Genomic DNA, 56,807 nt, shown 5'->3' on the forward strand with positions numbered 1-56,807 from the left:
TCGGGCGTTAGGGCCGGAGGATTGGCAGTGAGATTGCTGGAGACAGCGGCGACGGCGTCAAACAATTCGCGGTCGTCTCGCGAGAGCTTGCTGCGGTCGATCTTTTCAAGCTTGGCGCCGATCTCATCGGACGTACCCGAAGAGACGGACGCGAGGCTGGAGTAGAGCAGCGCGCGCGGATCCTCGTTCTGTCCGCTTCCTTCGGCCTTGGCGGAGGCGAAGGCGGAAAGCTCGTTGAGGCCATCGATACCGGCACGCCGCGCGATCCGGAGATAGATCACGCGCGCCTGCTCCGCGTCCATCATGCCGGTGATGCCGCCGATCGAGTCGGTGCTGAGAGAATCATGAAGGGTGACGACGCCCGCCACAAAGGCATCTGCGAACTGGCTGGCATAGGGCGACCGCAGATAGCTCGCCGCATACTGGGTCGATGCAAGCACGAAACGGTCGGCGTCTCCGAGTGTGGCGGCAAGCGCGATGGAACGGCGCAGAGAACCTTCCTCGACGAGCGCTCCGGGTGCGAGCGCGCGTGCCTGATCGAACAGCTTGAGCGCGCCCTGCGGATCATCGGTGGCCGACACAGAGCCCTTCACCAGGGCGACAAACGAGCCAAGGTCCGCCGGAAGCGACATCGGATCGATTGGGGCAAGGGCCGTGCGTGCTTCGTCGGTCTGGCCGTTGAGATAGTTCAGGATGCCCGCGCCGATTTCCCCATTGCCGCCGTCCAGATCGAGCCGCGACAGCACATGGCTGACAGTGGCGGGGTTGCCGCCGGTCATGGCGTAGACGAGCAGGGCCCGCAGATTGCGGGGATCCTCGAAGTCGTCTGCCCGGCTGGTTCGCAGCCTGGCGTCGATGATCTCCAAGAGCTTGCGCTGCATCGGCATGATTGCATGGTCGCCTGTGGCGATGCGGTCCTGCACGACCTCCAGTGAGCGGACGATCTGGTAGGGCTGCAATTGGCTCACGGTTTCGGCGCGTGCGACAGCGGTGCTGTACGTTGCCAGCAGCGCCATGCCGAGCACTCCGCCGAGCCGTGCAGCCGAGATCATTGATCGTTCTCCAAGAGGATCTCGATGCGACGGTTGACATCCGAAAGCGGCGCGGACGGGTCTTTGGGCTTGCGATCGGCAAAGCCCGCGACTTCCTTGACGCGCGCCTCATCGAGCCCGCTGCGCACCAGCATGTAGTACGCGGAGTGAGCGCGTGCGGTGGAGAGGCGCCAGTTGTCGTAGGTCGCGCTCTTGAAGGGGCGCGCGTCGGTGTGACCGCCGATGGAGATCTTGCCGGGCTGAGCGCTCAGTACCTTGCCGATCTTCTCCATCGCCAGCACAAGCTCACGGCGAGGCACGGCAGAACCGATCTCGAACATGCCGAAGTCGAGCTGGTCGGTCACGGAGATGGTGATCCCGTTGGCGGTTGCCGTCACCGAGATGCCGTCGCGGAGCTTGTCGCCGGGCGGGAATGCAGCGCTGAGCTCCTTTTCCAGTTTCTGTGCCTCTTGCTTGGTGGCCGCCGTAGGCTGATCGCTCTTGGGGGCAGAAAGGGCATTGCCGGCCTGCTGCTCGGCCTCGCCGGCCTCGATCCTGGCGGCGTCCTGGGCCTTGGCCAGTTCCTGAAGCGGTGCGACGTCCGTCGGCGCCTTCAGTTCGCTGCCGTCCGATGTCGTTTCCGTCTTTGTCCGTTCGGCACTCGCCTCGGCGAGTGGTGTCGCGACCTGCTGCGACCAGAAATCCGGCGCGAAAGGATCACGATAGGATTCGCCGCCGGACGCTCCAGTTGCTGGGCCGGCCTCCTGTACGCCGCCGTCGCCTTTGTCGCTCACGTTCTGACGCACGCCGGAGTTGGCGGCGATTTCGGCGAGAACCGCATATGGATCCGCGAAAAGATTTTCGTCGGAATGCTGCACAGCGTCGAGAGAGGCTGCTGAGTTCTGCTCCAACGAAGGACCCGACTTGTCGGGTCCTTTGACACCGCCATCGCCATCGGCCGGCTGCGGGGACTCCACCGTAAGGCCGGACGCGTTTTTCCCGTCGCCGAGCTCCTCGACACCCTTGTTGCCGGAAGTCCTGTCGATAAGCTTGACCGGGTTGAAATAGTTCGCGACCGCAGCCTTGGTGTGCTCGTCGGCGACGCTGATCAGCCACATGACCAGAAAGAAGCACATCATCGCCGTCATGAAATCGGCGAAGGCGATCTTCCACACGCCGCCGTGGTGCGCGTCCTCGCTGTCACCATAGCTGCGGCGGACGATGATGATCTGGTGCTTGACGTCGTTGATATCGACCGTGTTCACGCGAGGATCTCCGATATGGCGGCGGACCATTCCGAAATGCGGGTTTCGAAGATGTCCTCGTCTATTGCGACGGTGAGGTCGAAGCCGGTAGCCTCGACATGGTCGAGATTTGCGGCATGTTCGGGCGCCGCGGCGCAGAGCGCCTCAAACAGTGCCGGGGGTCCGCTCACGCGTATCCGGACGGCCTCTGCGTCAGCCACCGCGGCGCGGATCGCACGAGCCAAGCTCTCCAGAGACTGCTTCTGCACTTCCGCGCTCAGGAAACCGCTGACGATGCGGGCGGTTGCCGTCGTTGCCAACTCGCTGATCCGGGCCTCCATCTCGGCCAGGCGTGCGGAAATAGTCGCGCCAGCCTCTTCGCCCAAGCGTTTGGTCAACGCATCGACTTCGGCGGCATGGCGCTCGCGCTCGGCCTCGAGCGCGGCGGCATGTTCGTTCGCCAATCGCTCTGCCAGGGCCGCTTCAGCGCGCTCGACCTCGGCCGCGATGAGCTCCGACGGATCCGGTGGGGGCGTAGACTCGGCAAATTCCGTGACCATCTCGCCAAGGGCTCCGGCGGGCGCGGCTTTGCCCGAACGCGGCGGCCGTCTGCCGAAGTCCTCCAGGAGTTCGAAGAGGGCTGCTGCAGACATCAGCCTGCGACTTCCTGATGCGCCCACTTACGCAGGATGAGTGCTGTCCGCTCCTCGTTAAGGTCGACCATGCGGGCAAGGCGTTCCTGCGGCGCGGGCTTGAGCTTGCGGCGCAGCTCATCGAGCGGGCTGTTGCGCGGGGGCAGCGGCAGCGCGCCGGTGTCGTCGTCGGCTCCCGCCAGTCCGGGGATCGGCAGCGAGCGCTGCATCTCGTCGAAATTCGGGAGGGGCAATTCTTCCGTGGGGCTCATGCGGGCCACCATTGGCCGCAAGCCGAAGAAGGAGACCAGGAAGACCACCACGATGAAGGCCGCGGCCTTGATGATGGTGCCGAGGTGCTGGCTAAGCGCATCGAGCAGGCCTGGTTCCGGGATCTGGACGCCGTCGAGGCCATCGATGAACTCCACGGATGAGACATTGATGATGTCGCCGCGCGCCTCGTCGAACCCGGTGGCCGAGGTCACGACCTTCTGGATCTCGGCGACGCGCTGGCTGATCAAGTCAGGCGTGGCGTCCTTGCCGAGGATTTCGGCGAGCCGCTGCTGGTTGACGACCACGGCGATGGACATCTTGGTCACAGAATAGCCGTTGCTGACGGTGGCGATGCGCTTGGAGTTGATCTCGTAGTTGGTCGTCTCTTCCTTGCGTTCGCTCTGCTCGGAGGACTGCGGTCCCTCGGTCGGCGCAAGATTGGCTTCGGGCAGGTTCTGCTCGACCGTGGCCGGGGCGGCGGCGTCGCGCCGGTTGGCGTTCTCGTTGGAGCGCACCACCTGCACCGAGCGTTCGACGCGCGACTCGGGGTCGAAAATCGTCTCCTCGGTCTGGCGCGAATCGGTGTTGACGTCGGCCTTGACGCTGGCGCGGAAATTGTCCGGACCCAGATAGGGCGTCAGCGCGCGACGGATGTTTTCCTCGATCTGCATCTCGACGGTGCGCTCCACGCCAAGCGAGCGGCTGGCGCTGGAATTGATCGGGTCGTCACCGGCGGCCAGCAGGGTGCCGGCCGAGTCGAGCACGGTGACCTTCTCGGCGCTGAGGCCGGGGACGGCGGCGGCGACGAGGTGGCGGATCGACACGGCGCTCCTGACCGCGTCTATGGTGGCGGATGCGCGGATGACCACGGAAGCTGACGGCGGTTGCTCCTCGCGGCGGAAATTGGCGCGCTCGGGCAGCACGATGTGCACGCGCGCGGCGCGGATGCCGTTGATCGACTGAATGGTGCGGGCGATCTCGCCTTCCAGCGCCCGCACGCGGGTGATCTGCTGCATGAAGGAGGTCAGGCCCAGCGAGCCGACATTGTCGAACAGTTCGTAGCCGGCATTGGAGGAGGTGGGCAGTCCCTTCTCGGCCAGCAGCATGCGCGCATCCGCGGTCTGGCCCAGGGGCACCAGCACAGAAGTTCCGTCCGAGCCGACATCGAAGGAGATGCCGGCTTCGCCGAGCACCATGCCGATCTGGTTCACGTCGGAGCGGTCGAGGCCGACATAGAGCGTCTCGTACGTCGGACGGTTGAGATAGAAGGCACCGACGCCGATGACGGCCAGAACCAGCGCGGCGACCGCGGCCATGATGCCCAGCCTGCGCGGGCCGAAATCCTGCAGATTCGAGATGAGTGTCTGAAGTTGCTGCGGCACGGTTCGACGGCTCCTGCATGGCTGTTCGCCGGGACAGTAGAGGTCGAAGCTTGTGCGAAAATGAAAGCGGGCCGCGCTTCAGGTGAAGCGCGGCCCGTTCTGGTCCGTCAGGTCGTGACGGAAACCGGTCTTAGCGGAACAGCGACAGGATCGACTGCGGGCTCTGGTTGGCGATCGACAGGGCCTGGATGCCGAGCTGCTGCTGGACCTGGAGGGCCTGCAGGCGGGTCGACTCTTCGTTCATGTCGGCGTCGACCAGAACGCCGATGCCGCGATCAACTGCGTTCATCAGGTCCTTGACGAAGGTCTGCTGCGTGTCAATGCGCGACTTGAGGGCGCCGAGATCGGAAGCAGCGGTCGTCACTGCGCTGAGCATCTTGTCGACGCCCTGCAGGAACTCCTTCATGTCGAGAGATTCGGCTTTGGTGATGTCGAAGCCGGTAGCTTCGAAGAAATTGCCATTCGAGCTGGTGCGGATATTGCTGACGGCGAGGTTGTAGGTGTTCTCATCGTCCGTGGCTTCGTCGAACGTGACAGCGTCGCCCTTCTTGTCGATGAGGGCCAGCTTAATGCCGGTGGTGCCGGTTTCGGCCTGCAACTTGCCGTCGATGCCGGCGTTCTTGAAGGCCTGGTTGACGGCCTCAACCAGGTCGGCCTCATCGGTGATCTTACCGTCTTCGAGGCCGGCGGCATCGAGCACCGCGCGATCGATCGTCACGCGTACGGTCTCTTTGTTGATCGTGACGTCGAACTTGATAGCGGCGTTGTCCTTAAGGGTGATCGTACCCGTCGCTGCGTCGGTGAAGTCGTGACCGCCAAATACGTCGTCCAGTTCGATGGCATCACCGTCATTGAGGGCGGAGCCGTCAAAATCTGTCCCCGCGTCCAAATCATCGGTGTTCTTCACCACGCCGCCCTGCTGCAGCAGGCCGTATTCGTCGGTGGCCGCATTGAAAAGCGCGGACTTGGCGGTATCGACGTCAATGGTGCCGAGAGAGATCGAGCCATCAGCGGCGCGGATGAAGGAGGCGACGATCTTCTGCTCGCTGGCCTTGTCGACCGACAGCCAGTTGCCACCGGAGAAGGTGGCCGACTTGGCGAAGGTCTGCAGGTCGTTCTGCAGCTGCTTGAGGTCTTCCTGGATCTTGTTCTTGTCGACATTGGGCTGCGAGGCGGCGACCAGCTTGGCCTTCATCGTGTCGAGGGTGTTCTTGACCGAGTCCATGGCCGTATAGGCGACGTCGACCTGCGCGGCGCCAAGGCCGAGCGCGTCCTTGACGGTGGACATGGACTTGTTGTCGGAGCGCATGGTGGTGGCGATCGACCAGTAGGCGGCGTTGTCGGAAGCCTGGGCGACGCGCAGGCCGGTGGCGATGCGGCCCTGGGTGGTGGAGAGATTCTTGTTGGTCTGCGACAGAGTCTGCAGAGCGGTCATCGCCGAAGCGTTGGTAAGAATGCTGGACATAGGTCCTGTTCCTTTATGGTATTGAATTTTGTCTAAGGAACATGCCGGACGTCTACCGGCCAGGATGGAGCGGCATCATGCCTGTGGCCTCTGTTGAAACCACCCTCCCTGTATGACTGTCTTTATGGCCGGGCAGTTCCTACCAAATTCCTAATGCCCGACAGTGAATTAGCTGAAAGATCGCACCAGGCTGCCTACGAGCAGGTTCCACCCGTCGATGAGCACGAAGAACAGGATCTTGAAGGGCAGCGACACCACCGTGGGCGGCAGCATCATCATGCCCATGGCCATGGTGATGGTGGCGACGATCAGGTCGATGACCAAAAATGGCAGCACGATCAGGAAGCCGATCTCGAAACCGCGGCGGATCTCGGAAATCATGAAGGCCGGCACCAGCACGCGCAGGTCGACGTTGTCGCGCGAGATCGTCTGGCCTTGCTCGCGGGCGAGGTCGGCGAAAAGGTCGAAATCCTTGTCGCGGACATGCTTGGACATGAACTGCCGGAACGGATCGGAGATGCGCTCCAGCGCCTGCTGCTGGCTGATCTCGTTGTTCATCAAGGGTTTCACGCCGGTGTTCCAGGCCTGATCGAAGGTTGGCGCCATGACGTAGAAGGTCATGAACAGCGACAGGCTGATCAGGATCAGGTTGGCCGGCGTCGACTGCAGGCCCATGCCGGAGCGCAGGATCGAGAAGGCGATGACGAAGCGGGTGAAGCTCGTCACCATGATGAGCAGGCCCGGCGCGACTGACAGCACGGTCAGCAGGCCGAACATCTGGATGATGTAGCCGACGGTGGCGCCGTCGGCCTTGCTGATGGCGCCGAGGTCGATCTGCTGCGCGCTCGCGGCCGAGACGGTCGCGATCAGGGCAATGGCGGTAATGAGGAGTTTTTTCATTCGAAGAGCAGCGTCCGGATAAGCACATGCTTGACGTGGCCGTCGCTCCGGATCCGGGCCCGTTCCTCGAGATCGGTCTTCAGGTTGCGGAAGCCACTGGCGCCTTCGATCTGGTAGATCCTGACGGTGCGCAGGAAGGCGAGCAGGTCCTGGTGGATGTCGTCGGCGAGCGACGGTGACGGGGGCTGATCGACCACGATGGACGCTTCGAGGCGGACCCACATGTCGCCGGGCACGCCGAGATTGGTGGTGATGGGCGCAAGCTCGACCACGATGCCGCGGGTGTCGGCTTCGCCAGTCGCCGCGTTCTTACCATCATGCCCTTCGGCGGCGGCCGCCTCGGCCTTCGCGGCTGCGTCGCGGCTGTGCAGATATTGACCCGAAACCCAGCCGAGCCCGATCGCCGCGGCGGTCATGGCAAGCAGGACCGCCCCCTGGACGATCAGTGACGGCCCCTTGGGCTGCGGCGCGATTTGCTCGATCAGCGACATGGAATGTCTTTCCTCGCCTAGAATGGAAGGACGTTGTCGAGGATCTGCTGGCCGTAAGGCGGCTGCTGGACCTCGGTCAGGCGTCCGCGCCCGCCGTAGGAGATGCGGGCCTCGGCGATACGCTCATAGGAGATCGTATTGTTGGGGCCGATGTCCTGTGGGCGTACGATGCCGGCGATGTTGAGGATGCGCAGCTCGGCGTTGACGCGCACTTCCTGCGAGCCGCGTATCACCAGGTTGCCGTTGGGCAGCACGTCGCTGACGACCGCGGCGACGAGTAGCTGAATGCTTTCCGAGCGCTCGGTCCTACCGGAGCCCTTGGTCGAGGTGTTGGACCCGACATTGGCATCGATAGAGCCGCTCTGCTTGGTGCCGTTCCAGCCAGTATTCAAGCCCAGGCCGAGCGTGCGGCCGACCTTCCGGTCACGATCGGACTCGTTCTTGAAACGGGCGCGGTCGTTGATCTCGATCTGGACCGTCATGATGTCGCCAGGAGCCAGTGCACGCGCATCGGTGAACAACCGGCTCTGGCGATCGTCCCACAGCGAAAAGCGCTTGACCGGCGTGGCCGGTCCCTGGGGGTATTCGTAAACGGATTGCGACCCAGCCAAGCCCGAGCCGACGGGGGACATCACCGGCTCCCGGCCGATCTCCTCGGCGGGGGTCGTGCAGCCGGAAACCGCCAGGACGGCCAGCGCGAATAGGGAAAAGCGGATCATGACGGGTCTTCCTTGCGGGCGGCGCTCGCCATGATACGGGTGAGCTCGGCCGCCGCCTTGCGGTCCATCTCGTTAAGGATGACGCCCGCCTTGCGGGAATCGAGCTTCATGAGGATGCCTGCGGCGACTTCTTCGTTTACGGCAGCCAGCCTTTCGGCGGCGGCATCGGGTTTCATCGTGGCGTAGATCTTGGCGACGTTGTCCTGCACCTTGGCCAGGAAGTCGTCGCGCCGCTTCAGCCATGCCTCGTATTCGGCGCGCTTCTCTTCCAGGAGCTTCATGCGCTCCTCGATGTCCTTGCGAAGCGTCTCGAGTTCCTGTGTCTGCAGGGCATAGCGGCGGTCGCGCGCGGCGTCGCTGATATTTGAGCAGAAGCGCTCGACCTCGGTTGGCTCGCTTGAGGCCTCGGGTAGGGCGCCTGCGGGCTCGGCGGCGGCCGGCTCCGGCTCCACCGAGGCGGTTTCTGCGGCGGCAGGTGCAGCGGCCATCAGCAAGGCCGTCAGCACGCCGGCGACGAGCTGGCGGCATCTGCGCGACGGGGTGAAGTTCGGGGCAAGTGCGCTCATCGACATTGCACCTATTGCAGCACGAGGTCAGCCTGAAGGGCGCCGGCGGATTTGATGCCCTGAAGAATCGCGATGATGCCTGCCGGCTTCACGCCGAGCCGGTTGAGGCCGGCGACCAGGGTTTCCAGGTTCGGTCCGTCGAGGATCGCGACCCTGGCGTCCGGTTGCCCGATGTCAATGTTGGTGTTGGGCTCTACCGCGGTCACGCCACGGGAGAAGGGTTCGGGTTGAACGATCCTCGGCGCTTCCGTGATGCGAACCGTCAGCGTGCCATGGGCGATGGCGACCCGCGAAATCCGCACGTCCTGGCCGATCACGATGGTGCCGGTGCGCTCGTCCACGACGACGCGGGCCGGCGCATCGGTCTCGACGACCAGATTTTCCAGCTCCGCGTAGAAGCGGGCGGTGGAAATGCCCGGCGGACGGCGGACGACAACGGTGAGGGCATCCTGCTCGGCGGCCACGCGCGTGCCGAAACGGACGCGGGAATATTCGTTGATCACGTCGGTGATGCGAACGGCGGTCGAGTAGTCGGCGTTGAGGAGTTGGAGCGTCAGCACGGCCTGCTCGCCGAGCGCGGCCTGTACCTGGCGCTCGACAATGGCGCCGTTGGGCACCCGGCCGGCGGTCGGGACGCCTTGCGTGACCCTCTCGGCCTGTCCCTGCGCATCGAAACCCGAAACAAAGACGGGCCCCTGGGCCACCGCATAGATCTCGCCGTCGGCGGCTTTCAGCGGCGTCATGATCAGAGTGCCGCCTTGCAGCGAGGTGGCATCGCCCATCGAGGAGACGCTCACGTCGATGCGGGCGCCGGACTGGACGAAGGGCGGCATGTTGGCGGTGACGATGACGGCGGCCACGTTCTTGGCGCGTGTGCGTCCGCCTTCACTTGCTATGCCGAGATTTTCCAGCATGGCGCGGATCGACTGCTCGGTGAACGGGGCGTTGCGCAGGCTGTCGCCAGATCCCTGCAGGCCGATGACGAGACCGTAGCCGACAAGCTGGTTGTCGCGCGAGCTTTGCAGGCGCGCAATGTCCTTGATGCGAGAGATGGGACCGCCGGCGCCGGGAATGCGGCTGTCCAGATAGCGGTTGTCAAGCGCGGCCACCTGGCCGGCCGCCGCTCCCTTCAGCGTGCCGGGGAGCTGGCCTTCGGGACCGTCGGCAAGAGCCGGCTGGAGGCCGACGACGAATGCCAGGGCGAGGGCGAGAATGCGCATCATAGATTGCCGACCCGGATTGAGCCGTCCGCCATAATGGTGCCAGCCACGACCTTGCCGCTGTCGATATTGCGGGCCTTGACGAGATCGCCGACAGAGCCGGGCTCCAGGGTGACGGCGGCAGCGGTGATGGTTAGCGGGCCGGAAACGAAGACGATCTGCACCTCGGCTCCACGGTCGACCAGCCAGGCGTCGCGCACCGAACTTAACGCGATATATCGGCCGGGCAGCAGCGTCCGACGGGCGACCTTGCCCTCCACGTCCGACATCGCCATGGCCACCGCGGCTGGCGGCAGCTTGCCTTCCCGCAGGACGACCTCTTTCAGCGCCTCGGCGTTGATGGTCTCGCCCGGATAGATGACGCGGTTGGGGATCGTCACGATCTCCTGGGCGGAAGCCGTGCCCGCGCCCGCAAACAGCGCCAAGCCGGCGGCGGCCGCGAGGGCGAGGCTGTGAGAGGCGCGCAGCACCATTCTTGTTACCTGATGTTCTTGGAGACGACCGCAGCCATTTCGTCCGCGGCCTGGATGACCTTGGAATTCATCTCGTAGGCACGCTGGGCCGAGATCAGTTCGGTGATTTCCTTGACGGGGTCGACATTGGAGCTTTCGAGATAGCCCTGTTCGACGGTGCCGAAGCCCGGATCGCCCGGCACTCCGACAGCGGCGGGGCCGGAAGCGACGGTTTCCTGGAAGAGGTTGTCGCCCAGGGGCGCCAGGCCGGCTTCGTTCGCGAAGTTGGCGAGGGTGAGCTGTCCGAGTTCCTGCAGGTCCATCTGGCCGTCGATGCGGGCAAAGACCTGTCCGCTTTTGTTGACGATGACCTCGACCGCATCGGTCGGCACGGTAATTGCCGGCTGGACAGGGAAGCCGTCAACGGTGACGAGCTGGCCGGTGCCGTTGGTGTTGAAGGCGCCCGCGCGGGTATAGAGGGTCTGACCGTCGGCGCCTTCGATCTCAAACCAGCCCTTGCCAGTGATCGCCATGTCGAGTGAGTTGCCGGTGTTGGTCAGCGAGCCCTGGATGTGGACGTTGCGGACCGCCGCCGTCTTGACGCCGAGACCGATCGAGACGCCCTCGGGCACCACATTGGCATTGGCGCGGTTCGGCACGCCCTGCGCGCGGTCGACCTGATAGAGCAGGTCGGTGAACTCGGCGCGGGCGCGCTTGTAACCCGTGGTGTTGATGTTGGCGATGTTGTTGGCAATGACCTCGAGATTGGTCTGCTGTGCATTCATGCCGGTGGCGGCGATGGCGAGTGCTTTCATGCTTGCGGTTCCCTTCAGATCGCCATGCGGCTGACTTCGAGATAGGCGGTGACAATCTTGTCGCGGATGGCGACCGCCGCCTGCAGCGCCTGCTCGGCGTTCATCACCGCATCGGCCACCTGCCGGGTATCGGCGTCGCCCTGCAGTGCCTTGACCGAAACCTGCTCTGCGGTCTGCAGCGTGTTGATGGTGCGGTCGGCTGCTTCGGTGAGCATGGCCGCGAAGGACTGGCCGATATCAACGCCGGCTGTCGGCTGGGCGGACGAAGCGATACCGGCGACGCTGCCCGCTTCCTTCGACGTAAACTGCGAATTGATGGCGCCGATGCCGGTGATCATGATTGGCCTCTCATAAGATCGATGGTCATGGAGATGAGGTCCCGTGCCTGCTTGACCACCTGAAGGTTGGCTTCATAGGAGCGGTTGGCCTCGGTCATGTCGGCCATTTCCACCAGCACGTTGACGTTCGGCATCTTGACGTAACCGCTCGCGTCGGCGGCCTCGTGGCCAGGAAGGTACTCGAGCGGAAATGCCGAGCGGTCACGGTCGATCGATGTAACATTCACCGTGGACGCGCCGACGGAGCGGTCCAGTTCAGCGGAAAAGACGATCGTCTTGCGCTGATACGGACTCGAGCCGGGTGTAGCGCCCGTCGACTGAGCGTTGGCGAGGTTTTCGGAAACGATGCGCAGTCGTTCGGATTGTGCGGTAAGGCCCGAGGCCGCGACCTTGAGGGTGGCCGAAAGTGCGTCCATGTCGGTCAGCCCTTCACGCTCTGCATCATCATGCGGTGGAACGCCTTGACGATTGCGGTGTTGAGTTCGAAGGAGCGGCGGACTTCGCTAGCCTTCATCAGCTCATTCTCGAGCACGACGGTGTTTTCGGAGGGCAGCACCGAGTTCTTGCCGTTCTCGTTGCGAACCGTGAAAGCGGCGTTGTTGATGCCGGTTGCGAAGTGCCCCTCTTGCGTGGCGCTGAGGCCTACGCGCTTCTTGTCGAGGACCTTTTCGAAGGGTTCGATCTCGGCTGTGCCGTAGCCGGGGGTGTTCACATTGGCGATATTGCCGGCAATGGCCGACTGCCGAACGGACAGCCATTCCGATTGCTGCGAGGCAAGATTGAACAAATTGACTGGCTGCATAGAGGTCTCCCGGCAGATTTCCGGACTCTAGGCATTCAGTCTTGCGCGGGCCTTGCGCGCTACTGGGTGAGAGCGACCACCTTGTCCTTGTTGGTCAGAAGAACCCACTTGCCAGCGCGCTGCTCGATGCTGGCGACGAGACTGCTGTCGGGCAGGAGTGAACCGGGCTGGACGACCCAGAGACCCGCATCGTCCTCGATCAGGGCGCGGCCGTTCACGACGTGAACCAGCCGATAGGGAATGTCCTCGGCCGGAAATGGCTGATCGCCGGCGGATGCCTGCTTCTCCTGCGCTTCCGGTAGAGTGCTGGTGGTGAAGGGGTCCAGCTTGTCGCTCTTCTGCCCATCCTCGGCCAGGAAGTCGCCTGGGCGAAGGAAACGCGCGTTCAAGGCCAGCGAATGGAATTTCCCAGGCCGGCCAGTCCCTTCGAATTGCAGCGCCTGGATGCCGAATTTCTCGGGGTTGAAGAAGATGTACCAGGGAAACGTCGCGCAGACGAGGCCGAGCGAGAGGCCGAAACCGGCGACAATGAAGTCGCCGCGGCGGCTGGACCTAGCCCTGCTTTTCGCGAACGCGGACGCTGGGCGGCGAAGCAGTTGCGGCCACTGCCAGCGCTGCTTTTGCTCCATAGCTTCGCCCGACGTCGCGGCGCTTGCCGCGCTTTCCTTGGCCGTGGCTGCGGCCGCGCGCTGGCGGAACAACTGCGGCATCTGCCAGCGCTGTTTCTTGTTGGCGGCTCTTTCGGCCTCGAGCATCGCCTGGAGGGTCTGCTCAATTTCCCTGAGCTGCATGTGGTTTATCCTTCGCTCTGAGGTGGCGGGCCAGGTCTGCAAGGGGATCGAGCGACGGCGCGTCGGCGGGCGACTGCGTCAGCACCTCATAGACGATGGGGACCTGGCGTACGGCGATGTCGAGTTCGGGGTCGGAGCCCGGCTGATAGGCTCCAAGAAGCCGGATGTCGCGGGTGTCCTCGAAACGTGAGATCATGGATTTCAGCCGCGTAACCAGCATACGTTCGTCTTCGCTCCAAGCCTTGCCGGCAAGGCGCGAGATGGATGACAGCGGGTTGACTGCGGGGAAGCGGCCTTGCTCGGCGATGGCTCGTTCGAGCACGATATGACCGTCGAGGATTCCGCGAACGGAATCGGCCACGGGGTCGTTGTGGTCGTCGCCGTCGACCAGCACGGATATGATGGCCGTGATGGAGCCGGAGCCTTCGACGCCGGGGCCGGCGCGTTCGAGCAGTTTTGGCAGGTCGGTGAAGACCGACGCCGGATAGCCACGCGCGATCGGCGGCTCGCCGGTGCCGATCGCGACCTCGCGCAGGGCATGGGCGAAGCGCGTGATCGAATCGAGCACCAGGAGCACCCGGTTGCCACGCTCGCGAAAGTGTTCGGCCACCCGCATGGCGGTGTCCGGCGCGCGGCGGCGCATCATGGCGCTCTCGTCGCTCGTGGCGACCACCGCAACCGTCTTGGCCATGCCGGCGTTGCCGATGGTGTCTTCCAGGAATTCACGGACTTCACGGCCGCGCTCTCCTACCAGCGCCACGACGACGGTGTCGAAGGCCTCCGCGCCTGCCAGCATGGCAAGCAGCGTCGATTTGCCGACGCCAGAACCGGCGAATATGCCCAGCCGCTGGCCGAAGCAGATCGGCGTGAAGATGTCGATGACGCGCACGCCGGTGACGAATGAGGTCGCAACGCGCTGCCGGGCGAGAGCAGCCGGCGGCACGGCGTCGCCCGCGTCACGGGATTCGCCTTCTGTCAGCGCGGGCCCGCCGTCGATTGGGCGGGCAAGCGAATCGATGACGCGGCCGCGCCAGGAATCATGAGGCGCTACCGTAAAGGGGCCGCGGTTGAACACGAGGTCGCTCACGCCTGCGTCGGCCGTGCGTTCGAATGGCGCGATCAACACCTCGTCGGAGCCGATTTGCACGATCTCGCCGCGGCGCGTGCCGGTCTGGCCGCGATGCTCGACTATGTCGCCGAGCCGAGCCGTGCCGGAAAGCCCGCGTGCGCGATAATGCGTCGGCGACACTTCGGTGATGCGGCCGCCACGCTTTATGACGGTTCGCTCGTCGCTGAAACGGCGGAAGGTCCGCTCAAGGATAGTCAGCCTGTTTTCGCTCTGGCGTACAGGTTGATCGTCATGAGTGACCGTGAGCGACGTGGCGTCGGACATGCAGATACGCGTTTACTTGGAGCCGAGGGTCTTGACCGCCTCGGAGAAGGTCTGCTCGGAACTGCGCATCAGGGCCGCGGTGTTCTCGAAGGCGCGCTGCACGCTGATCAGCCGTGTCATCTCCAAGATGGGGTTGACGTTGGATTCCTCCACGAAACCCTGGGCGACGCCGGCATCGATGCGGTCGACGAGCGGCTCGGGCGGGCTCGAAGGAACGATGCCGGAGTTGGCGAAGCGCGTGAAATTGGGGCCTGGGTCGAAGCTGTAGAGACCGATCGCGCCGACTGCCTGGCCGTTCTGGCGCAGCATGCCGTCGGCCCCGGCTTCCGGCGGGCCGGCACGCGGGTCGAGCTGGATCGGGGCGCCGCCGGCGTCGAGCACGGGATAGCCCTCGACGGAGACGAGGTCGCCGTTTTCCTGCATGGTGAAGCGGCCATCGCGGGTCATTACGATGCCGGCCGGCGTCTGGATGCCGAACCAGGCGTCGCCCTTGATGGCGAAGTCGAAGGGGTTTCCGGTTTCGCGGAAGCCGCCGGAGGCGGTGGAGAGATAGGTGTCGCCAGTCGAGACGAAGGCGACCGACTTCTGGCCGAGGCCGGACACCACGTCCTCGAATTTCACGCCGGTAGCGCGAAAGCCCACGGTCGACGCGTTGGCGACGTTGTCGGCGATCGTGTTCAGTCGGCGTTCCAGCGCGAGCTGCGAGGAAAGCGCGACGTAGAGACCATCCTGCATGCAGTTGTCCTCAGCTTCTCATTTTCTGGATTGCCATCATCAGGTTGGTCGAGACGCCATATTCCACCGGCTGGCTGAACAGGACGCTCAGCGACGTCTGCGCCGGCGAGCTCGGATTTTCGATTTCCCACATGGTGGTGAAGCGCGTGAGCAGCTTGTCCAGCGCCTTCGGATCGGCAAGGTCCGAGATCTTCAGTCGCTTCTCGAAGAGATGCACCTGTTTGTCGATGTCCGCCTGGGCAAAGGAATCCGGCAGGCTGAGCATGGTGCGCACCACCTTTGCAAGTGCCGGATCGGCCAGCACCTGGTAAAAGGACTTGATGCCTGGTGCCTTGCGCTGGAAGTAAAGCGCCAGCCGCACGCCTTCGTTGTCGGCACCAGCGTTTTCTTCCAGCGCCTGGCGGAAGTACTTGGCCGTGGCCGGCTGCTGCGCCGGATTGTAGGTGGTGGCCGTCTCGCCGTACGCCTCGAAGTTGAAGGTCGAGACGAATGCCGCGTAGCGCGGCTCCATCTGCTTGTTGGCGATGCTGGACGGGTCGCGAACGCCGCCCTCGAGCATCTGGCGCATGAGGTCCTTGGTGTCAGTCGCCGGATCCATGCCGAACGCCGTCATGGCATAACTGTACAGCCTGTCATTGGCCATGAACTCGTCGATCGATTTTACCTTGACGATGTTGGCAAGGTAGTAGGCTGTCTCGGCCTTGATCGCTGCCGAGTTCGGATTGACGCCAGCTAACACTGCCTGCGTGGCGTAGTTCTGGGTGGTGAGTTGCTGTGCCTTGCAGTAGACCGTGGCCTGGTCGCCATAGGCGGCGAAGTTGAACGCGCTGACGAAATCGGCGTAGCGTTTGTCGGACAGCTTGTTGGCGAAGCTGTTCGGGTCCGACACGCCTTCCTTCAGCGCCTTGACCATGAACGCCTTGGCGTAGGCCATGTCCTCAAGGCCGAATGCCTTCATCGCATATTTGAACAGACGGTCGTTCTTCACGAACTCGTCGATCGATTTCACCTTGGTGATGTTCTCGAGATAATACTTGGTCTCGCGGTCGACGACGGGCTGCTTCTGCACACGAGTCAGCGACTTATCGATGTCTCTCGTGATGAGCTGGTAGCTGGTATAGGTGTTGAGCACTTGACAGTCTCCGCCCGAACATATCCCGCAAACCCTAGGCCAACTTCCTTGCGCGAAACTGAATGGCTGTTCGCGTCTTTTAACATTGGTCACCCACGAAAAGCTCGAAAGTGTTCAAGCCTCACACAAGGCACGACCGGTATTGAGCTAAGGAAGTGACTTGCGGAAGGACTTGCGGTGGGCATTCTTATCGGTATCGTTGTGACCCTGGGCTGCGTGCTTGGCGGGTTCATGGCCATGGGCGGACATGTCAACGTTCTGATGCAGCCGTGGGAGGCCGTCATCATCGTCGGTGCCTCGGTCGGTACTTTCCTCGTAGCCAACCCGCTTTCGACGGTGAAGGATACCGCCAAGGCCTGCCTCGAAGCCTTCAGGCAGGCGGTGCCAAAGGAACACGACTACCTCGAAACGCTCGGCGTGCTGCACAACCTGATGCGTGAGCTGCGCTCCAAGACGCGAAGCGAGGTCGAAGCGCACATCGATAATCCCGAGGGATCGCCCGTCTTCCAGGCCTTCCCCGCCGTTCTCAAGAAGCCGGACCTTACTCAGTTCATTTGCGACTACTGCCGCCTGATCATCATCGGAAATGCCCGGCCTCACGAGATCGAAGCGCTGATGGATGAAGAGATTCACACCATACGCAGCGACAAACTGAAACCTTATCACGCGTTGACGGCCATGGCCGATGGCCTACCGGCGCTCGGCATCGTGGCCGCAGTGCTCGGCGTCGTCAAAGCCATGGGCGCTCTCGACCAGTCTCCCGAAATACTGGGTGCGCTGATCGGCGCTGCGCTTGTCGGCACGTTCCTCGGTATCTTTTTGTCCTATGCGGTGGTCGGTCCGATCGCCACGAAGATCAAGGTTGTGCGCGAGAAGAACAACCGTCTTTACATCATCGTGAAGCAGACGCTGCTTGCCTATATGAACGGCTCGCTGCCGCAGGTGGCGATCGAGTTCGGCCGCAAGACGATCTCTTCCTATGATCGCCCCTCGATCGATGCGGTCGAGCAGAGCACGATGAACATCGGCTTTGCCGATGGGAAGAAGGCTGCGTGAGTGCATGACGGCGATCGACCGGAATAGGGGCCAGACATGGTAAGCCCGGCAAGTCCAGCTGAAGCGCGCGCTTTCATCGTCGAGCGGCTGATCGGCGATACGGGTGAGCCCGACGGCATCATTGCCGCCGCGCGGGCGCTTGCCGAGCGGTCGCTCCCCTCGATCATTCATGCGCTCGACGAGAAACTGTCCGCGCCGCTTGATTTCAGTCTTGTGTCCGTCGAACTGGTCCGGTTCGCGCAGGCCCGCCCGTCCGATGGGCGCTATGCCATGACCATCGCCGCCTCCGCCTCGTCGCCCGATGCGCTGATCCTGACGATGGACCCGGCGGCCGTGACGCTGCTAATCAACGCCCTGTTCGCCGGCGATGTGGACGAACCTGTCGAGCCAATCGGCCGAGACCTGTCGCCCACCGAGGTGGAGATGGCCACGATGGTCTTCGAGGAGATCGCTACGGCGGTCAATGGCAGCGGCCCCCGAGCCTTCGAATTCAGGCTGCCGCTGCCAATGGCTATTACCGGCACCGAACTGAGAAGGCACATTCTGCGCGACGGCCCGGCCGTGCGTGTGGTCTTTTCCGTGTCGTCGTCCGCCAACGCAGGCAGCATCAGTCTGACGATGCCACAACGTGTCCTGCTAAAGCACCGCGGAGAAGCCGGCGCCCAGGCCACCGGCACTCAGCCCGAGACCGATTGGCAGGCGCGCTTTGGCGAGGAAGTGATGCGGTCCAATGTCGACCTGCAAGCGACGCTTAGGCTCGCGAGGATGACCCTGAGCGACATCGCGACGCTCCAGGTAGGCCAAGTTATCGAACTGGACGAGACGGCGCAGGCCGAGGCGCATCTTTCGGCTCGTAACAAGACGTTGTTTGTGTGCGAATTCGGTAAGCTCGGGCAGAATTACACGGTACGAATCAGGCATCCATTCGATGCTGGTCAGGACCTAATGGATACGTTGCTGCCGGGATGACGCGTGGCGTCGTCGTGAGCAAGCGCTGAAGTGGAGACGGCTGATGACCCAAACCAATCCGGAGCTGGAAGCGGACATTCCGGAAGAGCAGCTGAACCGGGCGATCGAGGAGCTGCGCGGCGCCCTGCGCGAAGAAGAGGCGCGCTCTCCGGAGAAGGCCAAGGCGGAACGCCAGGCGTCGAACGTCAGCGTGATCATGAATATCCCGGTCGACGTGCAGATCGTTCTGGGCAGCGCCGAGATGCAGGTTTCCGAACTGATGGCCCTGCAGAAAGGTTCCACCGTGGCGCTCAACAGGCGCATCGGAGAAGCAGTGGATGTCATCGTCAACGGCCGCAAGATCGCGCACGGTGAGATCACGGTGTTGGAAAACGATCCTTCGCGCTTCGGCATCAAGCTCACCGAAATCATTACTGCCGCGAAGCCCGCCTGATGCAATCTCGCGCCTCATTCGCCCAGCTTGAGAGATTTGCGGCATGATGACAACGCTGTCTACGCTGACGCGCGCGCAGAAAGCCGCGGCTATTCTGGTGGCGATGGGCAAGCCGTCGGCGAGTCGACTCCTCAAATTCTTCAAGCAGGAAGAACTCAAGGCGCTGATTGAAGCTGCGAGGCTTTTGCGCACCATTCCGCAAAGCGATCTGGAGCAGATCGTGGAGGAGTTCGAGGCCGAGTTTACTGAAGGCGCGGGGCTTCTAGATTCCGCCGACGACATGAATGCGATTCTCAATGAATCGCTGTCGCCTGAAGAGATGAACGCCATCATGGGGCGGGGCAAGGGCAAGGGGGGAGACCCCATGCTGCCAGTCTGGCCAGAGCTCGAGAATATTGATCCGTCGCGCATAGGCTCGTTCCTCGTTGCCGAACATCCGCAGATCGGGGCGGTGGTCATGTCGAAACTGCCACCATCGACGTCATCCAAGGTGCTGCTGACACTGGACAAGACGGTGCGCGCCGAAGTCATCAAACGCATGATGGCGATGGGGACCGTTCCCGAGGCGGCGACACGCATCGTCGAGAACCAGCTGCGCAATCGCGTGCTTTCCGAGAAGACTGCTAGGGACATTTCTGCCGGTCAGAACCGCGTGGCCAGCATGCTCAACGAGATGGACAAATCCCAGGTCGAAGAGGTCATGCAGGATCTGGAGTCGCAGGGCGCCAGCGATCTCGGCGGCATCCGCGCGCGGCTGTTCTCCTTCGAAGACGTGCCGCAGCTCACGCAAAGGGCACGTGTGGCTCTGTTCGATGGTCTCTCGACCGAACTGGTCACGCTGTGCTTGCGCGGCGCTTCACCCGACATGGTCGAGGCGATCTTGTCCTCCATCGGCGCACGAACGCGGCGCATGATCGAGTCCGAGCTTGGTCAGGAATTCGCCGGCGTCCCAATGGCCGATATCATTGCTGCCCGCCGGACCGTGGCCTCGACCGCGATCCGCATGTCGCTGGAGGGTGCCTTCGAGCTTCCGGCAGCGCAGAACGCCGCCTGATCCCGGCCTGATCGGACCGCGCCATGGCGGAAGATGCCGACAAGGATAGTAAAACAGAAGAAGCCACGGAGAAGAAAATCCGTGACACCATCGAGAAGGGCAAGCTGCCTGTCTCGAAGGAGATCTCGATCTTCGCTTCGTTTCTCGCCATTCTGACCTTCGCGGTGTTCTTCGCCCAGGATAGCATCGGTCGAATGGGCGGCTTTCTGTCGATCTTCATTGAAAAGCCCGAGGCCTGGCCGCTAGGCACGGAGCGGGACATCATCGAGCTCTACCGCGTCGTCATCCTCGAGATTGCGAGGATCCTGGGCACGATGATGGTGCTGCTGGTGGTGGCCGGGATCGGTGCCTCGGTACTTCAGAACATGCCGCAGTTCGTGGCCGAGCGCATTCGTCCGCAGGCATCACGGATTTCGCTGGCCAAGGGCTGGAAGAAGATGTTCGGCCTCCAGGGCTTCGTGGAGTTCCTGAAGTCTCTGGGCAAGCTGGGGTTCGTCTTGCTGGTGCTCACCTTCGCGCTGCGGAGCGATTTTCGTCTCCTGCTTGCGGGGATGATCACTCACCCGACCGCGTTCATGCTCACCGTCCGCAGCATCGCCATCGATGTGCTGGTTTCAATCGTCTTCGTCATGGCCTTGATCGCCACGGCCGATCTGGTCTGGTCGCGCTTCAACTGGCGCCGGGAACTCAGGATGACCCGCCAAGAGGTCAAGGATGAGATGAAGCAGTCGGAAGGCGACCCGATCGTCAAGTCGCGCCTGCGCTCTCTAGGCCGTGATCGGGCCCGCCGGCGGATGATGTCGGCCGTGCCGCGCGCCACGCTGGTCATCGCCAACCCGACCCACTTTTCGATAGCCTTGAAATATGTCCGCGACGAGGATTCTGCGCCGATGGTACTCGCTAAAGGACAGGATCTCGTTGCCCTGAAGATACGCGAAATCGCTGAGCAACATAATATACCGATATTTGAAGATGTTGCGCTCGCCCGCTCCATGTACAAGCAAGTTTCGGTAGATAGTGTGATCCCGGCCAAATTTTACCAAGCTGTCGCAGAACTCGTGCGTATCGTTTACAGCAATCAGGCGCCGCGAAAAGTCGTTTCATGATCAAGCAACCGCACGCATCGTCACGCGAGATTATCGTCGCCAATGCCATCAAAGAGGTGGTCGGCGAACTCCGGCTCGTCGATGTTGCCGATTACATCGCCTTCATCCGGCTGGAGCAGTTCGGCTGCATCTCAGACATCGTGGACTCGGCGGCAGAGCTGTTTTTCGTGCCTGGAGCGCTGAAGCTCGGTCACGGCGGGGAAGCCTATGTCGGGTGGATCGAAACGCCGCGCATCGAACTCGACCTCGAATTGCGTCCTGCCGGGGCGACCGTCTACTTCACGCTGTCGTTGACGGCGCTGCACGCTTCGGTGGAGGTGAACTACGTGGCCTTTGATAGGCCAGAAGCCGACCCCGAATTGAATACGGCGTTCCTTGCGGATGCCGTGGAGCGGGCGAGAATCCGCCGCACCGCGCCGGTGGCGCAAGGGTGAACTGAAGGCGATTGCAAGCGTGGCAGCCGTACGTCGTCGGCAGACGCCTGCAGCGTGGAGCCTATTCGATCAGGCCTAGGCGCAGCGCCTTGGCCACGGCATGCATGCGGTTGACCGCGTTGAGCTTCTGCGTCGTATTGGTGAGATACTGATTGGCGGTGTGCACCGACAGTTTTAGCCGGCTGGCTATCTCGTCGCTGGTAAGGCCATTAGCCGTCAGCTTGAGACACTCCAACTCGCGCTTGGAAATCGACGGCGTGGTGCCGCTGTCGTCGGCTCGTATGCGCGTGACGGCCGCAAACAATGAGAAGCAGCGCGCGTGGACATTTGCCAAGCGTTCCCCGGTCAAGCTGATGTTAGTGCCGGAGAAGACGACGAAACCGAATTGATTGCGGTCGGCATAGACCGGAAAGGCTACGCCGGAACTCTCGGGCACAGGCGGAGCGATCTGCGCTACCCAGTCAAGGGCGGCGAGGGTGGCTGCGGACGCCGAGGCAGTGTCGCTGGCCCACCAGCAGGGAAGCGTCGACGTGCGGGCGTGCCGGATTAGTTCCTCGCTGCTTGCGCCTGAAATGAATTTCGTGGCCGGCGCGACGCGCGGATAGTCGGAATCGAAGCAGGGCACGAGCCCCGTCCGCTCCACCGATGGGCTCACCACGAACAGGCTGAAGGCGCCGGCGCCGATATCGAGCGCGATCCAGCGGCAGCGGCGTACAGCCTCGGGTATAGTGACCGCCGGCACCTGCTCGAAGCGGGCGGTACCGCCGGGCGGATTGGCTCGCCCGCCGGAAGCCGTTGCGATGTTTGCCGCAGCCTGTGTCAAATGATGCCGCTCCTGATCGCTGTCGCCACCGCCATGGCGCGGTTGCTTGCGGAGAATTTCCGGATCGCATGGGTGATGTAGCTGTTGACCGTGTTGGACGACACGCCAAGGATCAGCGCTACCTCGTCCGTGGTCTTGCCTTCCGATACCCAGAACAGGCATTCGCGTTCGCGATCCGACAGCGGATCCTGCATGGCAACGGCACCGAGAACGCCTTGCATGCGCGACAGGCCGTAGCAGCATTCGAACTGGGCCTGGATAAGCGCCGCGAGATCGATCCGTGCGATCGACGCGGCGGAAAACAGCAGGAATAGGCACTGGCGGCCAACATTGACCTTCAGCGCATAGATCTCGCTATGCCCAAGAACGTCGAGCAGCTTGGCGTCTTCGCCGCTGATGCCTTCGAGCGCGGGAGCGTTGGCGGTAATGATGCCTTGCGGCCGGCCGCCGGGGGAGGCGGCAAAAGGACTTTCAGCCAGCTTGGCAATCAGCCGATGCCCGGCAAGCTGGATGGCATCGTAAATCCAGTTGGAGGCGATGATGCGCGCGTCGCTGCGATCCTGATCGTGCAGTACGGCCACCAGCATGTAGCAGTCTGCGCCGACGGTGGCGGTCAGCTGCATGAGGAAGGCCGTCAGGTCGCCATGCGACGCCGGTTTGGCGGCGGGTGTCCCCGAGGTCATATGTTCAGCAGCGAGACTTGTCATTGGCTGGAAAATGGCCGGAATCAATCTTTGCGCCCGGACCTGGGCATCGCCAGGGATCGGACAGGAAACGCTTTTACTTGATACGAAAACACGCACCGTAACGGTGCTACCGCTTCGGCAAATTCGCGCGGGCTACGATACCTGCTGCGCCTTGCGCCAGAAAAACCGGCGCGTCAGAGCATCATCCGGTTCGGCGAGCCCCCACGGATCGTCCGATTCGAAGATAATCTAACCTACGGGAATCCAACATAAAACCCTGAAAATTAATCACCTGTTAACTTTTGTGATGGGTGGCCGATGCCGGCACGCGGGGGTGGGGAAGGTGGTGTCCAGCGAGCCCTTGGAACCCCGAGCTGCCAGTTTTCCAGGACCGCTATCAAGGGTCGCAAACGGTCTATTGAAATCGATTTCATTCCGGATAATATCCCCTTGGTTCAGTTGGACGGGAGGAATTCATGAAAAAGCTTACGACGCTTGCCTTGACGACCGTTGGCGCAATGGCAGTCTCGGTGTTTTCGACGCATGCGGAGGATTTCAAGATCGGCTTGAGCAATGGCTGGGTGGGCAGCGAATGGCGCACCCAGATGATCGACGAGGCCAAGGCCGCTGCCGAAGCCTGGAAGGCCAAGGGCGTGAACGTCGAGGTCGTTGTTCAGAGCGCGAATGTCGACGTGCCGGGCCAGATTGCCCATGTGCGCAACTTCATGAGCCAGGGCGTCAACGCCATCATCATCAACCCGAACAGCCCGACGGCCTTCGATCCGATCTTCAAGCAGGCCAAACAGCAGGGCATTCTCGTTATCTCCACCGACGCCGAGGTGTCGTCCAAGGATGCGGTCTATGTCGGTATCGACCAGAAGGCCTGGGGTGCGGCTGGCGCCAAGTGGCTGGCCGAGACGTTGGGCGGCAAGGGCAATGTGGTCGCCATCAACGGCGTGGCCGGCCACCCGGCCAACGAAATGCGCGTAGCCGGCTACAAGGAAGTGTTCGCCAACTATCCGGATATCAAGCTGGTCAACGAAGTGAATGCCAACTGGGATCAGGCGCAGGGCCAGCAGGCCATGCAGAACCTGCTCGCCACCTATCCGGACATCAGCGGCGTCTGGGTCCAGGACGGCATGGCCGCCGGAGCCTGGAAGTCGATCATCGATGCCGGCAAGCAGTCGTCGATCGCCGCCACCGGTGAGATCCGCAAGGACTTCATCGACATCTGGAAGGCTGACAGCCTGAACTCCGGCGCTTCGGTGAACCCGCCCGGCGTCATGGCCAGCGCCCTCAACGTCGCTGTGCTGATGCTGCAGGGCAAGGAGCTGAAGGAGCCGGCGACGGCCGGCCAGTACGGCAATGCGATGTATCTGCCGATCCCCTTCATCGACAACAAGAACCTCGATGAGGCGGTCAAGGCTGTCGACGGCAAGCCGGGCTACTACTCCTACACCAGCCAGCTTTCCATCGAAGACGCCGAGAAGCTGTTCAAGTAATTCCTCCCTGCGAGAGCGCGTTCCTTGTGCCCCGGAACGCGCTCTCGCGACCGCAAGGCCGATGTGCCTGTGGGACAGGGCGGGCCGGGCGTATCGACGCCATGGTCAATTCGCAGAGACGGGGTCATGCTGCACCGGCTTGAAACCTCTCGATAGGAATCGAAGAAATGTCCGAGCTGCTGATACGCGGCGCGCGCAAGGCATATGGCGCGACGCTCGCCTTGCGCCGTGGCGACCTTCGTCTGCTTCCCGGCGAAGTTCATGTGCTGATCGGCTCGAACGGGTCGGGCAAGAGCACGCTGTGCAAGATCGTCGCCGGCAGCGTGAAGCCGGATGCCGGCGAGGTGCTGCTTAACGGCAGCCCAGTCACCATTGTCGGCCCGCAGGCGGCGCGCGCGCTGGGCATCGGCATCTTTTATCAGGAGCTTTCGCTCGCGGCTCGGCGCACCGTGGCCGAGAACATCTGCCTGCCGGCTTTGCCAACGAAGGGCAGCGTGTTCGTCGACCGCGCCGCGCTGGAGGCGAAGGCAGCACGTTTCATAGAAGCCTTTGCCGACGTCGCCGGCGATGGGTTTTCGGCCGACGCGCCGGTGCACACGCTGCGCGCTGACCAGCGGCAACTGGTCGAGATCATGAAGGCGCTGGCGAGCGAGGCGCCGATCCTCATTTTCGACGAGCCAACTTCGGCGCTCGACCGGGCGCAGGTCGACCGCTTCTTTGAGATATTGCGTCGGCTAAAGGCGGAAGGCCGCGCCATCGTTTTCATCTCGCACCGCATGGACGAGATTTTTACCATTGGTGACCGCGTGACCGTGATCCGTGACGGCGAAACCGTCGGCACGTCAAAGATTTCCGAGACCGACCAGGCCTCCGTCATCCGCCAGATGGTGGGTGAGCGTGACGACCCGGCAACGCCTGCGGTGGCGCCGCCTGCTCATCAAGCGCAGCCGTCGGCCGTGCTTTCGGTGGCGGGCCTGAGCGGCTCCGGCTTCCGCAATGTCAGCTTCGAGGTGGCCAGGGGCGAAATCCTCGGCTTTGGCGGGTTGCACGGGCAGGGGCAGTCGGCGGTCATGCGCTCGATCTTCGGCGCTCTCGCGCATCATGCGGGCACGATCGCCCTGAACGGCAAGCAGATCGCGATGAAGTCGCCGCGCGAAGCCATTGCGCATGGCTGTGCTTACGTCTCGGGCGACCGCAGCCGCGACGGCATCCTGCAGGGGCGGCCGATCCTCGAAAACGTCACGCCGATTCATTTCCTGCGCAACCGTCTCGCGCTGGTGCGCCCAAGTTCGCTGCGCGAGCGGGCCATGCAGCCGTTGCCGGCGTTGAAGACAAAATTCCAGGGGCTGGAGCAGCCGATTAATTCTCTCTCCGGCGGCAACCAGCAGAAAGTCGTCATCGCACGCTGGCTGATCGATAGGCCGGACGTGCTGCTGCTCGACGATCCGACCAAGGGCATTGACCTTGCGGCCAAGACCGATCTTTTCGCGCTGATCCGCAAGCTGGCGGAGAATGGCATGGGTATCGTGCTCTATTCGTCCGAGGACGCCGAACTGCTCAACAATGCCGACCGCATCCTGGTCTTCAACAGCGGGTCGGTCACACGCGAACTCACCGGCGCGGACCGAACGCGCTACAATCTCTATCACGCCGCCTACGAGGCCGCCTGATGCAACAGACCCTCACTTCTCCCGCAGCGAATGCCAGCCCGCTGAAAAGCGTGTTGCAACGCTTTCCCTTCGTGCCGGCGCTGATCATTCTCATTGCATTGGTTGCGCTCAACGGATTCTTCCAGCCGCGTAGCCTGAGCTTCGGCTCCATCACTGGCCTCTTCAGCACCTATCTGGCGCTGATGCTGCTGGCGGTGGCGCAGACCTATGTAGTCTTTTCCGGCGATATCGACCTGTCGGTCGGTAGCATCGTGTCGTTGGTCAATGTCGTCATCATCGTGCTGATGGAGAAGTGGGGCGGCGGCGGGCTGACGGTCATCGCCGCCTGCCTGGTCGGCATCCTGACGGGCCTTGCCTGCGGCGTCGCCAACGGCATCATGATTGCAGGGCTGAGATTGCAGGCCATCGTCGCCACTTTCGCGACCAGCATCTTCTTCACCGGTCTCGCTCTCTACGTCCTGCCGGTGGCGGGCACGCCGGCGCCGGAGGCTTATTGGATGACCTATGGCGGCACTTATTTCGGCATCCCTTTCGTGTTCTACGTGGTGGCGGCAGTCGCCATCGTGCTCGGCGTGCTGGCGCGCATGAGATTGACCACTCAGATGCTGGCCGTCGGCGACGACGCCATGGCCGCCTTCCAGACCGGTCTGCCGGTCACGCTGATCCGTATCAAGGGCTATGTGCTGTGCGGACTGTTCTCGGCGCTCGCGGCACTCTGCATCACCGGTGACACTGCAAGCGGCGATCCGCTGGTCGGCGGCAAGATGACGCTCTACAGCGTCGCGGCCGTGGTGCTCGGCGGCTCGGCTCTTTCAGGTGGGGCAGGGACGGTTACGGGCTCGCTGATCGGCGCGTTGATCATCGGCCTCATCAACTCGCTGGTCTTCTTCGTCGGCACGCCGTCTGAATGGCAGAACCTCGTGCAGGGCCTCGCCATCCTGGTTGCGCTGATGGCCGGCATCCTAGTCAGCCGGGGAGCGCGCGCATGAGCACCGAGACGGCAGTCTCCGTTACCGCCGCTCCTTCGAAGGCGATTGAGTTCCTGAAGCGCCCGCTGGTCGTCGCGCTGATCCTGATCATGGCGCTCTTGGCGCTCGGCGAGGCGCTGTCGCCGGGTTTTGCCTCGGCCGAACAGATCCTGCGGCTGCTGGTCGTTGCATCCGTCATGGGTATCGTCGCCGCGGGCCAGAACCTCGTCATCATTGGCGGGCGTGAAGGCATCGATCTTTCGGTCGGCGGCATCGTCTCGCTGGCCGCCATCCTGGCCGGCAATGTCATGAACGGAGCCGACAGCGGCATTTTGCCGGCGATTCTGGTCGCGGTCAGCGTCGGCGCGCTCTTTGGCCTCTTCAACGGGCTGGGCATCACGCTGCTGCGCATTCCGCCTCTGGTGATGACGCTCGGCATGCTGGGCGTGCTGCAGGGGCTGCTCGTCGTCATCCGCAACGGCATTCCGTCCGGCCGCGCGGCGCCCGCTCTGTCGCAGTTCGTCACGCAGCCTTTCATCTTCGGCCTCCCGGGTATCATCTGGTTGTGGATCGCCATCGGCCTCTTCATGGCGTTCCTGCTCAAGCGCACCGTTTTCGGCTATCGCATCTATGCCATAGGTTCCAATGAGCAGGCTGCTTTCATGGCCGGCGTGCCGGTGAAAACCATCCGTGTCGGGTTGTTCGTGCTGTCGGGAGCCTTTGCGGCGCTCGCCGGCGTCTGCCTGCTCGGCTATTCCGGCTCGTCCTTCTCCAATGTCGGCGAGCAATACATGCTTCCTTCCATCATCGCCGTGGTGCTGGGCGGCACGCCTTTGGCAGGCGGCAAGGGCGGCTACACCGGCACCATGGCGGGTGCGGTGCTGCTGGTCATCCTGCAGAGCATCCTCACCACCGTCCATATCGACGAGTCTGGCCGCCAGATGGTGTTCGGTGCGACGCTGTTGCTGCTGATGTTGTTCTACGGCCGCGGCCGGGCCATGCGGGGCTGACGTGGACAGGCGAGCCAAGATCAAGGACATCGCGCTGCGCGCCGGCGTCTCGCCGGCGACGGTGTCGCGCGCCCTGTCGGATTCCGGCCTTGTCGCCGAGCCGACATTGTCGCGCATCCGCGAGGCGGCGCAGTCGCTAGACTACCGGCCCAATGTCCGGGCCCGAAACTTGCGCACGCAAAAGTCGATGGCGGTGCTGTTGGTCGTGCGGGACGTCAGCAACCCCTTTTATCTCGAGATATTCAAGGGCGTGGAGGCGACCGCGCGCGAGGCTGGCTATTCCGTGCTGATGGGCAACACGGAAAACCATCCCGATCGCGAGCTTGAATATTTCGACATGCTGCGCGATGGCCATGCCGACGGCATGGTCCTGATGAACGGCAGGCTGCCTTCAAGCCATGCCCGCGACGCCGAGCAACTGGCACGGCTGCCGATCGTGGTGGCGCTGGAAATCATCGAAGGCTGCCCGCTGCCGCATGTGCAGATCGACAACGCCGCGTCCGCCTACGGGGCGGTGAAGCACCTTTTGTCGCTCGGCCACCGGCGCATCGCCCATATCTGCGGCCCGGTTCCCGAGGTGATGAGCGTGCTGCGCCGAGAGGGCTATCGCAAGGCGATGGCCGAGGCCGGGCTTGCGGTGCCCGAAGGCTATGAGCCGATCGGCGACTACACCATCCCCTCCGGTGCCGCGCTTTGCCGGCAGCTGTTTTCTCGGCCTGACAAGCCGACAGCGCTGTTCGTCGCCAATGACGAGATGGCCTTCGGCGCCATCAACGAGCTCAGGAAGCTCGGCCTCGACGTGCCGGGAGATGTTTCGGTCGTCGGCTTCGACGACCTGTTCCTCAGCGAATGCTTCTATCCGCCGCTGACTACCGTCAGCCAGCCGCGCGCCGATATCGGCAAGCAGGCGATGAAGCAACTACTCAGGGTGATGAACGGCGACGACAGCGTCGAAGCGCTGGTCGAGATGCCGACGACGCTGAAAATCCGCGGGTCGACCGGCCCGGCCAAGACATCCGACAATTGAAAGGAAGGCATCCATGACCAATCTGCCGAAAGACAGGCTGCGCGTAGGCTTTGTGGGCACCGGCTTCATCGCCCAGTTCCACCTGAAGTCGATGGTCGGTGTGCGCAACATCGACGTTGTCGGCGTCTATAGCCGCAAGCCGGAAAACCGCGCGCATTTCTCGGCTCTGGTTTCCGAACTTGGCCTCGGCTCCTGCAAGAGCCATGACAGCCTGGAAAGCCTGCTGCGAGACGAGAATATCGACGCCATCTGGATACTCTCCCCCAACTACACGCGCCTCGATGTCATGCGCACGCTGCATGCCGAAGTGACGGCCGGCCGCAGCAAGGTCTTTGCGGTCGCCTGCGAAAAGCCGCTGGCCCGCACCGTTGCCGAGGCGCGCGAAATGCTGCGCCTTGCAACCGATGCCAAGCTCAACCACGGCTATCTGGAAAACCAGGTGTTCTGCACGCCGGTGCTGCGCGGCAAGGAGATCGTCTGGCGCCGTGCCGCCTCCACCACCGGCAGGCCCTATCTTGCGCGCGCGGCGGAAGAACATTCCGGTCCGCACGAGGCCTGGTTCTGGCAGGGCGACAAGCAAGGCGGCGGCGTGCTGTCCGACATGATGTGCCACTCGGTGGAAGTGGCGCGCCACCTGCTGACCGAGCCGGGCGCGCCGCGCAAGTCGCTCAAGGTCAAGTCGGTCAACGGAACGGTCGCTAATCTCAAGTGGACGCGCCCGCACTACGCCGACCTGCTCAAGCAGCGCTATGGCAGCGGCGTGGACTACCGCAATCATCCTTCGGAAGATTTTGCACGTGCCACCGTGTCGCTCGAGGATGAGCAGGGCAACGATCTGATGATTGAGGCGACCACTTCGTGGGCCTATGTGGGCGCGGGCCTCCGCATCCAGCTCGAACTGCTCGGGCCCGAATATGCGATGGAATTCAACTCGCTCAACACCGGCCTGAAGATCTTCATGTCGCGCGCAGTTACTGGCTCCGAGGGCGAAGACCTCGTCGAAAAGCAAAACGCCGAACAAGGCCTGATGCCGGTGCTGGAGGACGAGGCAGGCGTCTACGGCTACACCGACGAGAACCGCCACATGACCGAGTGCTTCCGCAAGGGCGAGACGCCGCTCGAGACCTTCGAGGACGGGCTTGCGGTGGTGGAAATCATGATGGGCCTTTACCGATCGGCTGAAATAGGCGAGACGGTGCACTTCCCTGCACCCGAACTCGAAAACTACGTGCCGGTCGTCGCACGCCACATCAGCTAAGTAGCCATGCCCATACCGCCGCTCCTCATCCTCGGAAACGTCAATGTCGACCTCGTCATGGGTGAGGTCGATGGCTGGCCTGCGGTTGGCACCGAGATCGTGGTGCCGCGCAGCGAGATGCGGCCGGGCGGTTCGGCTGGCAACACGGCTCTGGCGCTGAGTGGCATGGGCATCGCGCATCGCCTGTTGGCGAGCGTCGGCAACGACACGATGGGGACATGGCTAGCCGGCGGCTTTGACCAGGCCAACTCGACCTGGGTGATCGACGACTCGGATACTACGATCAGCGTCGGCATTGTCCACAAGGGCGGCGACCGCGTCTTCTTCACCGCGCCGGGCCATCTGCATCATGCGCAACTGGACGACCTGCTCCCCCATGTCCCAGCCGCGCCGACGGTGACTAGCTTCGCCTGCGTTTCCGGCGGCTTCCTCATGCCGTCGCTGATCGAGGGGACGAGTAAACTCCTGCGTCTTCTGAAGCAGCAGGGCTGGCAGACGGCGATCGATCCGGGCTGGCCGCCCGAGGGCTGGACCGAGGCCAACAAGAAGCGTTCCTTCGAGTGGCTCACGCTGGTCGACTACGCGCTGCTCAACGCCGAGGAGGTGAAAGGCCTGGGCGAGAGCGATGACCTCGATGCGGCGACTGCCGCGCTTTCCGCACGCTTCGGCACCGGCCAGACACTGGTCATCAAGAAGGGGCCGGACGGCGCCGCCGCCGTGCGCGACGACGTGACGGTTTCGGCCAAGGCAGCCCCGGTCACCGTCATCGACACTGTTGGCGCGGGCGACACCTTCAACGCCGCCTTCCTGGCCGGCCTGAGTCATGGCGAGGAACTTCAGGCCGCGCTCGAACGGGGCGTGCGTGCGGCTTCCCTGGCGATCTCGACCTTCCCACGCAGGTACAGCGCCTGAGTCCTGGCTCGTCACGTCGCGAACAGCACACCGAGCGGGTTTCTAGCCGGCTTTCATCGACAAAACTCGGGAAGCGGGACCCTTTGCGCGAGAAAGCTTGAATTTTCTCCCATTAGCGCGTACTGAAAATAAAAAAAAATTTACCATCAGTGAAAATCAGTGGCTGCAGGGTGAGCGATTTGGCAAAAGCATCGACACAGGCGGCACTGCCGCGCAAGTCTGTAATTGGTAAAGAGGAAAAGGCGACGGCATCAGCGAAAGATCTGGGTGCCGCCGCCAACGTGCTGAAGCAGAATCCGCATGCCGTCCGCGACTTGCGCGAGAACGTGCTGGAAGTCGCAATCGGGCGCGAGGTTCGCGCCTTCCGCAAGAAGCTTGGCATTACCGTCGCCGACCTGGCGGCGGCCACCAACATCTCGCTGGGCATGCTGTCCAAGATCGAGAACGGCAATACGTCGCCGTCGCTGACGACGCTGCAATCGCTGTCACGGGCGCTCGGCGTGCCGCTGACGGCTTTCCTGCGGCGGTTCGAGGAAGAGCGCAATGCGGTCTTCGTCAAGGCGGGCGAGGGCGTCGACGTCGAGCGGCGCGGCACGCGCGCCGGCCATCAGTACACGCTGCTCGGCCATATCGGATCGAACACGAGCGGCGTGACCGTGGAGCCCTATCTCATCACGCTCAGTGAGGACTCCGACGTGTTCCCGACCTTCCAGCACGATGGCATGGAGTTCCTCTACATGCTGGAAGGCGAGGTCGTGTACCGCCACGGCAACAACCTCTACACGATGCTGCCTGGCGACAGCCTGTTCTTCGATGCCGATGCCCCGCACGGCCCGGAACAGCTGACCACGCGGCCGATACGCTACCTTTCGATCATCTCCTACCCGCAGGGCGGCGGCAACGACTGAGCTTAGGCTCAGTCGGGTCCGAAGCCGGACGAGGTCGGCGCGCCGTCGTCGTATTGCGAGAGCCATTCGACGACGGTTTCGCGGTAGCGCGTCAGGCCCTTGTATTCGGCCAGCTCGTTCGGCAGGTCGCGCAGCACGCGATGGAAGCGCCGCGCCCACTTCCGCGAGGTCACGAGCTCGTCCATCTTGATCAGGTAGCAGCGGATCGGGAACACCAGCGCGTTGGAGCGCGGTAGCCGCCAGAAGGTCTGCAACTCGACGCGCAGATGCACCTTCTGGCCGACGTTTTCCGGCGTCACCGTCGTCCGGTCCACACCCCATTTGTGGTAATTCTCGGGGCTGGTGTCGAGACGCGGGTTGATCGTCATCGTCCAGTTGAAGCGCCGCGCGGGCTGGCCCTGCTGGACGTTGGTGAGGAACTTCAGCGCACGGTGGAAGATGCCCATCTCGTGCGCCAACGGCACCGGAGCATGCCATTCGAAGAAGTTCATGCCGATGTCGAAGTCGAGAGACCAGTCGGCCTGGGTGGTCACGATGCCGGCGTCCATCCACAGATTGCCGTCGCGCTGGTCGAGGACACTGAAATCGCCCTGGCTTTGACGGGTGATGTATTCCATCGGCCCGTAGGGCAGGGTGGAGACGTCGCCGAAGGTGAAGCGGTGGTCGATCCCGAGCGGCCGGTTGATCCAGTGCCATTTGTCGCCGTCGCGGGTGAGCGAGAAATGCTCCGGATAGCTTTCGGCCTTCTGGGTCATCAGCAGTTCGAGCAGGTCCCAGCCGGCCAGGGTCATGTGCGGCAGCGACTGGCAGCGCAGCGGGTCCTCGGCCAGAACCAGGGCCCGGTCCTCCATCTCGGAGACATAATGCTCGTCGACGTCGATCAGGTGCTCGAAGACCGTGTTCTTGGGGCCGGGCGTATGCGGCTCGATATTGACCGCATACATGTAGCTGTCCTCGTGAAAGGGGAAGGGAAACCGCCTGATCTGCTCGGGGCTGTTCCTGAAGCTGAAATCGTCCCGAAACGATTCCTTTCTGAAATTGATTCCCATGATCTCCTCCCTAACCGTAGACCGGGGTCATTCCGATGGAACGGCAAAGTGGGTGCGATCTTCGGTCTGGCGCGTACCGCGCTGAAGACCGCACTCACCTGCCAAGGTGATGGCTATCGCTCTAGAACGAGCGACTTGCCCTCGAAGCGCGAAACGCATGGCATGATCTTGCAGCCGGACTGATGCTCCTCCTCTGAGAGCCAGTGGTCGTTGTGCAGGAACTTGCCGTCATAAGAAATGACTTTGGTTTCGCATTGTCCGCAGACGCCGCCGCGGCACAGATAGGGCGGATCGATACCAGCAGCCTCGATCGTCTCGAGCAGGCTCTGCTGCTCGCCCACGTGGATCTGCTTGCCGCTGACTGCCAGCGTCACGTCGAAGGGCTTTCCCGGCTGCGGGGCCGCGAAGTGTTCGAAATGCACCGTCTCGCTCGGCCAGCCCGCCTCGGCGGCCGTGCGACGCACCCACTCGATCATGCCGGCAGGACCGCAGATATAGAGATGCGTGCCGAGCGGCTGCGAGGCGAGGAGTTGTTCCAGCGGCAGTTTCTCGCCCTGGTCATCGCGGTAGAGGTGGACACGCCGGCCATAGCGGCCCTTCAGCACGTCGGCATAGGTGGCCAGCGCTTCCGTGCGGCAGGTATAGTGGAGCTCGAAGTTGCCTGCATCGCCGGCCAGCTGCGAGGTCTGCGACATGAAGGGCGTGATGCCGATGCCGCCGGCGATCATCAGATGCTTCCTGGCCCGGAGGTCCAGCGAAAACAGGTTGACCGGGCTGCTGATGACCATGCGCATGCCAGGCTTGACCCGCTGGTGCATGAACAGCGAGCCGCCGCGGCCGGTATCGTCGCGCCGGACGCTGATCGTGTAGTCGCGCGTGTCCAACGGCGAACTCATCAGCGAATAGGGGTTCAGGCGGGTGCGGTCGTCGTCGCGCATTTCGACGACGACATGGGCGCCGCCGGAGAAGGTCGGCAGAAGCTGGCCGTCCGTTCGCTGGAAATGAAAGCGCTTGACCAGGTCGTTGACGGGGACGACGTCGGTGACGGTGACGTCGATCTTGCTTGTTCCGGCGCTCAACGGAAAATCTCCTCTGCTTGAGGGATTTCGGTCGGGTCCTCCGCATTGATGCAAACGCCCTGGAAGGCTGCGAGTCGACGCGAGTAATGATCCCGTACCAGCAGAAGCAGACCGCAATGCGAGCAGGTCACCGGCTGCGTGGTCACGTTTTCGGTGATGCCTTTGCAATGCACGCACTGGACCCGGCGTGCCAGGGAGCCGCGATGTTCGGTCTGGATCGAGGCGTGGTCGAAGCCGGCTTCCATTGCAGCCTGCATGGCCTGGCCGATCAGCCCTTCGGTGCCGGCCAGATAAATGCGAAGGCCCATATGTGCCGTCGCCAGTGTCTGGCGCAGCCTTGGCAAGGCAGCGGCGATCGAGGGGCCTTGATAGAAACGCGCCGGCTGCAGCGATTTCAGCGCGTCGACATAGTTCGTCCCGGTGTCATCCGGAACGAACATGATGTGGGCATCGGCGAAAAACCCCTCGGGAGCGGTCTTCGCCATGTCGAGTATTGCCGCCGCGCCTTCGGCGTCGGCGACGAAGAGGTGGTTGCGACCGGGCTGCGGTGACAGGGTTCCGTAGACCGGCCGGCTGAGTATGGTCTTGGCCGTCATGCCCGCTTCAACCCTTCGCGGTGCGCTTCAGCTTCTTCGGGTCGTCGAAGGGCAATGTGTGGGCGATAGCCTTGATCTTGCCGTTCTGGTTGTGGATTTCGAGCGGCGTGCCCTGCACCGCGCAGTCGACATCGAGGCGGGCAATGCCCATCGACTTCTTGACCAGCGGCGAATACATCGCGCAAGTGACCACGCCCACCTTCTTGCCGTCGCGATAGACGGGCGCGCCCTCGTCGGCCGGCTGCTCGCCTTCCAGCAGTACGCCGAAGATCTTGAAGCGCTCCTTGCCTCTCAGCCGGTAGTGCTCCTCGGCACCACGGAAGCCGGTCTTGCCGGGGCTGACAGTGAAGTCGAGGCCGAGCTCCCACAGCGTGTCGCCGGGGCCTTCGTTCTCGAACGGGTATTTCTGCGAGTTGTCGTAAGGGTAGAACAGCAGGTAGCTTTCCACGCGCAGCATATCGAGCGTGGTGAAGCGCGTCGGGATGATGCCCATGTCCGCGCCGTCTTCGAGGATCGCGTCCCAGACGGCGGGCGCATCCTGGCCGCGGCAGAAGATCTCGTAGCCGCGCTCGCCGGTGTAGCCGGTGCGCGAGATCATCACCGGGAAACCGAACAGACGCGTCTGCATGTGATGGAAGTAGTTGAGGTCGCGGATGCCGGGGACGTGCTTGGCCAGGAAGTCGACCGCCACCGGCCCCTGCAACGACAGGTCATGCAGATTGTCGTCGAAGCGGATCGAGACATCGCGGCCCATGGCGGCGCGGGTCAGTTCCTCATGGCCGGTGCCCGAACCGTGCACCACCATCCAGGAGTTCGGGCCCATCCGATAGAGGATGCAGTCGTCGGTGAACTTGCCGGCATCGTTGAGCATGCAGGCGTAGGCCGATTTGCCTGGGTAGATCTTCTCTACGTCGCGCGTAGTTGCCAGGTCGATGATGTGGGAGGCGTGCGGACCGTTGATGTGCACCTTCTTCAGTCCGGAAACGTCCATCAGCCCGGCCTTGGTGCGGATCGCGATGTATTCTTCGTTCGCGTCCTTGTCATAGGTCCAAGCAGTGCCCATGCCGCTCCAATCTTCAAGCTTGGAACCAAGGGCGCGATGGCGATCCGCCAAAGTCGAAAATCTCCACGACACCGTCATCTACTTCATCCTCCCATTTCAATAAATGTTCTTCTTCGTTTCACCTGAAGGGCGAAAACGCTGAGAAGTGGATCGACGGTGATACTGACGCAAAATTCCAAACGTGCAATACTGTAGTGCAAAAATTATTATTCGCAGGCAAACTCTATGCGTCGAGAAGCCTTCGAAGGGGATCGAATCGGTGCCTGAGGAAGGAGAGTTGCGGGAGGCGTGGGGTGCACGCGATGGGGGCCTGTGCGCCCCCGTCCCGCATCATGCTCTTTCTTTTCTATGATGAAAAAAAAATTCATGACGGTTGAATTTAGCCTGCAAAGCTGCTAGCCATTACGGTAGAAAAATACCAAGGAGGTGGAAGCCGATGTGTGGCATTGTCGGACTGTTTCTCAAGGACAAGTCGCTAGAGCCGCAACTGGGTGCCATGCTGTCGGAGATGCTTGTTCTGCTCACCGATCGTGGCCCTGACAGTGCGGGTATCGCGATCTACGGATCGCCGGAAAAGAACCAGGGCAAGATCACGATCCAGTCGCCGTCGCCGGAGCGCGACTTTGCGGGGTTGGATCAGGAAATCTCGAAAAAGATTGGCGCGGCCGTCAAGATGGCGGTGAAGTCGACTCATGCCGTTCTGGAAGTGCCGGTCGAGAAGCTCGACGCCGTGCGCGGCGCCGTTGCTGAACTGCGCCCCAATGCACGCGTGATGGGCGTGGGCGAGGCGATCGAGATCTATAAGGAAGTGGGTCTGCCGGAGAAGGTTGCCGAACGCTTCGAGGTTTCGAAGATGAGCGGAACGCACGGCATCGGCCACACTCGTATGGCGACTGAATCGGCTGTGACCACGATGGGTGCGCATCCGTTCTCGACCGGGCCCGACCAGTGCCTGGTGCACAACGGCTCGCTGTCCAACCACAACAACGTCCGTCGCGAACTGCGGCGCGAAGGCATGACCTTCGAGACCGAGAACGACACCGAGGTTGCGGCTGCCTATCTGTCGCACAAGATCGCTGGTGGCATGGCTCTCGGGGAGGCGCTGGAGTCGAGCCTGAACGATCTCGACGGCTTCTTCACCTTCGTGGTGGGCACCAAGAACGGCTTCGGTGTGGTGCGCGATCCGATCGCCTGCAAGCCTGCCGTGCTTGCCGAAACTGACCAGTATGTGGCGTTCGGTTCGGAGTACCGGGCGCTGGCCAACCTGCCGGGCATCGAACAGGCCAAGGTATGGGAGCCCGAGCCGTCCACCGTCTATTTCTGGGAGCACTGAGACGATGCCTACATCCAATCTTGCAACGGCACCGCGCGAGTCGAGCTACGCGTCCAGGGTTGTCGATCTTGCCGAGGTTCCTCTGCGGGAGCTCAACCAGGCGCTCCACGAGATCGATAGCGGGTCGAACGAGACCGCGTGGGAAGTGCTGAATCCCAAGGGCAATCACGCGGTCGCGGTTGGCGTCAATGCGCCGATCAGCGTCGATGTTCGCGGAAGCGTCGGCTACTACTGCGGCGGCATGAACCAGCAGGGCACCATCACGGTGCACGGCTCTGCGGGTCCGGGCGTCGGTGAAAACATGATGTCGGGCGCCATCGTCGTGAAGGGCGATGCCAGTCAGTATGCAGGAGCTACCGGGCGCGGTGGCCTGCTTGTCATCGAAGGCAACGCCTCGTCGCGCTGCGGCATCTCGATGAAGGGCATCAACATCGTCGTTCGCGGCAATGTCGGCCATATGTCCGCCTTTATGGCGCAGTCGGGTAACCTCGTGGTTCTGGGCGATGCCGGCGACGCGCTGGGCGACTCCATCTACGAAGCGCGCCTTTTCGTGCGCGGCAAGGTGAAGAGCCTTGGTGCCGACTGCATCGAGAAGGAGATGCGCCCCGAGCACATCGCGATCCTCAAGGATCTCCTGGAGCGTGCAGGCATGACCGATGTGAAGCCTGAAGAGTTCAAGCGCTACGGTTCCGCGCGCACGCTCTACAATTTCAACATCGACAACGCCGACGCGTACTGAGGTAAGATAGATATGAGCTACCACAATCCTCCGACCACACCGCGCAAGTCGTCGACGTTTGATGATTACGCAATGTCGGAAATCCGCCGTGCGGCCGCCACGGGCATCTACGACATCCGCGGCTCCGGCGCCAAGCGCAAGGTTCCGCATTTCGACGATCTGCTGTTCCTGGGTGCTTCGATTTCTCGCTACCCGCTCGAGGGCTATCGCGAGAAGTGCGAAACCAAGGTTGTGCTCGGCACGCGCTTTGCCAAGAAGCCGATCGAACTGAAGATCCCGATCACCGTCGCCGGCATGAGCTTCGGCTCGCTGTCCGGCCCGGCCAAGGAAGCACTGGGTCGCGGCGCCACGATTGCGGGCACGTCGACGACCACCGGTGACGGCGGCATGACCGAGGAAGAGCGCGGCCATTCCCAGACCCTGGTCTACCAGTACCTCCCGTCGCGCTATGGCATGAACCCGCGCGATCTGCGCCGCGCCGACGCCATCGAAGTGGTGGTCGGTCAGGGCGCCAAGCCCGGCGGCGGCGGCATGCTGCTCGGCCAGAAGATCTCCGACCGCGTCGCCGAGATGCGTACGCTGCCGAAGGGCATCGACCAGCGCTCGGCCTGCCGTCATCCGGACTGGACCGGCCCGGACGATCTCGAGATCAAGATCCTTGAGCTCCGCGAGATCACCGATTGGGAAAAGCCGATCTACGTCAAGGTTGGCGGTGCGCGCCCCTATTACGACACCGCGCTCGCGGTGAAGGCAGGTGCCGACGTCGTCGTTCTCGACGGCATGCAGGGCGGCACGGCCGCCACGCAGGAAGTGTTCATCGAGCATGTCGGCCAGCCTCTCCTGGCCTGCATCAGGCCGGCGGTACAGGCGCTGCAGGACCTCGGCATGCACCGCAAGGTGCAGCTGATCGTGTCAGGCGGCATCCGCAACGGTGCGGATGTGGCCAAGGCGCTGGCGCTCGGCGCCGACGCGGTTTCGATTGGTACGGCGGCGCTCATCGCGCTCGGCGACAACGATCCGCGCTGGGAGGAAGAGTATCGCAAGCTCGGCTCTACCGCCGGGGCCTACGATGACTGGCATGAAGGAAAAGACCCTGCAGGTATTACCACGCAGGATCCGGAACTGATGAAACGTGTCGATCCGATCGCCGCGGGCCGGCGACTGGCCAACTACCTGAAGGTGATGACGCTGGAGGCACAGACGATCGCTCGCGCTTGCGGCAAAAACCATGTGCACAATCTGGAGCCCGAAGATCTGTGCGCACTGACCATCGAGGCCGCCGCCATGTCCGGCGTCCCGCTTGCAGGAACGAACTGGGTACCGGGGAAAAACACTTTCTGACCAATAACTACCGGGAGGAGCACATAAATGGGAACGGCTTTCGAGACTAAACTCGACCATACTAAAACGACTGACCTCGCCGAGTTCGCGAAGGCGAGGGACGTCAAGTACTTCATGGTTACCTATACCGACCTGTTTGGCAGCCAGAGGGCCAAACTCGTTCCGGCGCGGGCCATTGCCGATATGCAGAAAGACGGAGCCGGCTTTGCCGGCTTCGCGACGTGGATGGACCTGACGCCGGCCCATCCCGACATGCTCGCGGTGCCGGATCCGAGCTCGGTGATCCAGCTGCCGTGGAAGCCCGAAGTAGCCTGGCTGGCCTCCGACTGCGTCATGGAAGGCAAAAGCGTCGAGCAGGCGCCGCGCAACACGCTGAAGCGCCTTATCGCTGAGGCGGCTAAGGAAGGCCTTCGTGTCAAGACCGGCATCGAGCCGGAATTCTTCCTGACCACGCCCGACGGCAAGATGATTGCCGACTCGTATGACACCGCGAACAAGCCCTGCTACGACCAGCAGGCGGTCATGCGCCGCTACGACATCATCGCCGAAGTCGCCGACGCCATGCTGGACCTCGGCTGGGAGCCGTATCAGAACGACCACGAGGACGCCAACGGGCAGTTCGAAATGAACTGGGCCTATGACGACACGCTGGCGACCGCCGACAAGTACTCCTTCTTCAAGTTCATGATGAAGACCGTTGCCGAAAAGCACGGTCTGCGCGCCACCTTCATGCCCAAGCCGTTCCCCACGCGTACCGGTAACGGCTGCCATGCCCATATCTCGGTGTGGGATCTTGACGGCCAGGTGAACATGTTCGCCGACCGCAATTCTTCGGACGGCCTGTCGGAGAAGGGCATGCACTTCCTGGGCGGCATCATCAAGCACGCCCCGGGGCTCACCGCGATCACCAACCCGACCGTGAATTCCTACAAGCGCATCAACGCGCCGCGTACGACTTCGGGGGCGACCTGGGCTCCCAACACGGTGACCTGGACCGGCAACAACCGCACGCACATGGTACGCGTGCCTGGCCCGGGCCGCTTTGAGCTCCGCCTGCCTGATGGCGCGGCCAACCCCTATCTGATGCAGGCTGTCATCATCGCGGCCGGCCTCAGCGGCATCCGTGCCAAGGCCGATCCCGGCCCGCGCAGCGACATCGACATGTACAAGGACGGCCACACCGTGACGCACGGCTCGAAGCTGCCCCTGAACCTGCTCGACGCCCTGCGTGAACTCGACAAGGACACCGAGCTGAAGGGGCTGATGGGCGAGGAGTTCACGCGCGGCTTCATCAAGCTGAAGACGCAGGAGTGGAACTCCTACGCAAGCCAGCTCACCCAGTGGGAACTCGACAACACCCTCGACTGCTAACTTGCTTCGGAAACGGAAATTGCAGGCCTTTTCGCGGAAAACACGGTGATGAAGTACTCAATTTTTTCGCTCGCGAAGGCGGCGCTTTCTGGTCACAAGGGGTGGGGGCGTGCCTGGCGGGACGCCCCTCCCAAGTCTCACTATGACGTGGTGATTATCGGCGGCGGCGGCCATGGGCTTGCCACCGCCTACCACCTCGCCCATCAATACGGCATCCGCAACGTTGCGGTGCTGGAGAAGGGGTGGATCGGTTCCGGCAATGCCGGCCGCAACACCACCATCATCCGCTCCAACTACGGTCTCCCCGGCAACACGGGCTTCTACGAACTTTCGATGAAGCTGTGGGAGCGTATGGAGCAGGATCTCAATTACAATGCGATGGTCAGCCAGCGCGGCATCGTGAATCTCTATCATTCCGATGCGCAGCGCGACGCCTTCGCGCGCCGCGGCAACACCATGCGCATCAACGGCATCGATGCCGAATTGCTCGATCGTGCGCAGATCCAGCAGATGATGCCGTTCCTGAATTTCGACAACGCACGCTTCCCCATCCAGGGCGGGCTTCTGCAGCGCCGTGCCGGCACGGCCCGTCATGACGCCGTGGTCTGGGGCTATGCGCGCGCCGCCGACCTGCTCGGCGTGGACATCATCCAGAACTGCGAGGTCACCGGCTTCGTCCGCGACCACAACGGCAAGGTGACTGGCGTGGAAACGTCCCGCGGCCGCATCGGCGCCGGCAAGGTCGGCATGGCGGTTGCCGGCAGCACCTCGCGGGTTGCTGGCATGGCAGGCCTCAGGCTGCCCATCGAGAGCCATGTGCTGCAGGCCTTCGTGTCGGAGGCAATCAAGCCGCTCATCCCGGGCGTCATCACTTTCGGCGCTGGCCACTTCTATGTCAGCCAGTCCGACAAGGGCGGCCTGGTCTTCGGCGGCGATCTCGACGGCTACAACTCCTACGCCCAGCGCGGCAACATGCCTGTCATGGAAGACGTTTGCGAAGGCGGCATGGCGCTGATGCCGATGATCGGCCGCATCCGACTGCTGCGCCAGTGGGGCGGCATCATGGATATGTCCATGGACGGCACGCCCATCATCGACAAGACGCCGGTCGACGGCCTCTATCTCAACGCCGGCTGGTGTTATGGCGGCTTCAAGGCGACGCCGGCTTCCGGCCTGGTCTTCGCGCATCTGCTGGCGACCGACACGCCACACGAGGAGGCGAAACGCTTCCGTCTCGACCGGTTCGAACGTGGCGCGATGATCGACGAGAAGGGCCAGGGCGCCCAACCAAATCTGCACTGAAAGCGAGGCAGACGGAAATGCGCATTGCATGTCCCTTTTGCGGCGAACGCGAGAACGGCGAATTCACCTATCTGGGCGACGCCAAGCCGAAGCGCCCGGCCATCACGGCCGTTGACGCGGGCAAGGGCTCCGAAGGCGAGCAGGATGTCTTCTACGACTACGTCTACCTGCGCGACAACGTCGCCGGCGTGATGAGCGAATACTGGTATCACGGTGGCGGTTGCCGCTCCTGGCTGGTCGTCGAGCGCAACACCCTGACCCATGAAATCAGCTCCGTGCGTGCCGCTCCCGGCACCGGGGCGGCCGCCGCCAAGGCTGGCTCGGAATACGCGAAGGCAGGTGCAGAATAATGGCATCGCATCAATCCCACCGGCTTCCCAAGGGCGGCCTGGTCGACCGGACCAAGGCAGTCGACTTCACCTTCGACGGCAAGCGGATGACCGGCTATGCCGGCGACACGCTGGCCTCGGCGCTGGTCGCCAACGGCGTGACGCTTGTCGGCCGTTCCTTCAAGTACCACCGCCCGCGCGGCATCCTGACCGCCGGCCCAGAAGAGCCGAATGCGCTCGTGGAACTGCGCACCGGCGCGCGGCGCGAACCCAACACCAAGGCGACCACGGTCGAGCTCTATGACGGGCTGGTTGCGTTGAGCCAGAACCGCTGGCCTTCGCTCGCCTTCGACGTCATGTCGGTCAATTCGCTGGCGTCGCCGATCTTTGTCGCCGGCTTCTACTACAAGACCTTCATGTGGCCGGCGAAGTTCTGGGAGTCGCTCTACGAGCCCGCCATCCGCCGGGCTGCCGGCCTCGGCCGTCCAAGCGGCGTGGCCGACCCCGATCACTATGACAAGGCATGGGCGCATTGCGACGTGCTGGTGGTCGGTTCCGGTCCGACCGGCATTGCTGCCGCACTTGCCGCCGGCCGTACCGGTGCACGCGTCATCCTGGCCGAGGAAGACCGCATCGCTGGCGGCCGCCTCAACAGCGACGGCGGCGAGATCGACACCATGCCGGCTGCCGAGTGGCTGGCCAGCGCGCTTGCCGAACTCGAAGGCGCGCCCAATGTCCGCGTGATGACGCGCACGGCAGTGTTCGGCGTTTATGACGGTGGCGTCTATGGTGCGCTGGAACGCGTCAATGACCATGTTCCTGTGCCGGCAAAGCACCAGGTGCGCCAGCGCCTGTGGCGCATCGTGGCCAAGCGCTGCGTCGTAGCGGCGGGCGCAAGCGAGCGGCCGATCGTGTTCCCCGGCAACGACCGGCCCGGCGTGATGATGGCTTCGGCCGTGCGCACCTATATCGAGCGCTTCGCGGCTGCCCCGGGTCAGCGTCTGGCGCTGTTCACCAACAATGACGACGGCTGGAAGACGGTCGAGACTGCGCACCGGGCCGGACTCGGAATCGCGGCCGTCATCGACTCGCGCGGCGAGGTTCCGCAGCAGTACCGGTCGCTGGCGCAGCAAGGCGGTTTTTCCGTTCTCAACGGCACGGTCTCCGGCGTGCGCGGCAGCAAGTCGGGCGTCACCGGGGTTGATGTCGCTCTCGTCGGTGGCGGTAGTGCCAACGTGGCTGCCGATGTCCTGGCCATGTCTGGCGGCTGGAACCCGTCCGTCGGTCTTGCCTCGCATCATCGCGGCCGGCCGAAATGGCGCGACGACATCGCCGCCTTCGTGCCGGAGGGCTGCCCGCCCGGAATGTCGGTAGCAGGCGCTGCCAATGGCGACCTGTCGCTCGGCGCTTGCCTGCGCAGCGGTCATGCGGCCGGGTTTGCAGCGGCGGCCGAGTGCGGCCATGCTGGCGCGAACCACTCGGCACCTGCCGCGACCGACGAGAGCTCGGCAATCGCAGCGCTGTGGCACGTCGAGGGCAAGCAGAAGGCCTTCGTCGACTTCCAGCACGACGTCACGGCTTCCGATGTGGCGCTGGCGCAGCGCGAAGGCTTCGAGTCGGTCGAGCACCTGAAGCGCTACACCACGCTCGGCATGGCCACCGACCAGGGCAAGAACTCCAACGTGACCGGCCTCGCGATCATGGCCGAATTGACCGGCCGCTCGATCCAGCAGACGGGCACGACCATCTATCGCCCGCCGCATGTGCCGGTGGCGATCGGCGCGTTCGCCGGTCATCATCGCGAGGAGAGCTTCCATTCCACCCGTCTGGCTCCTTCGCACCACTGGGCCGCAGAGCGCGGCGCGGTGTTCGTCGATACCGGCCTCTGGAAGCGCGCGCAGTGGTATCCGCTGCCCGGCGAGAAGGACTGGCTGACCTCGGTCACCCGCGAGGTTCTGGCCGTGCGCAACGGCGTCGGCTTCTGCGACGTCTCCACGCTCGGCAAGATCGACGTGATGGGCAAGGACGCCGGCACCTTCCTCGACCGCGTCTACATCAATGCCTTCTCCTCGCTGGGCGTCGGCAAGGCCCGCTACGGCCTGATGCTGCGCGAGGATGGCATCGTCATGGATGACGGCACCACCTCGCGGCTCGCGGAGGACCACTATTTCCTCACCACCACCACGGCCAAGGCCGGGCCGGTGATGCAGCATCTCGAATTCTGCCGGCAGGTTCTGTGGCCCGAGCTCGACGTGCAGCTCACCTCCTGTACCGACCAGTGGGCGACCTTCTCCATCGCCGGACCCAAGACCCGCGACCTCCTGCGCGAGATCGTGGATCCCGCGGAAGACCTGTCGAACGAGGGCTTCCCGTTCATGGGCGTGCGGGAAGTACAGCTTCGCGGTGGCATGTTTGCGCGGCTGTACCGCATCTCCTTCTCCGGCGAGATGGCGTTCGAGATTTCGGTGCCGGCCCGCTATGGGGATGCGCTGGCGCGCAACCTGATGATCGCGGGCGAGCCTTTCGGCGTGACGCCCTATGGCACCGAAGCGCTTGGCGTCATGCGCATCGAAAAAGGCCATGTGGCCGGACCGGAGCTCAACGGCACGACGACGGCGGACGACCTCGGCCTCGGCAAGATGATGTCCAAGAAGAAGGATTTCGTTGGCCGCGTCATGGCCGGGCGCGAGGGGCTGGTTGCGCCTAACCGCCAGGTGGTCGTGGGTCTGAAACCCGTCGACAAGGCGCAGCGGCTGCGTTCGGGCGCCCATATCATCCCGAAGGGCGCGGCCGTTGGCCCGGAAACCGACCAGGGCTACGTCACCTCCGTCTGCCACTCGCCGATGCTCGGCCAGTGGATCGGCCTTGGCCTCGTCGAACGTGGACGCGAGCGCATCGGCGAGATCGTGCGCGCGCACGATCCGCTGCGTGGCGAAGACTACGAAGTCGAAATCTGCAATCCGGTCTTCTACGATCCCGAAGGAGGACGTCAGCGTGGCTGAATTTGTCTGGACCGCTCGTTCCGCGCTGCACCAGGCCGTCGTTCCCGGCACCCTTGGTGCAATGACGGCAGGCGCCGGCGTGGTTCTCACCGAAATCCGCGATTTCGACCTCGTGCAGATCATGGCCCGGCGCGGCCAATGGGAAGCGACTGCGAAGGCGGTCAAGGCGCATTTTGGCGTCGCCGCCCCGGCCGTGCGGACGGTCGCTGCCGCCAAGACCGCGACGCTGATCTGGTCGGGAGCCGACCAGTTGATGGCGCTGTCGCCGCGCGCGGCCGGTGCTTCCCAGCCCGTCAATGCGCTGCGCCCCGTTTTCGAAGACGTGGCTTCCCTGTCCGACCAGTCCGATGGCCGTTGCCTGATCCGTATGTCGGGACCACGGGTGCGCGAGATGCTGGCCAAGCTGTCCTCCGTGGATCTGCATGATGGCATGTTCCCGGTCGGCGCTGCGGCCGCCACCTCGATCGACCACACGGCGGTCAATCTGTGGCGCGAAGCGGATGCTGCCGACGGCTCGCCGGTCTTCAACGTTCTGGTATTCTCCAGCTTTGCCGACAGCCTCTGGGACACAATTGTCGACGCGGCGGCCGAATACGGCATCGAGGTCGCGAACCCCGCACGCCTCGCGGCCTGACAGCCGCCAGGCTTCCTTCCAAAGCAAAGGCCGACACCGGTTGCCGCCGGTGTCGGCCTTTCTATTTGGGGCCTTGATGGTGATCGGTCAGGCTGGCGCTGCCTGCACGGACAGGAGGCCTATATGGATAGCCGTGCCCGGAAACTCGAGCTCGGTCAGGAACGTTGGGCCGAGAGCCTGACGTCCATGGCTCGGCGTGCCGTGCTGGTTGCCCTCATGTGCCTGCTTGGCATTGCCGCGCTGACAAGTGCCCATGCGGCGGAGAACCGGCCCTCATTGGCGATTTCCGGTTTCTTCCTGATCGATACATCGGGCGAACAGCGCAACCAGACGGCGGAGCATGAAGCGCGGCTCAAGCGCTTCGACGACGTCATGCACGAGGAACTCGCCGGCAGCGGACGGTTTACGCTGGTAGAGATGAAATGCCCGCAGCCACGCTGCAGCGGTCAATCGATGACGATGGACGAGCTGTTGCGCTACGCCAGAGATGCCGGCGCGCGTTTCCTCGCTGTCGGTGCCATTGAAAAGATGAGCACGCTGGTACTCTGGGCGCGGCTTGAAGTCTATGACGTCGCTTCCCGCAAGATGGTCTTCAATCAGCTCTTCACGTTTCGCGGCGACAACGACGAAGCCTGGCAGCACGCGGCGCATTATGTGGCCAACGAGTTCATCAAGAACGCGCCGACGCAGTAGGGGCCAATCTTGGCAAGGCTCAGACAAAAACGCCGCGCGGGGTGGCCGCGCGGCGCTGAAGGGCAGGTGGGCCGGCGGCGACCGCCGGCCTGGTCCGGGCCTAGAACAGGCCCTCGATCTGGCCGTGTTCGTTGAGGAAGATCTTTTCCGACGACGGCACCTTGGGCAGGCCCGGCATGGTCATGATCTCGCCGCAGATGACGACGACGAAGCCGGCGCCGGCCGACAGCCGCACCTCGCGCACCGGCACGGTGTGGCCGGTCGGCGCGCCGCGCAGATTGGGGTCGGTCGAGAACGAGTACTGCGTCTTGGCCATGCACACCGGCAGGTGGCCGTAGCCCTGCTGCTCCCAGGCGTGCAGCTGGTCGCGCACGCTCTTGTCGGCGATCGCCTCGGAGCCGCGGTAGATGCGCTGGACGATGGTGTTGACCTTGTCGAACAGGCTCATCTCGTCGGGGTAGAGCGGCGCGAACTGCGCCGCACCGCTCTCGGCGAGCTGCACCACCTTGTGCGCCAGCGCCTCGATGCCGGCCGAGCCCTCGGCCCAGTGCTTGCACAGGATCGCCTCCTCGCCCATCGCGGCGACGAAGTCCTTGACCGCCTGGATCTCGGCTTCGGTGTCGGAGTGGAAGTGGTTGATCGCCACCACCGCCGGCACGCCGAACTGCTTGACGTTCTCGATGTGGCGGCCAAGGTTGGCGCAGCCCTTCTTCACCGCCTCGACGTTCTCGGCGCCGAGGTCTTCCTTCTTGACGCCGCCGTTCATCTTCAGCGCCCTGACCGTGGCGACGATCACCGCCGCCGCCGGCTTCAGGCCGGCCTTGCGGCACTTGATGTCGAAGAACTTTTCGGCGCCGAGATCGGCGCCGAAGCCGGCCTCGGTGACGACGTAGTCGGCGAGCTTCAAGGCGGTGGTGGTGGCCATCACCGAGTTGCAGCCATGCGCGATGTTGGCGAACGGGCCGCCATGCACGAAGGCCGGGTTGTTCTCCAGCGTCTGCACCAGGTTGGGCTGCATGGCGTCCTTGAGCAGCACCGTCATGGCGCCGTCGGCCTTGATGTCGCGGGCATAGACCGGCGATTTATCGCGGCGGTAGGCGATGATGATGTCGCCGAGGCGCTTCTCGAGGTCTTTCAGGTCGGTGGCCAGGCACAGGATCGCCATCACCTCGGAGGCGACGGTGATGTCGAAGCCGGCCTCGCGCGGATAGCCGTTGGCGACCCCGCCGAGCGAGCAGACGATCTCGCGCAGCGCGCGGTCGTTCATGTCCATGACCCGGCGCCAGGCGACGCGGCGGGTGTCGATGCCCTGCTCGTTGCCCCAGTAGATGTGGTTGTCGATCAGCGCCGACAGCAAATTGTGGGCGGTGGTGATGGCGTGGAAGTCGCCGGTGAAGTGGAGGTTCATGTCCTCCATCGGCACCACCTGGGCATAGCCGCCGCCGGCGGCCCCGCCCTTGACGCCGAAGTTGGGCCCGAGCGAGGCCTCGCGGATGCAGATCACCGCCTTTTTGCCGATGCGGTTCAAGCCGTCGCCGAGGCCGACGGTGGTGGTGGTCTTGCCCTCGCCGGCCGGGGTCGGGTTGATGGCGGTGACCAGGATCAGCTTGCCGTCCTTGTTGCCCTTGACCGACTGGATGAACTCGGCCGAGACCTTGGCCTTGTCGTGGCCGTAGGGCAGCAAATGCTCGTTGGCGATGCCGATCTTGGCGCCGATCTCCTGGATCGGCCGCTTCTTGGCGGCACGCGCTATTTCGATGTCTGTCTTGAATTCGGGCATCAGTCTCGCTCCCTTCGAACGTGAATTCAGTCTCTTGGTACGGCAAGCGCCTGGAGCAGGATGCAGTCCCGCGCCGTGGCAACATGCGCGATTATCTCACCCGAAGGCGGTCGCGCAGGCCTGGAATTTGGAAACCTCTCCTCTTGGGGACAGTTAGCCCTGCCGCTGCCGATGCGTCAACCTTCATGAAAGAAAATTTCATGTTAAGAATTATTTTTTGCCCTCGTCCTTGGTCGAAGAGGGACGAAAAAAGGCCGGCCTGGTGGCCGGCCTTCGTCTCCTAGGGACGCGTGAACGTCAGATCACGAAGAACCAGTTGGCGACGAGCACGACGGTCAGACCGGCCGCCAGCGTCAGGTAGGGCAGGATGCCCGCCTTGCGGTTCTTGAGGTCCTCCTGCTTGATGCCGAGGTCGTCCAGCATGTTCTCGGGGAACTTGCCGCCGTCCTGGATGTAGTGCCGATAGCAGAACACCGGGATGATCAGCGAGGCGGCGATGAGGCCGGCCCAGAGCGCCCAGGGGTTCCACACCTTGGCGCCGGCGCCCATGAACATGGCGTTGACGTAGGAGAGCATGCCGCCGACGGCGATCAGGATCGTTGGCGCCTTCCATGGCCGGTGGATATGGCCGTTGTCGATGCGGTGAATCCAGCCCGAGTTGAGGTTCAGGAAGTTGAAGATGATGTAGCCGCAGTTCGACACGGCAAGGATGAAGAAGTAGCTGGTGGCGTCGGCCGCAGCGATAGCCAGCAGGAACAGGTTGAAGACCAGGTCGGTCCACATCGCCGAGGTCGGCGCGCCGTGACCGTTGACATGGGCCAGATAGCGCGGCAGCCAGCCGTCGACGCCGCCCTGGTAGAGGGTGCGCGACGAGCCCGCCATGGCTGTCATGATCGCCAGCATCAGGGCGCAGATCATAAGCATCATCATGATGGCGGTGATGAAGCCGGAGCCGCCGACCATGCGTGCCATCGCCTGGCCCACGCCCGAGCCGTCGACGATCGGGTCGGCCAGCATGCCGTTGATGCCGAGCACGCCCTGGAAGGTGAATGGCACCAGCGTGTAGAGGAGCAGGCACAGCAGGCCCGAATAGAGGATCGCCCGAACAGTGTCGCGACCGGGGTTGCGGAATTCACTGGTGAAGCAGATCGACGTCTCGAAGGCGTAGGCCGACCAGGCGGCGATAAAGAGGCCGCCGAACACCAGCGTCCAGCCGGAGATGTTCCAGGTGCCCGGCTCTGCCGCATAGGCCTCTGCCAGCGGCACGAAGGGCGTGTAGTTGTCCCAGTTGATCTGGCCGGTGATGATCGGCACGATGCCCACGATGAGCATCGGGACGATGACGATCAGGCCGACATATTTCTGCACGCTGGCGGTGCCGAGAATGCCGCGATGCTGGATCGAGAAGGTGATCAGCATCAGGACGACGCCAATCCAGAACACCGAATTGAGCGAGAAGCTGACCGGCCCGAGCGTGCCGCTGTAGAGCGTCCATTCACGGATGGCTGGCGTGGCCGCCGCGGTCAGCGTTGCGATGGCGTCGGCCGCCGTCTTGCCGGCATTGGCCGGGTCGGCCAGCCAGGCGACGACTTCCGGTGAAGCGTCGGAGAAGCCGGGAATCGGGGCAAGGGCGTTGAGAATGTAGGCCGCCGCGATGGAGCAGCCGAGCGACAGAACCGGCGTCCAGGCCAGCCAGTTGCACCATACCGACAGCGGTGCGATGAACTTCGAGTAGCGCAGCCATGCGGTGGCCCCATAGACCGAGGCACCGCCCGACTTGCTGGGGAATAGACCGGCGATCTCGGCATAGGTGAAGGACTGGATCAGGCCGAGCGTGACCGAGGTCATCCAGATCACGAAGGCCAGCGTGCCGGTGGTTCCGGCGATGCCGCCGATCGAAAATAGAACAAGCGCAGGCACGCCGCTGGCCACCCAAAAGGCGCCGCGCCAGTCGATGGTGCGGTGCAATTGTCCTTCGGATGCGGGCGCCAACCCGCTGACTGTAGAACTCATCTCGAAAGTTCTCCCATTGTTTATCGATTGATATGTCCCCTGCGACCGTGTCGTTGCTGCCGGTTGCCCAGCTTTGCGAAGGTCGAAGCCGGCCTTTCCACACAGTCTTATTTTTTTCCCGGCAGTAAAGGATGGCATAGAGTGCCCTTGCGTCAAGCTCTTTGTTGCGCGCTAGAGACACATTCTCTGCCGAAAGGCATCGCAAGGCGTGCATGCGCAGGAATTGCACATGTTCGACGGGCGGCGGCCGGCTATCAAGTCAGCGGAGGGAGGATATTCAGGCGCCGGCGGCGCGGCGGGGCGGGGAGAAAGGCACGGTCGGCAAGGCGACCGACTCTTCCGACAGGCTGCCGCGATAAAGCGCGGCGATGAGGTCGGACTGGGTGACGATGCCGACGAGGTTTCGTGCGGTATCCGCGACGGGGAGATGGTGTAGCCCGGCATCGGCCATGACCGGCACAAGCGCGGTCACCGGGGTGTCCGGCGATGCGGTATGTACGGGGACCGTCATGATCTCGCCGACCGTCCTCTTCAGGCTCCGCCTGGGGCGCACAGCGCTGCGGAGGCGCCGGCCGAGGCCGAGATGAAGCTCTCCATTTGGGCCCCAGTTGGCACTTTCCATGAAATCGGTCTGGGTGACGATGCCGGCTATGCTGCGGTCCTCCGCGATCACCGGCAGGGCCTTGATATGATGCGCGCACAACAGGGCCCAGGCTTCGTGCAACGAGGTTTCGGCCGAGACCGTCGCCACGTCGCGCGACATGATGTCGGCGCAACGTATCTCGCCGAAGCGGCGATGATAGGCCTGCATCTCGGCCTCGTGCAGCAGCGCACCGAGATCGTCTCTGCTGACGTCGATCATCTCGCCATGGCGCTTCAGCGCCGCGTCGAGGTCGGCCGCGGTAAAGCCTACGCGCTGGCTTGGCAGCGGGTCGGCCGTGTTGTGCGGATTGGCTGCCGGAAGCGGCGCCAGATGCGGGTATCGGCGACCGGTGAGATTGTTGAAGGCCAGCGCCGCGGCAAGCATAAGCAGCGAATTCACGCCCACCGGCCACAGTGCAAAACTATAACCGGCCTCGTGTACGGCGGGACCACCGAGAACCGCCGTGAGCGCCACCGCGCCACTCGGCGGGTGCAGGCAGCGCAGCGCCAGCATGGCCCCGATCGCGAGGGCGACGGCGAGGGCGGCCGCAATGAGCAGGTCGTCGATCCACAGGGCGCAGCTGATGCCGATCATGGCCGCGATCATGTTGCCGCCGATGATCGACCAGGGCTGAGCCAGCGGGCTCGACGGAACCGCGAATAGCAGCACGGCGGAAGCGCCCATCGGGGCGATCAGAAGCGGGGATGCGCTGCTCGCGCCGACCGCCAGCTTGGTGATGAGCCCGGTGAGGAAAATGCCCACCAGCGCTCCGCAGCAGATGCGTACGCGCTCCAGCCGGCCGACGGGCGGCAGGGCCGGAAGCAGCCGTTTGAGCATGGACATTAAATCGGGCATGGGTCGGTTCGGCGTTGCGGAGGCGCAGTTACGCCCAACCGCATCATGATCGCAAGGAACCGTTTTGCCTGTGCGAGCGAGTTTGGGAAAAGGATGACTTTTCGGTCACACCCGGCGCTGGCGGGTAAAGGAAAACCCGCCGTCCGCCAGGGTATCCGGCCGCGTCAGGAACGCGGCCGTGTCTTCTGCGGGTCGTAGTGGGCGAAGGCCACGACGCGGGCCGGCAGGCGCTTCTGCTGGCCGTCGAGCTTGCCGATTTCCACTTCCGCGCCGATGTCGGCATGGGCAACGTCGAGCCGCGCCAGCGCGATGTTCTTGCCGAGCACCGGCGAGCGCATGGACGAGGTGATCTCGCCGATCTGGGCGCGACCGACATGCACGCAGTCGCCATGGCCGACGGCGACGTTGGCATCTATGTCGAGGCCGACCAGTTTGCGCGACGGGTGCTCCTTGCGGCGGATCAGGGCATCGCGGCCGATAAAGTCGTCGGTCTTGGTCTTCAGGGGCACGGTGAAGCCGATGCCGGCCTCAAACGGGTCGGTCTGGTCGGAGAAATCATAGCCGGCAAAGATAAGCCCGGCCTCGATGCGCACCATGTCCAGCGCATGCAGCCCCATCGGCTTGAGACCATGGGGCTGGCCGGCCTCCCACACGGCGTCGAACACCTTCTCGGCGTCGCGCGGATGGCACCAGATCTCGTAGCCGAGCTCGCCGGTATAGCCGGTGCGCGACACGACGATCGGCACGCCCTGCGAATCGCCGATACGTGCGATCGCGAAACGGAACCATTCGAGCTCGGCGATGGAGGGCTGGGCCGGCGAGGTCCAGATGATCTCCTTGAGGATGTCGCGGCTTTTCGGCCCCTGCACGGCGATGTTGTGCATCTGGTCGGTCGACGAGCGCACCATCACCTTCAGGCCGAGTTTTTCCGCGGTTTCGCGCAGCCAGATGCCGCTGTAATCGTCGCCGCCGATCCAGCGGAAATTGTCCTTGCCGAGCCGCAGCAGCGTGCCGTCGTCGATCATGCCGCCATGCTCGTAGCACATGGCGGTGTAGACGACCTGGCCGACGCCGAGCTTCTTGACGTCGCGGGTCAGCGTGTACTGCAGCAGCGCTTCCGAATCCGGCCCGGTGACTTCGAACTTGCGCAGCGGCGACAGGTCCATGACCACCGCCTTCTCGCGGCAGGCCCAGTATTCCTCGAGCGGGCCTTCCTTGGCGAAGGAATTGGCCAGCCAGTAGCCGCGGTATTCGACGAAGTTGCGGGTGTGCTTGGCGAAGCTGGAATGGAAAGCGGTTTCACGGGTCATCTTGGGCTCGGCATCCGGAGTCGTTCGTGTGGCAACGGCACGGGAGAATTTCTGCGCGCCCGAATAGGTCCGCACATGAATGTCGGTGAGGTTCCAGCCATTGGCCGGCGAGGTGTCGTCGGGGCAGGCGGAGGAGACGCAGACGATGTCGGTCAGGGCGCGCAACAACACGTAGTCGCCGGGCCGTGACCATGGCTCGTCCGAAAACATCACGCCGTGGGCGTCGATCCCGGTGTTGAAGAAGAAGTTGATCGCCATCCAGCCGGCGCGCGGATTGACGCCCTTGTCGGCCAGCGCGTTGTTGAAGTTCTGCGAGCAGTTGATGTGACCGGGATAGCCTATGTCGTCGTAATATTTGGCCGCGCACGCCAGCGCGAAGGCGTCGTGGCGGCCGCAGGTGTCCTGCACCACCTCGACCAGCGGCTCGAAATCCTGATCGTAATACTTCGAGTGCAGGCCGGGCATCGGATAGCTGGTGCCCATCAGCGTGCGCGTGGTGGTGACGTCGAGCGGATGGTCCTTGCCCTTGTCGAGCTTGCGCGCCGAAAAGCACTGGAAGTCGGTGCATTGGCGGCCATCGACATCGATGATCTGGATGAAGTCGCCAGCCTTGACGAAGTAGGAGCGGGCGGTCGCCGACTTCACGCGCAGATCCAGTACGGGGTCGGCGAGCGGGTCGGGCAGATCGGATTTTCCAGTCGGCCGGATGCGGGCGCGCTGCACCAGCATCAGCAGCGGCGTGGCGGTGTCGTGGCCGTCGACTGCCATGGGGCCGCCGGGTGCGGCCACCACCAGGCTACCGTCGCGGGCGACCGTGAAGGTCTCCTCCGTGCCCGGCGCGCTGGAACTGCCGAACAGGCGCACGGCCTCGGCCCGGGCTAGGTCGATCTTGCGTCGCTCCAGCCCCTTGCGGAAGCCGCCGAGGCTTTCATTCTCCTGCAAAAGCAACGCCTTGAGGCCGGCGGCGTCGGCATTGGCCTTGGTGCCGAGGATGCCCGCATCCGTTCTGCCGGCGGCATCGGCGGCGACGAGTTCGCAAGCCTGCCCGCCTTCGATGTCGCGGATGGTGACGCTGTCGCCCGCCTCGATGCTGATGAAGATCGCACCGGCGCCAGGCACCTGGTAGCGCTCCATCCCTTCCGGCAGGGCGAGCAATCCGGGAGTCCGGATGACGCTCGGGCGGGGAGGGCCCCCGGCAACGGTGGGGTAGGCGGCCTGCAGCATCACGACCTCCCGATCGGATTTTCTTGCCTGTAAAGAAATTTCAATTTCAAGAATAAGCAGCCCTGATCTTGGAGGCAACCCTGTAAATCGAACCTAGCATCGGAACCTGGAGTCGCGACAGGGTAGCCGAAAGTTGGAATGACGTTTTGTTGGATAGGTTGTTGACAGCATCGCTGAACCACATAATCTCCTGCGAGTGAAATTTATTTCGCACAAGAAAAAGTCCTGGAGGGGATTTGATGAAGATGAGGGTAGCAGTCATTGGTGCCGGACCATCTGGCCTCGCTCAATTGAGGGCATTCCAGTCAGCAGCGAGCAAAGGGGCCGAAATTCCCGAAATCGTCTGTTTCGAAAAGCAGTCCGACTGGGGTGGTCTTTGGAATTATACTTGGCGTACAGGCACCGACGAGCATGGCGATCCCGTCCACGGCAGCATGTACCGCTACCTCTGGTCCAACGGGCCGAAGGAATGTCTCGAATTCGCCGACTACACCTTTGAAGAGCATTTCGGTAGGCCGATCGCTTCTTATCCGCCGCGCGCGGTGCTGTGGGATTACATCAAGGGCCGTGTCGAAAAAGCCGACGTGCGCAAATGGGTGCGGTTCAACACCCCCGTCCGCATGGTGACCTATTCCGACGCCACCGGCAAATTCACCGTCACTGTTCACGACCGGACCGAGGACGTCGTCTACTCCGAGGAATTCGATTACGTCGTCGTCGCCTCGGGCCATTTCTCGACGCCGAATGTGCCGCATTTCGAGGGCATCGATAGATTTGCCGGCCGCGTGCTGCATTCGCACGACTTCCGGGATGCGCTGGAGTTCAAGGACAAGGACATCCTGCTCATCGGGCGCAGCTACTCGGCCGAAGACATCGGCTCCCAGTGCTACAAATACGGCGCCAAATCGATCACCAACAGCTATCGCAGCCGGCCGATGGGCTTCAACTGGCCCGAGAACTGGGAAGAAGTGCCGCTTTTGATGCGGGTCGAGCACAAGACCTGCCATTTCAAGGACGGTACCTCCAAGGAGGTCGATGCCATCATCATGTGCACCGGCTACCTGCACCACTTCCCGTTCCTCAGCGAGGACCTGCGGCTCAAGACAGCAAACCGGCTCTGGCCGCTTGATCTCTACAAGGGGGTCGTCTGGGAAAACAATCCGAAGCTGTTCTACATCGGCATGCAGGACCAGTTCTACACCTTCAACATGTTCGACGCGCAAGCCTGGTTCGCCCGCGACGTCATGCTCGGCCGCATCACGCTGCCGTCGAAGGACGAGATGATGGCCGACAGCCAGAGATGGCGCGATCGCGAGGAACAGTTGCAGGATGCCGAGCAGATGATCTGGTTCCAGGGCGACTACACCCAGGAACTGATCGACGCGACCGACTATCCCGACTTCGACATCGAGGCAGTGAACCAGACCTTCATGGAATGGGAGCACCACAAGGCCGAAGACATCATGGGCTTCCGCAACAACGGCTACAAGTCGCTAATGACCGGAACCATGGCGCCGAAGCACCACACGCCCTGGCTGGAGGCACTGGACGACTCGCTCGAAGCCTATCTGGCGGAGCAGTGAGCATCCGCCGGCGGCGTCGTGAGCCGTCGCCGGCATCATCCTCGACGCAAGGATGACAGGCGCCATGGGAGGGCCGATCGTTGTCTGATGCACCAATACTGGAAGTCCGTAGCCTAACCAGGAAATTCGGCGGCCTGACCGCTGTCAACAACCTGTCCTTTGCGGTTCGCCGCAACAGCATCCACGGTCTTATCGGCCCGAACGGCGCCGGCAAAACCACGACCTTCAGCCTGATTAGCGGCTATTACAGTCCCACCAGCGGCCAGATCCTCTATGACGGCAAGGACGTGTCGGGCCTGAAGACCAGCCGGCTTGCGCAACGCGGGCTTATCCGCACATTCCAGGGCACGACGCTGTTCCAGGAGTTCAGCGTCATGGACAACGTTCGCGTCGGCTGTCACCGCAGCGCGCGGGCCGGCTTCGTCTCGCGCATAATCGGCTCGGACGCGCCCGTCGAGCGCGCCGCGGACCGCAAGGCCCGCGAAATCCTGGACCTGTTCGATCTGGGCGCTCTGGCGGACGAGCCGACGTCGAGCCTTCCGCATGGCCACCAGCGGGCGCTGGGCATGGCAGTTGCGCTTGCCGCCGACCCGGTGGTGATCCTGCTCGACGAGCCATTCACCGGCATGAACCCGGAGGAGACGCGCCGCATGATGGAGCACGTGCGCCGT

The 56,807-nt window shown here is 63.3% G+C and carries 54 protein-coding genes (2 of these 54 only partly in view); 25 read left to right on the top strand and 29 right to left on the bottom strand.

All coding sequences use genetic code 11. The features are described from left to right. From ABLE85_RS11330 to ABLE85_RS11420, 19 genes are all read right to left on the bottom strand, one after another. A protein-coding gene (locus ABLE85_RS11330) for a chemotaxis protein MotC (RefSeq protein ID WP_348792825.1) crosses the window boundary here: on the bottom strand, positions 1-1,052 show its 5' portion. 223 nt of this gene lie to the left of the window's left edge; 1,052 of the gene's 1,275 nt are visible here — the first part of the coding sequence; the start codon lies at positions 1,050-1,052; the stop codon falls past the left edge of the window. Further along, complete coding sequence (locus tag ABLE85_RS11335; protein WP_348792826.1) at positions 1,049-2,296, bottom strand: MotB family protein; 1,248 nt, start codon at positions 2,294-2,296, stop codon at positions 1,049-1,051. Before ABLE85_RS11335 ends, ABLE85_RS11330 begins: the two co-directional genes overlap by 4 nt. After that, a complete protein-coding gene (locus ABLE85_RS11340) occupies positions 2,293-2,928 on the bottom strand; it encodes a hypothetical protein (RefSeq protein ID WP_348792827.1) in 636 nt (211 codons plus the stop codon). The genes ABLE85_RS11335 and ABLE85_RS11340 overlap by 4 nt, the downstream gene beginning before the upstream one ends. Beyond that, entirely contained in the window at positions 2,928-4,562 is a 1,635-nt protein-coding gene (gene fliF, locus ABLE85_RS11345) for a flagellar basal-body MS-ring/collar protein FliF (RefSeq protein ID WP_348792828.1), read from the bottom strand. Before fliF ends, ABLE85_RS11340 begins: the two co-directional genes overlap by 1 nt. A 130-nt stretch (positions 4,563-4,692) precedes the next feature. After that, the gene (locus tag ABLE85_RS11350) at positions 4,693-6,027 is read right to left on the bottom strand and encodes a flagellin (protein ID WP_348792829.1); all 1,335 of its coding nucleotides are present in this window, start codon (positions 6,025-6,027) and stop codon (positions 4,693-4,695) included. Between the two features lie 168 nt (positions 6,028-6,195). Next, positions 6,196-6,927, bottom strand: a complete 732-nt coding sequence (gene fliP, locus ABLE85_RS11355) for a flagellar type III secretion system pore protein FliP (protein ID WP_348792830.1) — start codon at positions 6,925-6,927, stop codon at positions 6,196-6,198. Next, positions 6,924-7,418, bottom strand: a complete 495-nt coding sequence (locus ABLE85_RS11360; RefSeq protein WP_348792831.1) for a flagellar basal body-associated FliL family protein — start codon at positions 7,416-7,418, stop codon at positions 6,924-6,926. The genes fliP and ABLE85_RS11360 overlap by 4 nt, the downstream gene beginning before the upstream one ends. Before the next feature lie 17 nt (positions 7,419-7,435). Then, on the bottom strand, positions 7,436-8,137 hold the full coding sequence (gene flgH / locus ABLE85_RS11365) for a flagellar basal body L-ring protein FlgH (protein ID WP_348792832.1): 702 nt from the start codon (positions 8,135-8,137) through the stop codon (positions 7,436-7,438). After that, positions 8,134-8,703, bottom strand: coding sequence for a MotE family protein (locus ABLE85_RS11370; RefSeq protein WP_348792833.1), 570 nt, complete (start codon positions 8,701-8,703; stop codon positions 8,134-8,136). The genes flgH and ABLE85_RS11370 overlap by 4 nt, the downstream gene beginning before the upstream one ends. Before the next feature lie 11 nt (positions 8,704-8,714). Then, complete coding sequence (locus ABLE85_RS11375; protein WP_348792834.1) at positions 8,715-9,926, bottom strand: flagellar basal body P-ring protein FlgI; 1,212 nt, start codon at positions 9,924-9,926, stop codon at positions 8,715-8,717. Further along, entirely contained in the window at positions 9,923-10,396 is a 474-nt protein-coding gene (gene flgA, locus ABLE85_RS11380) for a flagellar basal body P-ring formation chaperone FlgA (RefSeq protein WP_348792835.1), read from the bottom strand. Before flgA ends, ABLE85_RS11375 begins: the two co-directional genes overlap by 4 nt. A 5-nt stretch (positions 10,397-10,401) precedes the next feature. Beyond that, positions 10,402-11,190 (bottom strand): flagellar basal-body rod protein FlgG, encoded by a 789-nt coding sequence (gene flgG / locus ABLE85_RS11385; protein WP_348792836.1) that lies wholly within the window; start codon positions 11,188-11,190, stop codon positions 10,402-10,404. A gap of 14 nt (positions 11,191-11,204) precedes the next feature. Next, positions 11,205-11,528: a flagellar hook-basal body complex protein FliE gene (locus tag ABLE85_RS11390; protein WP_348792837.1), complete on the bottom strand. Its 324-nt coding sequence runs from the start codon at positions 11,526-11,528 to the stop codon at positions 11,205-11,207. Further along, the gene (gene flgC / locus ABLE85_RS11395; RefSeq protein ID WP_348792838.1) at positions 11,525-11,944 is read right to left on the bottom strand and encodes a flagellar basal body rod protein FlgC; all 420 of its coding nucleotides are present in this window, start codon (positions 11,942-11,944) and stop codon (positions 11,525-11,527) included. Before flgC ends, ABLE85_RS11390 begins: the two co-directional genes overlap by 4 nt. Positions 11,945-11,949: 5 nt before the next feature. Next, entirely contained in the window at positions 11,950-12,330 is a 381-nt protein-coding gene (gene flgB, locus ABLE85_RS11400) for a flagellar basal body rod protein FlgB (protein ID WP_348792839.1), read from the bottom strand. 59 nt (positions 12,331-12,389) lie between these two features. Continuing rightward, positions 12,390-13,121 (bottom strand): hypothetical protein, encoded by a 732-nt coding sequence (locus ABLE85_RS11405; RefSeq protein WP_348792840.1) that lies wholly within the window; start codon positions 13,119-13,121, stop codon positions 12,390-12,392. Then, a complete protein-coding gene (gene fliI / locus ABLE85_RS11410; RefSeq protein ID WP_348792841.1) occupies positions 13,102-14,514 on the bottom strand; it encodes a flagellar protein export ATPase FliI in 1,413 nt (470 codons plus the stop codon). The genes ABLE85_RS11405 and fliI overlap by 20 nt, the downstream gene beginning before the upstream one ends. Positions 14,515-14,526: 12 nt before the next feature. Further along, positions 14,527-15,249: a flagellar basal-body rod protein FlgF gene (gene flgF / locus ABLE85_RS11415; RefSeq protein ID WP_348792842.1), complete on the bottom strand. Its 723-nt coding sequence runs from the start codon at positions 15,247-15,249 to the stop codon at positions 14,527-14,529. A 10-nt stretch (positions 15,250-15,259) separates the two neighbouring features. Next, entirely contained in the window at positions 15,260-16,381 is a 1,122-nt protein-coding gene (locus ABLE85_RS11420; protein ID WP_348792843.1) for a DUF1217 domain-containing protein, read from the bottom strand. A gap of 177 nt (positions 16,382-16,558) precedes the next feature. Here ABLE85_RS11420 and motA point away from each other — a divergent pair, with 177 nt between their 5' ends. Genes motA through ABLE85_RS11450 form a run of 6 tightly spaced genes read left to right on the top strand, consistent with a single transcriptional unit; the run spans position 16,559 to position 21,433 of the window. Beyond that, on the top strand, positions 16,559-17,437 hold the full coding sequence (gene motA / locus ABLE85_RS11425) for a flagellar motor stator protein MotA (protein WP_348792844.1): 879 nt from the start codon (positions 16,559-16,561) through the stop codon (positions 17,435-17,437). Between the two features lie 36 nt (positions 17,438-17,473). Further along, complete coding sequence (locus ABLE85_RS11430; RefSeq protein ID WP_348792845.1) at positions 17,474-18,406, top strand: FliM/FliN family flagellar motor switch protein; 933 nt, start codon at positions 17,474-17,476, stop codon at positions 18,404-18,406. A 43-nt stretch (positions 18,407-18,449) separates the two neighbouring features. Beyond that, entirely contained in the window at positions 18,450-18,839 is a 390-nt protein-coding gene (gene fliN / locus ABLE85_RS11435; RefSeq protein WP_348792846.1) for a flagellar motor switch protein FliN, read from the top strand. 46 nt (positions 18,840-18,885) lie between these two features. Continuing rightward, complete coding sequence (locus ABLE85_RS11440) at positions 18,886-19,893, top strand: flagellar motor switch protein FliG (protein ID WP_348792902.1); 1,008 nt, start codon at positions 18,886-18,888, stop codon at positions 19,891-19,893. Positions 19,894-19,916: 23 nt separating this feature from the next. Further along, positions 19,917-20,999, top strand: a complete 1,083-nt coding sequence (gene flhB / locus ABLE85_RS11445) for a flagellar biosynthesis protein FlhB (RefSeq protein ID WP_348792847.1) — start codon at positions 19,917-19,919, stop codon at positions 20,997-20,999. Continuing rightward, positions 20,996-21,433, top strand: a complete 438-nt coding sequence (locus ABLE85_RS11450) for a hypothetical protein (protein ID WP_348792848.1) — start codon at positions 20,996-20,998, stop codon at positions 21,431-21,433. The genes flhB and ABLE85_RS11450 overlap by 4 nt, the downstream gene beginning before the upstream one ends. Before the next feature lie 61 nt (positions 21,434-21,494). Here ABLE85_RS11450 and ABLE85_RS11455 read toward each other — a convergent pair whose 3' ends face one another. Further along, positions 21,495-22,175 carry a helix-turn-helix transcriptional regulator gene (locus ABLE85_RS11455; RefSeq protein ID WP_348792903.1) on the bottom strand — a complete coding sequence of 227 codons (681 nt, stop codon included), beginning with the start codon at positions 22,173-22,175 and terminating at the stop codon, positions 21,495-21,497. A 77-nt stretch (positions 22,176-22,252) separates the two neighbouring features. Further along, positions 22,253-22,939, bottom strand: a complete 687-nt coding sequence (locus ABLE85_RS11460) for a helix-turn-helix transcriptional regulator (RefSeq protein WP_348792849.1) — start codon at positions 22,937-22,939, stop codon at positions 22,253-22,255. Positions 22,940-23,418: 479 nt separating this feature from the next. On the opposite strand from ABLE85_RS11460, the gene ABLE85_RS11465 reads away from it, so the two are divergent. From ABLE85_RS11465 to ABLE85_RS11500, 8 genes are all read left to right on the top strand, one after another. Beyond that, positions 23,419-24,444, top strand: coding sequence for an ABC transporter substrate-binding protein (locus ABLE85_RS11465; protein ID WP_348792850.1), 1,026 nt, complete (start codon positions 23,419-23,421; stop codon positions 24,442-24,444). A gap of 167 nt (positions 24,445-24,611) precedes the next feature. After that, on the top strand, positions 24,612-26,114 hold the full coding sequence (locus ABLE85_RS11470) for a sugar ABC transporter ATP-binding protein (RefSeq protein WP_348792851.1): 1,503 nt from the start codon (positions 24,612-24,614) through the stop codon (positions 26,112-26,114). After that, complete coding sequence (locus ABLE85_RS11475; RefSeq protein ID WP_348792852.1) at positions 26,114-27,103, top strand: ABC transporter permease; 990 nt, start codon at positions 26,114-26,116, stop codon at positions 27,101-27,103. Before ABLE85_RS11470 ends, ABLE85_RS11475 begins: the two co-directional genes overlap by 1 nt. Continuing rightward, the gene (locus ABLE85_RS11480; RefSeq protein ID WP_348792853.1) at positions 27,100-28,092 is read left to right on the top strand and encodes an ABC transporter permease; all 993 of its coding nucleotides are present in this window, start codon (positions 27,100-27,102) and stop codon (positions 28,090-28,092) included. Before ABLE85_RS11475 ends, ABLE85_RS11480 begins: the two co-directional genes overlap by 4 nt. 1 nt (position 28,093) lies before the next feature. Then, positions 28,094-29,119 (top strand): LacI family DNA-binding transcriptional regulator, encoded by a 1,026-nt coding sequence (locus tag ABLE85_RS11485; protein WP_348792854.1) that lies wholly within the window; start codon positions 28,094-28,096, stop codon positions 29,117-29,119. Positions 29,120-29,132: 13 nt separating this feature from the next. Beyond that, a complete protein-coding gene (locus tag ABLE85_RS11490; RefSeq protein WP_348792855.1) occupies positions 29,133-30,377 on the top strand; it encodes a Gfo/Idh/MocA family oxidoreductase in 1,245 nt (414 codons plus the stop codon). A gap of 6 nt (positions 30,378-30,383) precedes the next feature. After that, positions 30,384-31,289: a carbohydrate kinase family protein gene (locus tag ABLE85_RS11495; protein WP_348792856.1), complete on the top strand. Its 906-nt coding sequence runs from the start codon at positions 30,384-30,386 to the stop codon at positions 31,287-31,289. Between the two features lie 263 nt (positions 31,290-31,552). Then, entirely contained in the window at positions 31,553-32,197 is a 645-nt protein-coding gene (locus tag ABLE85_RS11500) for an XRE family transcriptional regulator (protein ID WP_348792904.1), read from the top strand. Positions 32,198-32,205: 8 nt separating this feature from the next. On the opposite strand, the gene ABLE85_RS11505 is transcribed toward ABLE85_RS11500, so the two are convergent. From ABLE85_RS11505 to ABLE85_RS11520, 4 genes are all read right to left on the bottom strand, one after another. Next, on the bottom strand, positions 32,206-33,246 hold the full coding sequence (locus ABLE85_RS11505) for a DUF3445 domain-containing protein (RefSeq protein ID WP_348792857.1): 1,041 nt from the start codon (positions 33,244-33,246) through the stop codon (positions 32,206-32,208). A 113-nt stretch (positions 33,247-33,359) separates the two neighbouring features. Continuing rightward, a complete protein-coding gene (locus tag ABLE85_RS11510; RefSeq protein WP_348792858.1) occupies positions 33,360-34,325 on the bottom strand; it encodes a PDR/VanB family oxidoreductase in 966 nt (321 codons plus the stop codon). Further along, on the bottom strand, positions 34,322-34,921 hold the full coding sequence (locus tag ABLE85_RS11515; protein WP_348792859.1) for a dimethylamine monooxygenase subunit DmmA family protein: 600 nt from the start codon (positions 34,919-34,921) through the stop codon (positions 34,322-34,324). The genes ABLE85_RS11510 and ABLE85_RS11515 overlap by 4 nt, the downstream gene beginning before the upstream one ends. Before the next feature lie 7 nt (positions 34,922-34,928). Next, on the bottom strand, positions 34,929-36,062 hold the full coding sequence (locus ABLE85_RS11520) for an aminomethyltransferase family protein (protein WP_348792860.1): 1,134 nt from the start codon (positions 36,060-36,062) through the stop codon (positions 34,929-34,931). Between the two features lie 358 nt (positions 36,063-36,420). Between ABLE85_RS11520 and ABLE85_RS11525 the strand changes: the two genes are divergently transcribed. The 9 genes from ABLE85_RS11525 (at position 36,421) to ABLE85_RS11565 (ending at position 46,728) form a co-directional block, all read left to right on the top strand. Further along, positions 36,421-37,317 (top strand): glutamine amidotransferase family protein, encoded by an 897-nt coding sequence (locus ABLE85_RS11525; RefSeq protein WP_348792861.1) that lies wholly within the window; start codon positions 36,421-36,423, stop codon positions 37,315-37,317. 4 nt (positions 37,318-37,321) lie between these two features. Further along, positions 37,322-38,056 (top strand): GXGXG domain-containing protein, encoded by a 735-nt coding sequence (locus ABLE85_RS11530; protein ID WP_348792862.1) that lies wholly within the window; start codon positions 37,322-37,324, stop codon positions 38,054-38,056. Between the two features lie 12 nt (positions 38,057-38,068). Beyond that, positions 38,069-39,397, top strand: coding sequence for an FMN-binding glutamate synthase family protein (locus ABLE85_RS11535; protein ID WP_348792863.1), 1,329 nt, complete (start codon positions 38,069-38,071; stop codon positions 39,395-39,397). A gap of 27 nt (positions 39,398-39,424) precedes the next feature. Beyond that, positions 39,425-40,768, top strand: coding sequence for a type III glutamate--ammonia ligase (gene glnT, locus ABLE85_RS11540; RefSeq protein WP_348792864.1), 1,344 nt, complete (start codon positions 39,425-39,427; stop codon positions 40,766-40,768). 48 nt (positions 40,769-40,816) lie between these two features. Further along, positions 40,817-42,070 carry a sarcosine oxidase subunit beta family protein gene (locus tag ABLE85_RS11545; protein ID WP_348792865.1) on the top strand — a complete coding sequence of 418 codons (1,254 nt, stop codon included), beginning with the start codon at positions 40,817-40,819 and terminating at the stop codon, positions 42,068-42,070. A 17-nt stretch (positions 42,071-42,087) separates the two neighbouring features. Then, positions 42,088-42,420 carry a sarcosine oxidase subunit delta gene (locus ABLE85_RS11550; protein ID WP_348792866.1) on the top strand — a complete coding sequence of 111 codons (333 nt, stop codon included), beginning with the start codon at positions 42,088-42,090 and terminating at the stop codon, positions 42,418-42,420. Further along, on the top strand, positions 42,420-45,401 hold the full coding sequence (locus ABLE85_RS11555; RefSeq protein WP_348792867.1) for a sarcosine oxidase subunit alpha: 2,982 nt from the start codon (positions 42,420-42,422) through the stop codon (positions 45,399-45,401). The genes ABLE85_RS11550 and ABLE85_RS11555 overlap by 1 nt, the downstream gene beginning before the upstream one ends. Then, positions 45,394-46,035: a sarcosine oxidase subunit gamma family protein gene (locus ABLE85_RS11560; protein ID WP_348792868.1), complete on the top strand. Its 642-nt coding sequence runs from the start codon at positions 45,394-45,396 to the stop codon at positions 46,033-46,035. Before ABLE85_RS11555 ends, ABLE85_RS11560 begins: the two co-directional genes overlap by 8 nt. 123 nt (positions 46,036-46,158) lie before the next feature. Further along, on the top strand, positions 46,159-46,728 hold the full coding sequence (locus ABLE85_RS11565) for a DUF2380 domain-containing protein (RefSeq protein WP_348792869.1): 570 nt from the start codon (positions 46,159-46,161) through the stop codon (positions 46,726-46,728). Positions 46,729-46,828: 100 nt separating this feature from the next. Here the strand turns inward: ABLE85_RS11565 and ABLE85_RS11570 are convergent, their stop codons facing one another. The 4 genes from ABLE85_RS11570 to ABLE85_RS11585 form a co-directional block, all read right to left on the bottom strand. Then, the gene (locus tag ABLE85_RS11570) at positions 46,829-48,508 is read right to left on the bottom strand and encodes a formate--tetrahydrofolate ligase (protein ID WP_348792870.1); all 1,680 of its coding nucleotides are present in this window, start codon (positions 48,506-48,508) and stop codon (positions 46,829-46,831) included. 297 nt (positions 48,509-48,805) lie between these two features. Beyond that, positions 48,806-50,521, bottom strand: coding sequence for an APC family permease (locus ABLE85_RS11575; protein ID WP_348792871.1), 1,716 nt, complete (start codon positions 50,519-50,521; stop codon positions 48,806-48,808). A 277-nt stretch (positions 50,522-50,798) separates the two neighbouring features. After that, a complete protein-coding gene (locus tag ABLE85_RS11580; protein ID WP_348792872.1) occupies positions 50,799-52,019 on the bottom strand; it encodes an HPP family protein in 1,221 nt (406 codons plus the stop codon). 164 nt (positions 52,020-52,183) lie between these two features. Further along, entirely contained in the window at positions 52,184-54,553 is a 2,370-nt protein-coding gene (locus ABLE85_RS11585) for a DUF1989 domain-containing protein (RefSeq protein ID WP_348792873.1), read from the bottom strand. Between the two features lie 239 nt (positions 54,554-54,792). Here ABLE85_RS11585 and ABLE85_RS11590 point away from each other — a divergent pair, with 239 nt between their 5' ends. Both ABLE85_RS11590 and ABLE85_RS11595 read left to right on the top strand, forming a co-directional pair. Continuing rightward, entirely contained in the window at positions 54,793-56,136 is a 1,344-nt protein-coding gene (locus ABLE85_RS11590) for an NAD(P)/FAD-dependent oxidoreductase (RefSeq protein ID WP_348792874.1), read from the top strand. A gap of 80 nt (positions 56,137-56,216) precedes the next feature. Continuing rightward, on the top strand, positions 56,217-56,807 hold the 5' portion of the coding sequence (locus ABLE85_RS11595) for an ABC transporter ATP-binding protein (RefSeq protein ID WP_348792875.1). It continues 186 nt past the right edge of the window; only the first 591 of its 777 coding nucleotides appear in the window; it begins with the start codon at positions 56,217-56,219; its stop codon lies off the right edge, out of view.

This window comes from Mesorhizobium sp. KR1-2 (assembly GCF_040045035.1).
Lineage (GTDB): Bacteria > Pseudomonadota > Alphaproteobacteria > Rhizobiales > Rhizobiaceae > Pseudaminobacter.

Coding starts and splice junctions, on each gene's coding strand:
- flhB (WP_348792847.1), top strand. CDS start 19,917: ATGGCGGAAGATGCCGACAAGGATAGTAAAACAGAAGAAGCCACGGAG.
- fliP (WP_348792830.1), bottom strand. CDS start 6,927: ATGAAAAAACTCCTCATTACCGCCATTGCCCTGATCGCGACCGTCTCG.
- ABLE85_RS11340 (WP_348792827.1), bottom strand. CDS start 2,928: ATGTCTGCAGCAGCCCTCTTCGAACTCCTGGAGGACTTCGGCAGACGG.
- ABLE85_RS11470 (WP_348792851.1), top strand. CDS start 24,612: ATGTCCGAGCTGCTGATACGCGGCGCGCGCAAGGCATATGGCGCGACG.
- ABLE85_RS11390 (WP_348792837.1), bottom strand. CDS start 11,528: ATGATCACCGGCATCGGCGCCATCAATTCGCAGTTTACGTCGAAGGAA.
- ABLE85_RS11565 (WP_348792869.1), top strand. CDS start 46,159: ATGGATAGCCGTGCCCGGAAACTCGAGCTCGGTCAGGAACGTTGGGCC.
- fliN (WP_348792846.1), top strand. CDS start 18,450: ATGACCCAAACCAATCCGGAGCTGGAAGCGGACATTCCGGAAGAGCAG.
- glnT (WP_348792864.1), top strand. CDS start 39,425: ATGGGAACGGCTTTCGAGACTAAACTCGACCATACTAAAACGACTGAC.
- ABLE85_RS11525 (WP_348792861.1), top strand. CDS start 36,421: ATGTGTGGCATTGTCGGACTGTTTCTCAAGGACAAGTCGCTAGAGCCG.
- ABLE85_RS11495 (WP_348792856.1), top strand. CDS start 30,384: ATGCCCATACCGCCGCTCCTCATCCTCGGAAACGTCAATGTCGACCTC.
- ABLE85_RS11350 (WP_348792829.1), bottom strand. CDS start 6,027: ATGTCCAGCATTCTTACCAACGCTTCGGCGATGACCGCTCTGCAGACT.
- ABLE85_RS11465 (WP_348792850.1), top strand. CDS start 23,419: ATGAAAAAGCTTACGACGCTTGCCTTGACGACCGTTGGCGCAATGGCA.
- ABLE85_RS11535 (WP_348792863.1), top strand. CDS start 38,069: ATGAGCTACCACAATCCTCCGACCACACCGCGCAAGTCGTCGACGTTT.
- ABLE85_RS11575 (WP_348792871.1), bottom strand. CDS start 50,521: ATGAGTTCTACAGTCAGCGGGTTGGCGCCCGCATCCGAAGGACAATTG.
- flgH (WP_348792832.1), bottom strand. CDS start 8,137: ATGATCCGCTTTTCCCTATTCGCGCTGGCCGTCCTGGCGGTTTCCGGC.
- ABLE85_RS11405 (WP_348792840.1), bottom strand. CDS start 13,121: ATGCAGCTCAGGGAAATTGAGCAGACCCTCCAGGCGATGCTCGAGGCC.
- ABLE85_RS11370 (WP_348792833.1), bottom strand. CDS start 8,703: ATGAGCGCACTTGCCCCGAACTTCACCCCGTCGCGCAGATGCCGCCAG.
- ABLE85_RS11520 (WP_348792860.1), bottom strand. CDS start 36,062: ATGACGGTGTCGTGGAGATTTTCGACTTTGGCGGATCGCCATCGCGCC.
- ABLE85_RS11475 (WP_348792852.1), top strand. CDS start 26,114: ATGCAACAGACCCTCACTTCTCCCGCAGCGAATGCCAGCCCGCTGAAA.
- flgF (WP_348792842.1), bottom strand. CDS start 15,249: ATGCAGGATGGTCTCTACGTCGCGCTTTCCTCGCAGCTCGCGCTGGAA.
- ABLE85_RS11460 (WP_348792849.1), bottom strand. CDS start 22,939: ATGACCTCGGGGACACCCGCCGCCAAACCGGCGTCGCATGGCGACCTG.
- ABLE85_RS11530 (WP_348792862.1), top strand. CDS start 37,322: ATGCCTACATCCAATCTTGCAACGGCACCGCGCGAGTCGAGCTACGCG.
- ABLE85_RS11570 (WP_348792870.1), bottom strand. CDS start 48,508: ATGCCCGAATTCAAGACAGACATCGAAATAGCGCGTGCCGCCAAGAAG.
- ABLE85_RS11505 (WP_348792857.1), bottom strand. CDS start 33,246: ATGGGAATCAATTTCAGAAAGGAATCGTTTCGGGACGATTTCAGCTTC.
- ABLE85_RS11590 (WP_348792874.1), top strand. CDS start 54,793: ATGAAGATGAGGGTAGCAGTCATTGGTGCCGGACCATCTGGCCTCGCT.
- ABLE85_RS11375 (WP_348792834.1), bottom strand. CDS start 9,926: ATGATGCGCATTCTCGCCCTCGCCCTGGCATTCGTCGTCGGCCTCCAG.
- flgB (WP_348792839.1), bottom strand. CDS start 12,330: ATGCAGCCAGTCAATTTGTTCAATCTTGCCTCGCAGCAATCGGAATGG.
- fliI (WP_348792841.1), bottom strand. CDS start 14,514: ATGTCCGACGCCACGTCGCTCACGGTCACTCATGACGATCAACCTGTA.
- ABLE85_RS11545 (WP_348792865.1), top strand. CDS start 40,817: ATGAAGTACTCAATTTTTTCGCTCGCGAAGGCGGCGCTTTCTGGTCAC.
- ABLE85_RS11360 (WP_348792831.1), bottom strand. CDS start 7,418: ATGTCGCTGATCGAGCAAATCGCGCCGCAGCCCAAGGGGCCGTCACTG.
- flgC (WP_348792838.1), bottom strand. CDS start 11,944: ATGGACGCACTTTCGGCCACCCTCAAGGTCGCGGCCTCGGGCCTTACC.
- ABLE85_RS11480 (WP_348792853.1), top strand. CDS start 27,100: ATGAGCACCGAGACGGCAGTCTCCGTTACCGCCGCTCCTTCGAAGGCG.
- ABLE85_RS11490 (WP_348792855.1), top strand. CDS start 29,133: ATGACCAATCTGCCGAAAGACAGGCTGCGCGTAGGCTTTGTGGGCACC.
- ABLE85_RS11430 (WP_348792845.1), top strand. CDS start 17,474: ATGGTAAGCCCGGCAAGTCCAGCTGAAGCGCGCGCTTTCATCGTCGAG.
- ABLE85_RS11555 (WP_348792867.1), top strand. CDS start 42,420: ATGGCATCGCATCAATCCCACCGGCTTCCCAAGGGCGGCCTGGTCGAC.
- ABLE85_RS11515 (WP_348792859.1), bottom strand. CDS start 34,921: ATGACGGCCAAGACCATACTCAGCCGGCCGGTCTACGGAACCCTGTCA.
- ABLE85_RS11580 (WP_348792872.1), bottom strand. CDS start 52,019: ATGCCCGATTTAATGTCCATGCTCAAACGGCTGCTTCCGGCCCTGCCG.
- ABLE85_RS11585 (WP_348792873.1), bottom strand. CDS start 54,553: ATGCTGCAGGCCGCCTACCCCACCGTTGCCGGGGGCCCTCCCCGCCCG.
- ABLE85_RS11440 (WP_348792902.1), top strand. CDS start 18,886: ATGACAACGCTGTCTACGCTGACGCGCGCGCAGAAAGCCGCGGCTATT.
- ABLE85_RS11550 (WP_348792866.1), top strand. CDS start 42,088: ATGCGCATTGCATGTCCCTTTTGCGGCGAACGCGAGAACGGCGAATTC.
- ABLE85_RS11450 (WP_348792848.1), top strand. CDS start 20,996: ATGATCAAGCAACCGCACGCATCGTCACGCGAGATTATCGTCGCCAAT.
- flgA (WP_348792835.1), bottom strand. CDS start 10,396: ATGGTGCTGCGCGCCTCTCACAGCCTCGCCCTCGCGGCCGCCGCCGGC.
- flgG (WP_348792836.1), bottom strand. CDS start 11,190: ATGAAAGCACTCGCCATCGCCGCCACCGGCATGAATGCACAGCAGACC.